Here is a 56,061-nt window from a genome sequence, read left to right as displayed (position 1 = left end):
GGGTTTCGGACGCGAGCCCAGTCCTCCCGCGTGTCCCGTACGTTCAAGGAAAGACGGAAACGTCCCTCCATGCGGCGCGCCGACACGAGCCGATACGCATGCACGCCACCCCTGACAGGCGCACACTGGCCCTGTGACCACGCTCAAACGGGTAGACGTGCACGTCGAAGGCATCGTCCAGGGGGTGGGCTTCCGCCCGTTCGTCCACTCGCTCGCCAACCGCCTGGGCCTGTCGGGCCGGGTGAGGGGCGACGTCACCGGCGTGCACATCGAAGTCGAGGGCGCCTGCCAAGGCGTCGAGGAGTTCCTCACCGCACTCGAACGCGACGCCCCCTCCCTGTCCGAGATCGAACGCGTCACCGTCGTCAGCGGCGAACCCGCAGGCCACCGCGGCTTCACCATCGCCGCGACCGACCCCGCCAGACCCCGCACCGCCGCCACCCTCGCCGACACCGCCACCTGCGACGACTGCCTGCGCGAGCTGACCGACCCCACCGATCGCCGCCACCGCTACCCCTTCACCGGCTGCGCGAACTGCGGCCCCCGCCTCAGCATCACCCGCGCCCTGCCCGCCGACCGGCCCCACACCACCATGGCGCCCTTCACCATGTGCGCCGACTGCGCCCGCGAACACGACGACCCCGCGAGCCGCCGCCACCACGACGCCGCCACCTGCTGCCCCGCCTGCGGCCCCACCCTGACGCTGCGCGACCCGCGCGGCACCGAACTGTGCGGCGACCCCATCACCTGCGCCGCCGCCCTCCTGCGCGCCGGCCGCGTCGTCGCCGTCAAGGGGCTCGGCGGCTACCACCTCGCCGTCGCCGCCACCGGCGAACGGGCCGCCGCCACCCTGCGCGGACGCAAGCACCGCGCGGAGGAGCCGTTCACCGTCATGGCCGCCGACCTCGCCCAGGCCCGGCAGTACTGCGACATCGACGACACCGCCGCCACCCTCCTCACCAGCCCCGCCAGACCCGTCGTCCTCCTGCCGCTCCGCACAGACGCCCCCATCGCCCCCTCAGTCGCCCCACCCGTCGTCTCGTCGGCTGTGTCCGGGGCCGCCTCTTCGGCCGCGTCCTCTGGCGCCTCTTCGGCTGACTCTGCAGTCGCGTGCTCGGGCGGCCCGGGGCGCCGCACGCTCGGGATCACCCTCCCCGCCACGCCGCTGCACCACCTCCTGCTCGCCGAACTGGGCGCGCCTCTAGCGCTCACCGGCGGCGACGTCGCGGGGGAGCCCCTCGCGTACGAGGACGCCGACGCGCTCACCCGCCTGTCCGGCATCGCCGACGCCTTCCTCACCCACGACCGCGCCATCCACAGCCGCGCCGACGACACCGTCCTGCGCCCCATGGCCGGCGAGATCACCGTGCTGCGCCGCGGACGCGGCCACGCCCCGGAGCCCATCACCCTGCGCCGCCCCGCCCCACGCCCCGTCCTCGCCTGCGGGGCCACCGTCGCCGGCACCTTCTGCCTGCTGCAAGGGCGCCGCGCCCACCTCTCCCAGCACCTCGGCGACCTCGACGACCACGACACCCTGCGCACCTTCGCCGCGACCATCGACCACTACCAGGCCCTGCTCGGCATCCACCCCGAGATCGTCGCCCACGACGCGCACCCCGGCCACCTCGCCACCCGCCACGCCCTGGAGCTCACCGGCGTCGACCACGTCGCCGTCCAGCACCACCACGCTCACGTCGCCGCCTGCCTGGCCGACAACGGCGACCTCGGCCCCGTCATCGGCGTCGTTCTCGACGGGCTCGGCCACGGCCCCGACGGCACCCTGTGGGGCGGGGAGTTCCTGCGCGCCGACCTCACCGGCTACCAGCGCCTCGCCCACCTCGCCCCGGTGCCCATGCCGGGCGGGCCCGCCGCCGCCCGCCGCCCCTGGCGCATGGCCGCCGCCTACCTGCGCGACCACCCCTGCGACCCCGAGCTGCGCGACCGGCTCGCCGGCGCACTCCAGCAGGCCGGCAGCGGCCAGGAATCGCCGCTCACCTCCTGCGCGGGCCACCTGTTCGACGCCGTCGCCGCCCTGCTCGGCCTGCGCGAGACCATCACGTACGAGGGACAGGCCGCCGCCGAACTCGAACAGCTCACCGACCCAGCCGAAACCGGCGCCTACCCGGCCGCCCTGAGACAGCCCGCCGGACCGCTGGCCGCCGGACTCATGGCCGCAGGGCAATCCCCGGCCGCAGGGCAATCCCTTGCCGGGCCGACCGCCGCTGAGCTGGCCCGCGCTGAGCTGGCCCGCGCTGACTTGGCCCGCGCTGAGCCGGCCCCCGGCGAGCCGGCCTTCGCCGGGCTCGCCCCCGTCGGCGGTCTCCTCGTCCTGGAGGCGGCCGATCTCGTGCGGGCCGCCGCCGACGACCTCACCGCCGGTACCGACCCCGCCGTCATCGCCGGACGCTTCCACAACGGCCTCGCCGCCGCCGTCACCCGCACCTGCGCCGCGCTCAGGCAGGCCACCGGCCTGACCGCCGTCGCGCTCACCGGCGCGCTCTTCCATAACGCGCTCCTGCTCGAACGCACCCTGCAGCGGCTGCGGGCGGCCGGGTTCCGGGTCCTGCGGCACGTACGCGTGCCACCCGGCGACGGCGGGCTCAGCCTCGGCCAGGCCGCCGTCGCCGCCGCCCGCGACCACCCCGCCTAGCATGGCGATCATGGAGTTCCTCAACCCCGCCCGCACCCCGTACACCGCGGACGACCGAGCGCTCATCGGGGCCGGGCACGCCAGGTGGGCCCGCGCCCGCTTCGCCCGCCACCCTCGCTACCGGCCCACGCCCCTGCGCACCGTCCCGGGGCTGGCCGGCACGCTGGCCGCCGACGTCAAGGACGAGAGCGGCCGCATGGGGCTCGGCAGCTTCAAGGCGCTCGGCGGCGCGTACGCCGTCCACCTGCTCCACGAACGGGAGCCCGGCGGCGCCCCGTTCGTCTGCGCCAGCGCCGGCAACCACGGCATCTCCGTCGCCTCAGGAGCCGCGGAGGCGGGCGTCCCCTGCGTCGTCCACCTCAGCGAAGGCGTGCCCGAGACGTTCGCGGACCGGCTGCGCGGCCTCGGCGCCGAGGTACGCCGCAGCGGCCCCGACTACGAGGCCAGCATGGCGGCCGCCCTGGACGACGCCAGAACGCACGGCCTGCGCCTCGTGTCCGACAGCTCATGGCCCGGCTATACCGGCATCCCCCTCGACGTCATGCGCGGCTACACGGTGCTGTTCGACGAGGCCGCCGAGACCGGGCCGTACACGCACGTGGTCGTCCAGGCGGGCGTAGGCGGGCTGGCCGCCGCCGCGGCCGGGTACGTGCGCGACCGGTGGGGCGATCGGCCCAAGATCGTAGTCGTCGAACCCGAGGGCGCGCCCTGCCTGACCGAGAGCGCCCGCGCGGGCCGCCCCGTCCGCATCCCGGGCGGCCACACCACACTCGGCCGGCTCGACTGCCGCGAACCCTCCCTCCTCGCCCACCGCCTCCTCGGCCACCTCGCCGACCTCTACGTCACCGTCACCGACGAGCAGGCCGGCGCCGCCGCCCGGCTGCTCGCCGGCCACGGCATCGCCCTGTCCGGCTGCGGCGCCGCGGGAGCCGCCGGCCTGCTCGCCCTCACCTCCTCCGCCCGCGACGCCCTCCGCCTCGACGACACCTCACGCGTGTTGCTGGTGGGAACAGAGGGACCAGTGGAACCAGAGTGATCACTGATACGTCAAAGATGGCGTGCACGCTCCGAACCGGCGCAGACACGCACGGGAGAACGGCCGGCTGGCCGAGCTCGACCTGCTGCGCTTCCTCGCCGCCCTGGCCGTCGTCGCCTTCCACTACCTGGTCGCCTACGCCAGCGTGTGGGGAGACCGGCCCGCCGAACTCTTCCCCGCATTAGCCCCCATCGCGGGCTTAGGCATCCTCGGCGTCGAGCTGTTCTTCATCATCAGCGGGTTCGTCATCCTCATGAGCGTCTGGGGACGCGGCCTCGGCGCCTTCGCACGATCGAGGCTCGTCCGGCTCTACCCCGCGTACTGGCTCAGCCTGGCCGCCATCGCCGCCCTCTACGGGCTCACCGCCGCCAAGCCGCTCGACCCAAAACTTTCCCCAGGCGAATACCTGGTGAACGCCACCATGTTCCAGCGGCTGTTCAAGCTCACAGATGCCAGCGGCGTCTACTGGTCGCTCTGGGCCGAGCTGCGCTTCTACCTCCTCATCGCCATCCTGGTGATCGTCGGCGTCACGTACCGGCGGGTGCTCGTCTTCGGCGGCGTCTGGCTGGCCGCCGTCGTCATCGCCGGGCAACTCGAGAACCCCGTGGTCGACGAGATCGTCATGCCGAAGTACGCCCCCTACTTCGTCGCCGGCATGGCCCTCTACCTCATCCACAAGCACGGCAACGCCTGGCTCCCGTGGCTCTACGTGCTCGCCGGCTACGGCCTGTCCTGGGAATCCGCGCTCGGCCGCGTGCACAGCAGGATCGACGCCGCCGGGTTCAAGAACATGCCGGTCACCGACGTCGGCGTCATCGTCACCATCACCCTCATCTTCGCCGCGACGGCCCTCGTCGCCCTCGGCCTCGTCCGGCTCAGACCATCCAGGCTGCTCACCGCGCTCGGCGGCACGACATACCCGCTTTACCTGTTCCATAGCGTCATCGCGGTGGCCCTCATCCCCTTGCTCGTCGGGGATCTTCCGCCCTGGGCGGTCGTCACGATCACGACACTGACCGCCGTCGTGGTGTCGTATCTCGTCTACTCCTTTGCCGAACGCCCCATCCAGCGGCTACTCAAGCCCCGCAGATCCCCGCAAACCACATCAGCTCCGGTCGTACAGGTTGAAAAGGCGTCGGTGCCATAACTCTGTGACCCTGGGGCACTGTGAAGGGCATAGGCTCGGGCATATAAACGGCGGATAGACAGACCCGGACGAACAGAGGGTGTTGCATGACGGTGCGTCGGGTGATGGGCATCGAGACCGAGTACGGCATCTCCGTACCCGGCCAGCCAGGCGCCAACGCGATGGTGACCTCCTCACAGGTCGTGAACGCCTACCTGGCCGCCTCGGCGGCCCGCGCGCGCAGGGCACGATGGGACTTCGAGGAGGAGAACCCGCTGCGCGACGCGCGCGGGTTCGACCTGGCCAGGGAGGTGGCGGATCCGACCCAGCTCACCGACGAGGACCTCGGGCTGGCCAACGTCATCCTCACCAACGGCGCCAGGCTCTACGTCGACCACGCCCATCCCGAGTACAGCTCGCCCGAGTGCACCAACCCCCGGGCAGCCGTCATCTGGGACAAGGCCGGCGAAAGGGTGATGTACGACGCCGCCACCCGCGCGTCCGCCATCCCCTCCAACGCCCCCATCCAGCTCTACAAGAACAACACCGACGCCAAAGGCGCCTCCTACGGCTGCCACGAGAACTACCTCATGCGGCGCGCCACCCCCTTCGCCGACATCGTCCGCCACCTCACCCCCTTCTTCGTCTCCCGCCAGGTCGTCACCGGCGCCGGCAAGGTCGGCATCGGCCAGGACAGCCGCGGCGAAGGCTTCCAGATCAGCCAGCGCGCCGACTTCTTCGAAGTCGAAGTAGGGCTCGAGACCACCCTCAAACGCCCCATCATCAACACCCGCGACGAACCCCACGCCGACCCCGAGAAATACCGGCGCCTCCACGTCATCATCGGCGACGCCAACATGTCCGAGATCAGCACCTATCTGAAACTCGGCTCCACCGCGCTCGTCCTCGCCATGATCGAAGAGGGCTTCCTCACCCGCGACCTCGCCGTCGAAAACCCCGTCCAAGCCCTGCGCGCCGTCTCCCACGACCCCAGCTGCCGCTACGAGATCCCCCTGCGCGACGGACGCAAGCTCACCGCCGTCCAGCTCCAGATGGAATACCTCGAGCAGGCCCGCAAATACGTCGAAGAGCGCGGCACCGCCCAAGACGAGATGAACAAGGACATCCTCGACCGCTGGGAATCCGTCCTCACCCGCCTCGCCGAAGACCCCATGCAACTCGCCCGCGAACTCGACTGGGTCGCCAAACTCGAACTCCTCGAGGGCTACCGCAGCCGCGACGGCCTCGCCTGGTCACACTCCAGACTCCAGCTCGTCGACCTCCAATACAGCGACATCCGCCCCGACCGCGGCCTCTACAACCGCCTCGTCGCCCGCGGACGCATGCAACGCCTCGTCACAGAGGAAGAAGTCCAGCGCGCCGTCGAACACCCGCCCACCGACACCCGCGCCTACTTCCGCGGCCGCTGCCTCAGCCAATACAGCGAATCCGTCGCCGCCGCCTCCTGGGACTCCGTCATCTTCGACATCCCCGGCCGCGAATCCCTCCAGCGCGTCCCCACCCTCGAGCCGCTCCGCGGCACCAAAGCCCACGTCGGCGAACTCTTCGACCGCTGCCGCACCGCCGCCGACCTCGTCGCCGCACTCACCGGCGGCGAATGACACCAGGCCCCCTGGCGGACACCCGCCAGGGGCGGCCCGCACTCACAGCAGGCCCACCCCCAGCGTCAGCGTGCCCGCCGCCAGCGACACCCCACCAGCCACCGCCAGCCAGATCAACCGGCTCGGCCTCGTGTCCCGCGGGCGCAGCACCGACAGGAAGAAACCCAGCGGCATCAGGATCGGCGCCGCCGCGATCAGCACCCGCGCCGCCATCCGCGCCGGCTCCGGCAGCCCTGTCTGGTCCACGTACAGCATCGCCACCAGCGCGAACAGCACCAGCACGCCCGCATGCGCGTGCCCGGCCCGCCACAGGCCGCGGCGCACCGGGTTGTCCAGGTAGCCGGGGACGTTCCGCATGAGGAACGTCAGCAGCGTCGTGCCGCCGTAGGCGACGAGCGGGACTGTGATGAGGAGCACACCGGCCATGGTCAACGACATTTCGGACATCTCACACCTCCTGTGGATACGGGGGTTCAGTATTGGATAGTTTCGCTATCCAGTCAAGCCGGCAAGATCGCGGGGCGATCGGCGCGAAATGTCGCCCGGTTCGGGGAAGATATGCCTAGGAGGCAGTCCCCCAACGGAGGTAGGACATGGCAACCAAGGACACCGGTGGTCAGAAGCAGACCGGGCGGCGCGAGAACGAGGTCGAGGAGACCGAGGCCTCGGCGGCGCCCGACGTCCAGGAGCGTCAGGAGAAGCTCACGGACGACGTCGACTCCATTCTGGACGAAATCGACGAAGTTCTCGAAGAGAACGCAGAGGAATTCGTGCGCAGCTACGTCCAGAAGGGCGGAGAGTAGGACAAAACGGACAGGCATAAGGGGTAAATCGGGTGGAAACGCCGGACGGATTCAAGTGGTGCTCCGACTGTCAGGAAGTCAAGGAACTTGCCGAGTTCGGGGCCAACAAGCGCATGCCCGATGGGCGGGCGCGCTACTGCAAGGTCTGTTTCCGGCGGCGTTCCACCGCGAGTTATCGCAAACGCAAGGCAGGGCAGGGAAAAGCCGTGCGCGAGCGGGTGCAGGTGCCCGAAGGGTGCAAATACTGCCCTCGGTGCACGGAGGTGAAAAGCACAAGTGAGTTCGGCAGTAACCGGGCGATGAAGGATGGCATGACTGCTTACTGCCGCCCGTGTCACACCGTCGTGGCGCGGGAGAACAAAATCAAGAAATACGGGAGCGAGCGGAACTATCTGCTCCAGTACCGCTATGGGATCACCGAGGACGACTTCGAGCGCATGCTCGCCCGTCAGGGCGGGCTCTGCGCCATCTGCCAGGCCGTTCCCGGGACGTTCGTCGATCACTGTCACGCGACCGGCCGGGTGCGTGGCGTGCTCTGTTTCAACTGCAACAACGGGCTGGGGCATTTCACCGACAACCTGGTGTTGCTGGAGCTGGCCGCGCTCTATTTGGAAGGGGAGGTGCTCTGGCCGGAGTTCGTGGTCCTTCCTGAGGGGCGTGGTGATTCTCCGGTGGCGCCGTCGCGGACGTATCACTTGTCGCGGCGTTATCGCGTGCGGCATGAGGACGTCGAGCGGATGATCTCGGCTCAGCACGGGTTGTGCGTGGTGTGCTGGGATCGGCCGCCGGAGCATGTGGATCATTGTCATCGGTCGGGTGCGGTGCGGCAGGTGTTGTGTCTGCCGTGCAATACCGGGATCGGGCAGTTCCGTGATGATCCGGGGGTGGTGCGGCGGGCGCTTTCTTATGTGGAGGCGACGGTCGAGGATTTCGGTGAGGTGGTGGTGTCGGATGAGGAGCTGGAGGAGTTGGTGCGGGCCGAGGAGGAGTTGCGGTCGGAGTTCTATGCGCGGGTGACGCGGGTGGGGTGAGGGGTGGTGTCAGGGGCCGGGAGTGGGGCCCGGCTCTGGTCCCTCTGAGGTGGTGGGTGCGTATTCCACGGCGACGCCTATGAGGCGTACGGGGCGGGTGAGGTCGTGGCGGGCGAGGGTCGTGTGGGCGGCTTCGGTGATGGTGGCGGGGTCGGTGGTGGGGGTTGTGAGGGTGGTCTGGCGGGTTCTGGTCTGGAACGGGGTCGTGCGGATCTTGACGGTGACGCGGGTGATCTCGCGGCCGGCTTCTCGTGCGTCGTGGGCGACCTGGGTGGCGAGGGTGGTGAGGTGGGCGGTGACGGTGCCGGGGTCGGTGAGGTCGTGGGTGAAGGTGGTCTCGCGGCTGTGGCCGCGGGCGATCCATGGGGTGGTGACGACTTCGGCTTCGCCTTTGCCGAGTGCGAGGTAGCGGTACCAGGGGCCGTTGGTGGGGCCGAAGTGGCGGGCGAGGTCGCGGGGGTCGGCGGCGGCGAGCTGGGCGACGGTGCGCAGGTTGTGGGCGGCGAGTTTTCTGGCGGTTTTGGCGCCGATGCCCCAGAGGGCGTCGGTGGGGCGGTCGTTCATGACGTCGGCCCAGTTGTCGCTGGTGAGGCGGTATATGCCGGCGGGTTTGGCGAAGGCGGAGGCGAGTTTGGCCTGGTGCTTGTTGTCGCCGATGCCGATGGAGCAGTCGAGGTGGGTGCGGCGGCGGACGTCGTGCTGGAGGGTGGCGGCGAGGGCCTCGGGGTCGTTCGTGGTGGCGCCGATGAAGGCTTCGTCCCAGCCCCAGACTTCGACGCGGACGGGGTGTTCGCGCAGGACGGCCATGACGTGTTGGGAGGCGGCCTCGTAGGCGGGTGGGTCGGTGGGCAGGAAGACGGCGTCGGGGCAGCGCCGGAGTGCGGTGCGCAGGGGCATGCCGGAGTGGATGCCGTGTTCGCGGGCTTCGTAGGTGGCGGTGGCTGCGACGGTGCGCGGCTGGGTGGGGTCGCCGGTGCCGCCGACGACGACGGGTCTGCCGCGGAGTTCGGGGTGGCGCAGGAGTTCGACCGCGGCGATGAACTGGTCGAGGTCGAGGTGCAGGATCCAGTCTCTCTGGGGCGTGGTGCCCATGTCGCCAGTATGGCGTCAGTGCGGCGGCGGGCCGGGGGAGCGGTTGCGGAGGGCGGTTACCGACCTTTCGGGCGTACGGAATCTTTCGGGCGGCAGGGCGATCCTGGTTCGCCGTGAGCTGATCGTGGGAAGTGCAGACAGCAACCCAACATGAGTAGGGTCGCCCTAGGAACACTGAACGTTTGGAGGGAGTCGCGTGGCATCGCACAGGGATCTGCCCGTCGGCTTGGTGAATCAGCTTTTCCAGAACACCGGGAGTTCCTCGTTCACGGAGTTCGTCAGCTCGTACGCGCCCGAGTTGCTGCCACGGCGCGACGAGATGCTGGCCACCCCGATCGGCGACCAGGTTCCGCACGCGACCACGATCGTGGCCGCCACCTTCGCCGGTGGCGTGGTCATGGCGGGCGACCGGCGGGCCACGTCCGGCAACATCATCTCGCAGCGTGACGTGCAGAAGGTGTTCCGCGCCGATGACTATTCGTGCATGGGCATCGCGGGCACGGCCAGCACGGGTCTTGAGTTCGCCCGCCTCTACCGCGTGGAGCTGGAGCACTACGAGAAGCTCGAGGGCCGCACGATGTCGGTCCAGGGCAAGGCCAACAGGCTCGCCACGATGATCAGGGGCAACCTGGCGATGGCGATGCAGGGGCTGGTGGTGGTGCCGCTGTTCGCCGCCTACGACCCCGACAAGGACGAGGGCCGCATCTTCAGCTACGACGTGGCGGGCGGGCCTTACGAGCGGGAGCGGTTCGACGCGATCGGCTCCGGCTCGATCTTCGCGCGCGGGTCGCTGAAGAAGCTCTATCGCGACGGCTCGACGGCCGACGACATGGTGATGACGCTGATCCAGGCGCTCTACGACGCCGCCGACGACGACTCGGCGACCGGTGGGCCCGACGTGACGAGGAAGATCTGGCCGGTCGTGGCCGTGATCGACGCCGACGGCTTCCGCCGTCTGTCGGACGACGAGGTGAGCGCTTACGTCCAGCAGATGCTCGACGCCCGCCTGATCTCGCCCGACGGTCCCATCGCCCCGCTGCGCTAAGCAAAGGATCACCACTGTGTCCATGCCATTCGGATATGCGTCCCCCGAGCAGATCATGCGGGACAAGGCCGACTACGCGCGCAAGGGCATCGCGCGGGGCCGTTCCGTGGTCGTGCTCCAATATGTCGACGGCATTTTGTTCGTGGCGCCCAACCCGTCGAGGGCGCTGCACAAGATCAGCGAGATCTACGACCGCATCGGGTTCGCGGCCGTGGGGCGCTACAACGAGTTCGAGGAGCTGCGGCTCGGCGGCATCCGTTACGCCGACATCAACGGTTACACCTATGACCGTTCCGACGTGACCGGGCGCGGCCTGGCCAACCTCTACGCCTCCAACCTGGGCCGCATCTTCACCGAGTCGATCAAGTCGCTCGAGGTCGAGGTCGTGGTGGCCGAGGTGGGCGAGACGAAGGACGGCGACGCGATCTATCGCCTGACCTTCGACGGCTCGGTGTTCGACGAGCACGGTTTCGCGGCGATGGGCGGGCAGGCCGAGGCGGTGGCGTCCCGGCTGAAGGAGCGTTACCGCGAGTCGATGACGCTGGCCGACGCGCTGGAGGTGGCGCTGACCGCGCTGACCGAGCCGGGCGGTGAGCGGCCGCCGGTGGGTCAGCTCGAGGTGGCGGTGCTCGACCGTAACCGTGAGCACCGCAAGTTCCTGCGGCTGACCGGGGCGCGGCTGGAGCGGCTGCTCGCGCAGACCTCGACCCCGCCGGCCGATGCGGCGGAGCCCTCGGGCGGGTCCTCAGGTGAGTCTTCGGGTGAGCCTTCGGGTGAGTCCGCCGGGCCGAGCGCGCCGTCGTCCGGCGACAAGCCGTCCACGCCGCCGCCCACGGGTCCCGAGGGTCCGGTGGACGACGGTTCGTCGCCGCTGTAGTTCCTGACGCCTTCTGGTGGGGTCGCCGATCCGGCGGCCCCACTGTCGTGTGCACCGACGGTGAGGCTCCCGCCGGCGGGCCCGGCTGCGGCACCATCGTCGAGCACCCTCACGTGTCCGGCTGCCCCGGCGCTTCAGGTGGCCCCCGGGCGGGCCGTGAGGGGCCCGCTGCGGGGTTTGGGCACGGGTGGGGCATCTGGGGTTGCCGGGCGGGGTGGGAGGGCTCCCAGGCGCGGACGTGAGGGCCCGGGGGAGTGTGACCTGTTTCACTGTGATACGTCCGAACTTGCCGGGCCGCTCGTGGATCTTAAGAGCCGTGACAACTCCACTACGTGGCCTGCTGGTGGCCGGAGCCGCCGCGGCCGTGCTGCTGGCCTCCGGTGCGCCGGCACAGGCGGCACCCGCGATTCCGAAGTTCAAGGCGCCGAACACCTTCGGCACCTCGTTCCAGCCCGACCCGAAGCACGACTTCACCAAGGGCATCCACTCCCGCCGCAACGGGATCCTGCGCGGCCAGATCGTCGCGGTGCGGGGCGGCGTGGCCGAGTACGTGCCGGTCAAGTGGAAGAAGAGCAAGCACACCGAGGGCTACTTCGTGGGCCCGCCCGAGGGCGACGCGATGGCGTACGCCTCGCGCGTCGCCAAGGACGTCGTCTACCTGTCGGCGCTGGGCTGCAAGGCCTCCCAGGCGGAGCTGACGGTCAGCCGTAACAGCAGCCTGGGCGTCAAGCGGTGCTCCAGGGCGACGCTGATCAAGCGGCACGGGAAGACGCCGCGGCCTTCGCTCATCACCGTCTACAAGGGGCAGATCGTCAAGGTTCAGGAGATCTTCACCCCCTGACGTACGTCGTGGACGACCCGCGCCCCGTGGGGGCGGGCGCGGGGGACGAAAAACGCGTCTCGCGGGACCCGGACCGGAAAACACGTGCGAAGATCTCTCCCGCTCGCCGATCCGTGGGCATAGTGTGAGGTGATGGATCGTCGCATCTTCGGGCTGGAGAACGAGTACGGCGTGACCTGCACGTTCAGGGGCCAGCGCAGGCTGTCCCCCGACGAGGTCGCGCGCTACCTGTTCCGGCGGGTCGTGTCCTGGGGCCGATCGAGCAACGTCTTCCTCCGCAACGGCGCACGTCTCTATCTCGACGTGGGCAGCCATCCTGAGTACGCAACACCCGAGTGTGACAACGTCATCGAGCTCGTCACCCATGACAAGGCCGGGGAGCGCATCCTCGAGGGCCTGCTGGTGGATGCCGAGAAGCGGCTGCGCGAAGAGGGCATCGCCGGTGACATCTATCTGTTCAAGAACAACACCGACTCGGCCGGCAACTCCTACGGCTGCCACGAGAACTACCTGGTGGGCCGGCACGGCGAGTTCGGCCGGCTGGCCGACGTGCTGATCCCGTTCCTGGTGACGCGGCAGATCGTGTGCGGCGCGGGCAAGGTGCTGCAGACGCCGCGCGGCGCCGTCTACTGCGTCTCCCAGCGGGCCGAGCACATATGGGAGGGCGTCTCCAGCGCGACGACGCGGTCCCGTCCGATCATCAACACGCGGGACGAGCCGCACGCCGACGCCGAGCGGTTCCGCCGCCTGCACGTCATCGTGGGCGACTCCAACATGAGCGAGACGACCATGCTGCTGAAGGTCGGCGCGACCGACCTGGTGCTGCGCATGATCGAGTCGGGCACGGTGATGCGCGACCTGTCGCTGGAGAACCCGATCAGGGCGATCCGCGAGGTCTCTCACGACATGACGGGCCGGCGGCGGGTGCGGCTGGCCAACGGGCGTGAGGCGTCGAGCCTGGAGATCCAGCAGGAATACCTGTCGAAGGCGAAGGACTTCGTCGACCGCCGCGGCGGCGACGCGATCGCCCACCGGGTGCTGGAGCTGTGGGAGCGCACGCTGACCGCGGTCGACACGGGCAATCTCGACCTGGTGTCGCGGGAGATCGACTGGGTGACGAAATACCAGCTGATCGAGCGTTACCGCCGCAAGTACGACCTGCCGCTGTCGTCGCCGCGGGTGGCCCAGCTCGACCTGGCCTATCACGACGTGCACCGTAAGCGCGGCCTGTTCTACCTGCTGCAGAAGCGCGGCTCGGTGGAGCGGGTGGCGTCCGATCTGAAGATCTTCGAGGCGAAGTCGGTGCCGCCGCAGACGACCAGGGCGCGGCTGCGGGGCGAGTTCATCCGCAAGGCGCAGGAGAAGCGGCGCGACTTCACCGTCGACTGGGTGCATCTCAAGCTCAACGACCAGGCGCAGCGCACGGTGCTGTGCAAGGACCCGTTCAGGAGTGTGGACGAGCGGGTCGACAAGCTGATCGCCGGCATGTGACCGGCTGGCGCCCCGCCCCGGAGACGCGCCCCGGAAACGCGGCGCGGTTCCGGGGCAGGGCCTGGGGTGCCGTTTACCTCGGCCCTACTCCGATGTCGGGTAGTGTGACGCGAATCTGACGTCTCTTCCGAGGGAAATCCATGCGCCGCGCTCTGGCCGTACTGGCCGCCGTGCCATTGATCTTGTTCGCCGCCGCGTGCGGCTCCGACGACGGTTCCGGCACGACCGCCTCCACCGGCGGGTCGTCCGGCGTCAAGGTCGCCGGGAACGTGGGGGCGAAGCCCACGGTGACGTTCCCGTCCGGCACGCCCGCGACCACGTCGTCGTACGAGGTGATCCAGCCCGGCGACGGCACGGGCGTCAAGGCGGGCGACCGCGTGATCGTGAACCTGACCGTCTTCAACTGGGACGGCAAGGACAACAAGGTCCAGGGCTCGTCCTACGACACGAAGGCGCCGGAGACGATCGCCGTCAACGAGCAGCTGCCGCAGGTGCTGCAGGAGGGCTTCACCAAGGTCAAGGGCGGCGGCCGGCTGCTGGCCGTGCTGGCCAACGACGCGGTGCAGGGGCAGCAGCAGGCGGCTCCCGCGGAGCCGACGAAGGTGTTCGTGTTCGACGTGGTCGGCACCCGGCCGGCGCCGCTGAAGGCGGCCACCGGCACGGAGACGAAGGAGTCGATCAAGGGCGTCGAGGTGGTCAACCCCGGTGGCGAGAAGGCGCCGACGCTGACCACGAAGACCAAGGAGAAGGCGCCGAAGGACCTCGTCGTCAAGACGCTGATCACCGGCACCGGCGAGAAGGTGACCGCGAACCAGACGCTGTCGGTGCACTACACGGGCAAGATCTGGGGCAGCGACAAGCAGTTCGACTCCAGCTGGGAGCGGGGCGAGCCGGCCGAGTTCCCGCTCGGCCAGGTGATCCAGGGGTGGCAGAAGGGCCTGGTGGACGTGCCGGTCGGCAGCCGGGTCGTGATGAGCGTCCCGCCGGAGATGGGCTACGGCAGCCAGGAGCAGCAGGGCATCCCGGCCAACAGCACGCTGGTGTTCGTGGTGGACGTCCTGGGCGCCTACTGATGCGTCTTTAGCGAACCGCCGGTCCGCCGACCGGCGGCCCGGTAGCATCGCGAGGCCCGGTGGCATGGCGCCACCGGGCCGTTTCGCGTGTGGGAGGGCCGATGCGCCGTGCCGCCACCCGGGAGCCGTCGCCGCGGGCCGGGGCTCACGACGGGGCCGTACGGGCCGTGCCGCGGGCTGTGGCGGCCGTGGCGGTCGTGTTGCCGCTGGCCGTCGGGTGCACGGGCGGGGCCGCTGAGGAGCTGAAGGTGGGCGGCGCGTTCGGGGCGCGGCCGACGATCGTCTTCCCCGCCGCGAAGCCCGGGGCGGGCCTGCGGGTGGACGAGCCGACGAAGGGCGGCGGCGAGCCGCTGACGGCCGGTGACGTGGCGATCGTGCAGTACACCGCGCACGTGTGGGACGGCGCCGCCAACCGCCTGGTCGACTCCAGCTTCACGCGGGGCACGCCGGCCGCGTTCCCGGTGGGCGAGCTGCTGCCGGGGCTGGAGCGGGCGCTGCGGGGCCGCAGGGTGGGCAGCAGGGTGACCGCGGCGATCCCGCCCGAGTACGCCTTCGGCGCGGCGCCGCCGCGCGGCGTGCGGGCGGGGGAGGAGCTGTTCTACGTCGTGGACATCCTCGGCGCCCACCACAAGGACGCCACGGTGCGGGCGGGGGCGGGCACGCTGGCGGGCGTGCGGATCGGCGGCGGCCCCGGGCCGTCCCTGACGGTGCCGCGCGGCGCGCCGCCGCAGGAGTTCACGGCCGGGGTGCTGAGCAGGGGAGACGGCCCTCCGGCGCGGGCGGGGCAGCTCGTGGTCACCCAGTACGCGGGCGCCGTCTGGCGGGGCGGCCGGGTCTTCGACGCGACCTGGGCGGGCGGCGGGCCGAAGGCGTTCAAGCTGGGCGACGGCGGCGTGATCAAGGGCTGGGACAAGGCGCTGACGGGCGTGCCGGCGGGCAGCAGGGTCGCGATGGTGGTGCCGCCCGCGTACGGCTACGGCCCGGCCGGCCGCCCCGAGTGGGGCATCGAGGGCTCCGACACGCTGGTCTTCGTCGTGGATCTGCTCGCCGCCTACTGAGGCAGGATGTTCGGCATGATCCGTTCACTGGTCGTCATCGTGTCCGCGTTAACCGTTCTGCTGGGCCTCGCGCCGGCGGCGGGCGCCACCGCGAACCCGCCGTTCTGCAAGGGCGTCAAGCCCTGCGTGTTCGGCGGCGACGCCGGCGTGAGCTGGGTGAACGCCTCCGCCTCGGCCAAGGCCCAGGCGCGCAAGGTGGCCGCCGAACTGCTGCGCAACGCCAAGGCCGTGCACAGGAGTCACGGCGCTCCCGGCTGGATCGACATCCGCGTGCTCAAGAAGGGCGCCTGCTGGAAGCGGTACGGCGGGGGCGCGTACAAGGTCGGCCGCTCCTGCGTGCTGAAGCGGGTGGAGCGGCGGCTTTCGTAGACTCCGCGTGTGAGTAGCGAGCCCGTGGGCGGCGATCTCGACGCGCTGGCCCTGTTGCACGACCCCGTCCGCCGCAACCTGTACGACGTGGTCGCCTCCAGCGGCGGCGACGTGGGGCGCGGTGAGGCGGCCGAGGCGGCGGGGGTGTCCAGGACGCTGGCCGGTCACCACCTCGACAAGCTGGTGGAGGCGGGGCTGCTGGAGAGCGGGTTCCGCCGGCCGGACAAGCGCGGCCCGGGCAGCGGCCGGCCGGCGAAGGTCTACCGCAGGGCGCGGGGCGAGCGGTCAGTGAGCCTGCCGCCGCGCGACTACGCGGCGCTGGCCTCGGTGCTGGCGGACGTGGTGGACCGGCTGGGCGCCGAGGAGCAGACCGAGGCGGTGGCCAGGCAGGCGGGCGCGCGGCTGGGGGCCGGACGCAGGGGCGAGCCGGTGGAGCGGGTGCTGCGCGAGCGGGGTTACGAGCCGTACGCGGAGGGCGGGCGGCTGCGGCTGCGCAACTGCCCGTTCCACGTGCTGGCGCGGGAGCAGCCGCTGCTGGTGTGCTCGATGAACCTGGCGCTGTGCCAGGGGCTGCTGGAGGGGCTGGGCGACGATCCCGGCAGGGCGGTGCTGGACCCGCGCCCGGACGAGTGCTGCGTGTCGCTCGACGTTCTCGAACCCGAAGGACCGGATGAAGACCTCCCGTGATCCCCGCACTTCTAAAACAAACGCATATTGACATAGAAGCGCCTGCGATGGTGAGCTGAGCCCATGCATCTCGCCCAGCTCAACATCGCTCATCTGCGCGCGCCCATCGACAGCGCCGAGCTCGCCGAGTTCGTCGCCCTGCTCGAACCGATCAACGCCCTCGCCGACGCGGCCCCCGGCTTCGTCTGGCGGCTCAAGGAGAGTGAGACCGACCCCACCGCCACCGTCGTGCACGACTACGGCGACATGCTGCTGATCAACTTCTCGGTGTGGGAGTCGACGGAGTCGCTGTGGGACTACGTCTACCGCAGCCCGCATCTGGGCGTGCTGCGCCGGCGCAGGGAGTGGTTCCTGCGCGCGGTGGAGCCGTACATGGTGATGTGGTGGGTGCCCGACGGGGAGATCCCGTCGCTCGCGGAGGGCATGGAACGGCTGGAGCGCCTCAGGACCGGCGGGCCCGGCCCCGAGGCGTTCACGTTCAAGGACGCCTACACGCCGGAGGGCCGCCCCAGCAGCGAGGCCGCCAGCCTGCCGGCCGCCGCCGAGGCCAGGAAGTAGGGCAGATCCTCATCGAGGCTCCTGCCCATCGTCGACAGCCGCACCGGCGACTCGCGCAGCGCCTCGTACAGGCCGTCCACCTCCACCGGGACCAGCCGGTGCCGTACGGCGAGCAGCTCCGCCTGGTCCCTGACCCGCTCCCCGAACTCGCCCGGCAGCATCGGCACCGGCACGTCGGCGGCCGACAGCGCCACCCTGCCGTAGGCGGTCAGCGAGTGGTGGGAGACGCCGTAGTGGCGCTCGCGCAGGTCGCCCTCGCTGACCCGCAGCGCCGCCACCGGCCGCCCGAGCAGCACGCCCGCCGCGTTGACCGCCTCGCCCGCCGACACCCCCGAAAAGCCCCACCGGGTGCCGGTGCCGAGGTTGCCGGGGCCCTGCGCGACGATCGCCACGTCGGCCTCCAGCACGTGGCGGGCCGCCAGCAGCCCGGTGTGCACGGTGACCGCCTCGACGTCGCCGCCGAACGCCTGCCCCACCGTCACGACCCCGGACAGCCAGCCGATCTCGCGCAGCCGGGCGGCCGCCATCGAGAACCACGCCGGCAGTGCCCCGCCGTCCTGCATCACGTACGCCACCCGGACCTCCTGCCGGGCCTCGTACAGACCGCACAGGATGGGGGCCAGCGCCGAGTGCAGGTCGGCCACCACCACGGGCATGCCGTCGAGGGAGTCCGCCTCGCGCAACAGGTCGTGATGCGGCGAATCCTGCTCGTCCGCGCCCAGCACCGTGGCCTGCAGCGGCGTGTACCTGGCCTTCACCAGGTGCCCGGGGCCGGAGGGATCTTCCGGCAAACGGTTCGGGACGGCCACCACCATGGCGTAACCTCCCGTACCGAGACCCATCGCGAGTGCGGTCGTGTTGAGCAGCACCTCGTCACCGGGTTCCGGGCGGCCCACCAACGGGGGGTAGGCCAGCGCCCGGCACTCACCTTCGGGCACGGTGACGTCCAGCTCCACCGCTCCCGGCCACTCGCGTCGGATCCGTAGGACCTCGCCCTTGCGCCATCTGATCACGGGGGCAGGGTAGCGTCGATGAAGGAGGAGTGAGGCAGATGTCGCGCCGGAAGACAGAGCGGTTGCTCAATCTCGTGATCTGCCTGCTCGCCACCCGGCGCCCGCTGTCGGCCGAACAGATCCGCCAGGCCGTCCCCGGTTACGACCGCGACGGCGACGAGGCGTTCCAGCGCATGTTCGAGCGTGACAAGAACGAGCTGCGCGAGATCGGCATCCCCATCGACGTGGTGCGCGACCCGTGGGAGGACGAGCCGGGCTACCGCATCGAGCGGGAGTCGTACGAGCTGCCGGAGATCACACTGGAGCCCGACGAGGCGGCCGTGCTGGGCCTGGCGGCGCAGGTGTGGCAGCGTGCCAGCCTGGCCGAGGCCGCCTCGGGCGCGCTGCTGAAGCTGCGGGCCGGCGGCGTCGCCACCGACCAGCCGGTCGGCGGCTCGATGGGCGGCAGCGCGCTGGAGCTGCGCGTCGACACCCGCGACCCGGCCTTCCCCGCGCTGTGGAACGCCGTGCGCGACCGGCGCGTGGTCCGCTTCGACTACCGGGCGTCGGGCAGCGAGACCGTGCGCGGCCGCACCGTCGAGCCGTGGGGCGTGGTCAGCAGGCGCGGCCGCTGGTACCTCGCGGGGTTCGACCGCGACAGGGACGCGCCGCGCGCCTTCCGGCTCAGCAGGATCACCGGGCAGGTCACCGCCGTCGGCCGGCCCGGCGTGGTCGAGGTGCCCGCCGACGTCGATCTGCGGGCCATGGTGGCCTTCCCCGACGAGCCGAGCCACGAGCGGGTGGCCGTCGTGCGGGTCAGGCAGGGGACGTGCGAGGGGCTGCGGCGGCTGGCCAGGTCCGTACGCGCGGGCGGCGACGGCTGGGACGAGGCCGAGCTGGTCTTCTCCGACGCAGAGCGGCTGGCCGGGTGGATGGCCAGCCTGGGCTCCGACGTCGAGGTCGTCGGGCCGCCCGACGCGCGCGAGGCCGTCATCTGCCGCCTGAAGGGAGCGCTGGCGTGAGCGGGCGTCTGAACGAGGGGGAACGGGAATGAGCGGGTCCGCCGATCGGCTGCCGCGGCTGCTTGCGCTGGTGCCCTACCTGATGTCGCACCCGGGGGCGCAGGTCGGCGAGGTGGCGGCGGTGTTCGGGCTGAGCGAGAAGCAGCTCATCGACGACCTGCAGCTCGTGTGGATGTGCGGGCTGCCCGGCCACACTCCGGGCGACCTCATCGACGTGTCGTGGGACGGCGGCGAGATCCTCATCGACAACGCCGAGACCATCGCGCGGCCGCTGCGGCTCGGCATCGACGAGGCCAGCGCGCTGCTGGTGGCGCTGCGCACGCTGGCCGCCAGGCCCGAGCTGGCCCTGCCCGAGGGCGGGGTGCCCGACGCGCTGCCGCGCGTGACGGCCAAGCTGGAGCGGGCCGCGGGCGAGGGCGCCGCGACCGTCAGCAGCCAGGTCGCCGTCGACGTGGACGCCGCGCCCGACGCGCTGCCCCGCGTGCGTGAGGGGCTCACCAAGGGGCGCAGGCTGTCGCTGCGCTACTACGTGCCGGGCCGCGACGAGGTGACGCCGCGCGAGGTCGACCCGATGCGGGTGCTGGTCGTGGACGGCCGCGCCTACCTGGAGGGCTGGTGCTACCGGGCCGAGGCGATGCGGCTGTTCCGCCTCGACCGGGTGCTCGGCGTCGAGGTGCTGGACGTGCCCGCCGACCCGCCCGCGGAGGCGGAGCCGCGCGACGTGACCGACGGCGTGTTCCGGCCCTCGCCCACCGACGAGCTGGTCGAGCTGGAGCTGAGCGCCGCCGGGCGGTGGGTGGCCGAGTACTACCCGTGCGAGCAGGTCACCGAGCTGGGCGAGGGCCGGCTGCGGGTCGCGTTGCGGGCCCGCGACGAGGACTGGATCCTGAAACTGGCGCTGCGCCTCGGCGACACCGGCAGGGTCGTCTCGCCGCCCGCGATGGCGGAGAGCGTGCGCGAGGAGGCCGAGCGGGCGCTCGCCCTGTACGCTCACCGGTCATGACCTGGATCTTCCTGTCCGTCGCGATCGGCGTGGCCGGGCTGGCGGTGCTGGCGGTGGCCGGTGCTCGCGTCGTGGCGGCGGCACGTACTCTGAGAAGGGAAGTGGCCGAGGCGCAGGCCCAGCTTGAGCCGCGGCGGGCCAGATTGACCGGCCAGGGGGGTGAGACCACGCCCCGGGCAGCGTACGATCGTGGCTGAAAGAGGCAACTCGCTAGAAAGGGCGTTTCATGCCGAACCTCGGAGTGCCCGAACTCCTGATCATTCTTTTGGCGCTGGTGCTGCTGTTCGGTGCGAAGAAGCTGCCCGACATGGCCCGCGGCATCGGCCGGTCGCTGCGCATCTTCAAGTCCGAGACCGCGAAGCTGCGCGATGACGACGACGACGTGCAGCACACCGCGCAGCCCGTCCAGCCGCAGGCGCAGGCCCAGCCGCAGCCCGCGCAGCCGCAGCCGCTGCCGGCGACCCCCGCGGCCCCGCCCGCCCCGGCGCCCGGTCTGTCCGCCGAGGAGCAGGCCCGCCAGCTGGAGGAGCAGGCCGCGAGGCTGCGCGCCAGTGCCGCCCAGGCCGACAAGCACGCCTGACCCCACCCCTCCTCCTCACCCAGGACTGCTAGATGGCGCTGCTCAAACGATCGAGCGATTCGGAGCAAGTCCGCGACCCCGAGGGTCGCATGCCCCTCATGGAGCACCTGCGCGAGCTGCGCAACCGGCTGCTGATCGCGCTGGCCGCCGTGATCGTGGGCATCATCGTGGGCTGGTTCTTCTTCGATCCGGTGTGGGCCTACATCAAAGAGCCGTTCTGTGACACCCCGCAGGCGCAGCAGCTGCGCGAAGGGCAGTGCACACTCACCTACGGCGGCATCTTCCAGTCGTTCTTCCTGACGCTGAAGGTCTCGGCGCTCGTCGGCCTCGTCGTCTCCTCACCCGTCTGGCTGTACCAGATCTGGGCGTTCGTCACGCCCGCCCTCTACCGCAACGAGAAGCGCTACTCGATCACGTTCCTCGGGATCGCGGTCCCGCTGTTCCTGCTCGGCGCCGCTCTCGCCTACTTCATCATGGACACCAGCCTGGCGATCCTGCTGGGCTTCGCACCGAGCGACACCGTCGCGACCATCCAGATCGACGAGTACCTCGGCTACGTGCTCATCATGCTGGTGATCTTCGGCATCTCGTTCGAGCTGCCGCTGCTGCTGGTGTTCCTCAACATCATCGGTGTCCTGTCGCACGCCACGGTCAAAAAGCACCGGCGCACCGTCATCTTCATCATGTTCGTCTTCGGCGCGGTGATCACGCCGGGCGGCGACCCGCTGACGATGATGGCGCTCGCCATGCCGATGATCCTGCTCTACTTCGTCGCCGAGGGCGTCATCTACCTGCGCGAGAGGCGCGGGGCGGGCAGGAGCGAGTTCGACCACCTGTCCGATGACGAGGCCTCCCCGCTGGCCGAGGACGACGCGCCGGTCGGGACGCCCGCGCCTGCCGCATCGGCGGCAGAACCTCCTGCCGGGCCGCCTGCCACTGGGCCTGCCACTGGGCCTGCCGCTGGGCCTGCCGCTGGGCCCGCCGATGAGGAGCCGCCGGGCACCGACAAGCGCTGAGGCATTCCCCCGCAGCCCAGGAGGCGATAAGTTCCGGGCGTGTCCCCGCAACTCGCCCTCCTGGTCAACCCCGCCGCCCGCGGCGGGCGTACGCTGCGCCTGCTCGAGCCCGTGGCGCGCCGGCTGCGTGCCGGAGGGGCCGAGCTGTCCGTGATCGTCGGTGACGACTCCGCCGACGCGCTCGAACGCGCCTGCACCGCCGTCTCCGAGCGGCCCGACGCGCTCGTCGCCTTCGGCGGCGACGGGCTGGTCCACCTGGCCGTGCAGGCAGTGGCCGGCACCGACGTGCCGCTCGGCATCATCCCCGCGGGCACCGGCGACGACATCGCCGCCGCGCTCGGCGTGCCGGCCAAGGATCCGCTGGCCGCGGCCAGGGCCGTGCTGCGCATGAAGACCCGGCTGGTGGACGCCGCCCGCATCAGGGCCGGGACGTCCGAGGAGCTGTTCGCCGGGGTGGCCTGCTGCGGCTTCGACTCGCGGGTCAACGAACGCGCCAACGGCCTCACCTGGCCGCCCGGCATGGCCCGATACCTGGTGGCGACCGCGCGGGAGCTGCGCGCGTTCAAGCCGATCCCGTTCCGCATCACCTACGACGAGACCGACGTGGTCGAGCGGGAGGCGATGCTGGTCGCGGTGGCCAACACGACGTCGTACGGCGCCGGCATGCGGGTCTGCCCCGACGCCAGGCCCGACGACGGCCTCCTGGACGTCGTGCTGCTGAACGCGCTGTCCACGGGGGAGTTCGTCCGCGTCTTCCCGAGCGTCTACCGGGGCAGCCACGTACGGCATCCCGCCGTGTCGGTGCGGCGGGTGCGCAGCGTGCGGGTGGAGGCGCCCGAGGTGGTCGCCTACGCCGACGGCGAACGCATCGGCGAGACCCCGCTGCACTGCGAGGTCCGGCCGAGGGCGTTACGCGTCATCGTATGAAATCTACATTGTAAAGGCGCCGGGCCGGTGCCGCCCGCCAGAAGCCCCGCGAACGGCGGCCGGGACGGACCGGAATGGCGGTTTCGGTAGGCTGGCGACTATGACAACGCCAGCGGAACGCTATGCGGCCTTCCGTCAGAAACACGGGGACGACGGGGCCGCGCTGAGATCGTTCCGAGGTCTCTACGACTTCGCGCTGGACGACTTCCAGCTCGACGCCTGCCGGGCCCTGGAGGCCGGAGACGGTGTCCTGGTGGCGGCGCCCACGGGGTCGGGCAAGACGGTGGTCGGCGAGTTCGCCGTCCACCTGGCCTTGGAGCAGGGCCGCAAGTGCTTCTACACCACCCCCATCAAGGCGCTGTCCAACCAGAAGTACAACGACCTGGTCAAGCGCTACGGCACGGCCAAGGTCGGGCTGCTGACGGGCGACAACAGCGTCAACGGCGAGGCGCCGATCGTCGTCATGACGACCGAGGTGCTGCGCAACATGCTCTATGCGGGCTCGGCGACGCTGGCCGGGCTCGGGTTCGCGGTGATGGACGAGGTGCACTACCTCGCCGACCGGTTCCGGGGCGCGGTCTGGGAAGAGGTGATCATCCACCTGCCGGAGTCGGTGCGGCTGGTGGCGCTGTCGGCGACGGTGAGCAACGCCGAGGAGTTCGGCGAGTGGATGGGCGAGGTGCGCGGCGACACGACGGTGATCGTCGACGAGCACCGTCCCGTGCCGCTGTGGCAGCACATGATGGTGGGCAACCGCATCTACGACCTGTTCATGACCGACGATCTGACGCCGCGGATCAACCCGACGTTGATGCGGGTGACGCGTGATGCGGAGCGGCTGACGGCGGGGCGTGGCAGGCGGGGTTACGGCCGGGCGCCGCGTTCGCGGCCGCGCCCGCCGGACCGGGTGCAGGTGATCGAGAAGCTCGACGGCGAGGGGCTGCTGCCGGCGATCACGTTCATCTTCTCGCGGGCGGGGTGTGACGCGGCGGTGCAGCAGTGCCTGTCGGCCGGCATCCGGCTGACGACCGACCGGGAGCGGCACGAGATCAGGCAGCTGGTCGACGAGCGCACCGCGCACCTGCCCGATGAGGACCTGGCGGTGCTGGGTTACCTGGAGTGGCGTGACGGGCTCGAGCGGGGCCTGGCGGCGCATCACGCGGGCATGCTGCCGGCGTTCAAGGAGGTCGTGGAGGAGCTGTTCACCCGCGGCCTGGTGAAGGCGGTGTTCGCGACGGAGACGCTGGCGCTGGGCATCAACATGCCGGCCCGCAGCGTGGTGATCGAGAAGCTGGACAAGTGGAACGGTGAGACGCACGCGGATCTGACGCCGGGGGAGTACACCCAGCTGACGGGGCGGGCGGGGCGGCGCGGCATCGACGTCGAGGGTCATGCGGTGGTGCTGTGGCAGCCGGGCATGGATCCGCTGTCGGTGGCGGGGCTGGCGGGCACCCGTACGTATCCGCTGCGGTCGAGTTTCCAGCCGTCGTACAACATGGCGGTCAACCTGGTCGGGCAGTTCGGCAGAGAGCGGGCCAGGGCGCTGCTGGAGGAGTCGTTCGCGCAGTTCCAGGCCGATCGTGCGGTGGTGGGGCTGGCCAAGCAGCTGCGTAAGCACGAGGAGGCGCTGGAGGGCTACCAGGAGGCGATGACGTGCCACCTGGGCGACTTCCCCGAGTACGCGGCGCTGCGGCGGCGGCTGTCCGATCGTGAGGCGGAGCTGTCGCGGCAGCGGGGTGCGGCGCGGCGGGCGGCGGCGGTGCGGTCGCTGGAGGCGTTGCAGCCGGGTGACGTGATCAGGGTGCCGGGCGGGCGGCGGGCCGGGCTGGCGATCGTGCTGGATCCCGGCCGTAATCCGCGTGGTCACGGGCCGAGCCCGCTGGTGCTGACCATCGGCAAGCAGGTGAAGAAGCTGGATCCGGCGGACTTCCCGGTGCCGGTGGAGCCGCTGGAGAAGGTGCGCATCCCGAAGAACTTCAACGGGCGCTCGCCGAAGGAGCGGGCGAACCTGATCTCGACGCTGATGGCGAAGATCGGTGACCGTGATCTCGGCAAGCCGGTGCGGGCGCGTGACCACACGGTGGAGGACGACGAGGTCAACGAGCTGCGGCGGCGCATCAGGCAGCATCCGTGCCACGGGTGTGACGACCGGGAGGACCACGCGCGGTGGGCCGAGCGTTACTACAAGCTGCTGCGTGAGACGGAGGGTCTGCGGCGGCGGGTGGAGGGGCGTTCGCATGTGATCTCGCGGACGTTCGACCGGATCTGCTCGGTGCTCGAGCAGCTGGGTTACCTGCGCGACGAGACGGTCACCGATGAGGGGCGGCGGCTCGGGCGGCTCTACACCGAGCTGGATCTGCTGACGGCCGAGTGCCTGCGCAACGGTTTGTGGGAGGAGCTCGATCCGGCGGAGCTGGCGGCGTGCGTGTCGGCGCTGGTGTTCGAGTCGCGGGCGTCGGACGACACGCGGCGGCCGAAGATCCCGGCGGGGCGGGCGCAGGACGCGTTGTCGGCGATGATCCGGCTGTGGGGTGAGCTGGAGGGCATCGAGTCCGACCATGGGCTGTCGACGATCAGGGAGCCCGATCTGGGGTTCGCGTGGGCGGCGTTCAGGTGGACGAAGGGGCATTCGCTGGACGCGGTCCTGATGGAGGGCGTCAACGGCAACGAGCTGGCGGCGGGTGACTTCGTGCGGTGGGTCAAGCAGTTGATGGACCTGCTGGGTCAGCTGGGGAACGCGGCGCCGGAGGGCAGCAAGATCCGGCAGACGTCGGTGAAGGCGATGGACGCGATGCGGCGGGGTGTGGTGGCGTACTCGTCGCTGACCTGATGCCGTTGCCGCCGAAGGCGCTCTCGAAACGAGGTTTCGGGGGCGCCTTTGGTGTTGTCATGACCGCCGTTTTGCGTTTTTACCGGTGGGCGGGTGGCTTTACTTCTTCGCCGGAACGGCCTTTCTGTTCGGGCTTTACCAGTCAAGCCTTCCTGAAATCAGCGATTATCTGCTGATTTATCGCAATTCGGGTGCTAGCGTCCGATTTGTCAGTGTTCAGCCAACGGGGGAGGAATCATGGCGAACACGCAACTGTCCCAGGTCGGCTTCCAGCAAGGATGGGGATGCCGTAGGCGGCGTCGCTGGCGCAGGTGGGGCTGGTGCGCCCGTCGCAGGTGGTGGGGGTGCTAGAGCCCCCAGATGAGGGCCGGCGGCCTGGCCGCCGGCTCTCCTTTAACGCCTCCGGCCGTGAACTCGCGCCGGCGATCACCATTCGCCGGACGTTCCGCGAGTTCTGGCCGGACACTCGCGGTCTGCGGCGGCTCTTCGCGGCAGGCGTGGCCTTCGCCATCCTGGCCGCGCTCTGCGAGGTCGCCGCGATCCGCCTGTTCGGGCACATCACCGACGAGGTGCTGACGACCCGCCAACTCGACGCCTTCTGGTCGCCGGCCACCGTCTGGCTGGGGCTCGCCGTGCTCGCCGGGCTGCTGTCCTTCGGCGGGGCCTACACCACCGCGCTGGGCGCCGAGCGGTTCCTGCTGGCCCTGCGCGACCGCGTGTACGCGCACGTGCAGACGCTCGCCCCCGACTTCTCCGAGAAGCGGCGGCTGGGCGACCTGATGGCGCGCATGACGGACGACGTGGAGGCCATCGAGGAACTGGTCGGGTCCGGGCTGGTCAAGGCCATCACCACGGTGGCCGGGATCATCTTCTTCGCCGGGGCCGCGTTCTTCATCCGATGGGACCTGGCCCTGCTGACGATGGCGCTGATCCCGCTGTTCCTGATCACCTCGAAGGTGTTCGCCTCGAGGTTCAGGACGGCGGCGGCGCGCGAGCGGGCCAGCAACGGGGCGATGAACAGCGTCCTGGAGGAGGGGCTGGCCAACCAGCCGCTCGTGCAGTCGTACAACCGGCAGGGCGAGGAGTCCCGCCGGCTGCACGCCGAGGGGCGCGGCTGGTTGCGGGCCAACATGTCGCAGGCCTGGCTGGCCGGGCTCTACAACCCGGCGGTGCAGGTCATCGAGACGATCTGCCTGATCGCCATCCTCGGGTTCGGCGCGTGGGAGATCGCGGCGGGCCGGCTGACGATCGGCGGGCTGCTGTCGTTCGCGGCGTACCTGGCCCTGCTCTACCCGGCCGTGCAGAGCCTGGGTGAGCTGGCCCTGACGGTGTCGGAGGCGGCGGCCGGGTCGGACCGGGTGATCGAGATCCTGCGTACCGAGCCTGCCGTGCGCGACGCCGGCGACGCGGTCCCGGCGGGCCGGTGCGGCGGCCGGATCGACTTCGACCGGGTGAGCTTCACCTACCCGGGACGGGGCCGGCCGGTGCTGCGTGACCTGTCGTTCACCGCCGAGCCCGGCGAGGTCGTCGTGATCACCGGGCCCAGCGGGGCGGGCAAGTCCACGCTGGCCAAGCTGCTGCTGCGGTTCTACGACCCGGACTCGGGCCGCATCCTGCTGGACGGCACCGACGTCCGGAGGCTGACGCGGCAGTCGCTGCGCGAGAACATCACGGTCCTGCACCAGGAGACGCTGCTGTTCTCCGGCTCGGTACGCGACAACATCGCCTATGGCCGGCCGGGCGCCTCGCTCGACGAGGTGATCAGGGCGGCCGAGGTGGCCGGGGTGCACGACTTCGCCAAGCTGCTGCCCCAGGGGTACGACTCGCCGGTCGGGCAGCGCGGCCGGCTATTGTCCGGCGGGCAGCGGCAGCGCATCGCGATCGCCAGGGCCATCCTGCGCGACACGCCGGTGCTCGTGCTCGACGAGCCCGTCACCGGGCTGGACGTCGCCACCGCCGCCCACGTCATGCGGCCGCTGCGGCGGCTCATGGCCGGGCGTACCACGCTGCTCATCACGCACGACCTGCGGCAGGCGCCGGAGGGGGCGCGGGTGATCGAGGTCGAGCCGGTTCCGCGGGAGGAGCGGATCCGGCTCAAGCGGGTAGGCGCGCGGTCCGGCGGGGGAGCGTCTCCATGACCCCCGGCTCGCCGGTCCGGCACCCGCCCCGACACTCCGGGGCGGGTGCCGGGCTTTTCGGGGGTCCGTGACCCAGGCCACGCTCGTCCTGACATTCTGGGGCGGGTGCCGGGCTTTGGGGGGTCCGTGACTCGGGTCTCACCCGTCCTGGCGATCTGGGCGAGTGCCGGGCTTTTCGGGGTTCTGCTGGGCTTTTGAGGCTGTATGTCGGGGAATCTCCTAGATAGAATCGGAGGGCTTTCTCCGTTTGTCGCCGCGGGCCCGCTTTCCGCCTGCCGGTGGGCCGAAGGCAGGTGGAGATCTTGGGCGACGATCACGGCGCTGCCAGGCCGTTGCGGGCCGATGCCCGGCGCAACAGGGAGCGGGTCCTGCAGATCGCGCAGGAGGCGCTGGCCAGTGACGGCCTGACCATCTCCTTCGACGAGATCGCCCGGCGCGCCGGGTTCGGGGTCGGCACCGTCTACCGGCACTTCCCCACCAAGGAGGCGTTGTTCGAGGCGGTGCTGCTGGGGCGGATCGAGCGGTTCGTGGCCGACGCCCGCGCGCTCGCCACCGCCGAGGACGCCGGGCGGGCGTTCTTCGGCTGGTTCGCTGGAGTGGTCGAGCAGGCGTCGGTCAACCAGGCGTTGTGCGACATGCTGGACAGCGGCGCGGCGATGCCGCTGCGGCCGGGCTCCACGCTGGCCGGCGACTTCGCCGCCGCGCTGGGCCGGCTGCTGGTGCGGGCGCAGCGGGTGGGCGCGGTGCGCGCCGACCTCAGCGCGGGGGACGCGCTCGACCTGCTGCGGGGCTGCCTGGTCGCCGAGCGCGGCGCGCGGGCCAGGGGCGGGGCGGTCCGGCTGGCGGACGTGGTGTGCGACGGGATGCGCGCACGTTCACCTTGACCGTCACCAGGCCAGGTGACGGTCGGGGCCGGTGATCCGGAGCAGGCGGCGCATCGGGGGCGGGACATCGACGAGGTGTACGGGCGTGTGCCGGCTGAGCGCCTGGTTGTCACACGGCCGGGATCATTCTGACGTGGCGCGGGCCCGCCCTTGCCGTTGGCACCAGAGGCGGGCGTCACGTACAGCGACTTAGTGCTTGGGATGTGGAGTGTGCAGGCCTGTCGCGGGCGGTCCAGGGGGCGGTTCTCGTCCGGGTAGACAGGAGAAATTCTCGGAAAAACAATTCCGGTTACCAAGTGGAAGAAACGTCATCCCGGGCGACGTATGGCGTGCGCGGCGACCTGATCGTTATTTGTGGGAATTTGCGGGTTTGTCGGGGTTGATCACACTACGCTGCTACCGCTTGCCGAGTACGAGGGAAAGCGGACGACATCGTGTTCATCGCAGTCACAGTGCTGGCCGCCGCCGTGGTTGGTGCGGTGGTCTGGTGGTTCCGCCGGGATCCGGTGGAGGGTGCGGCCGGCGACAGGTTCGAGGCGCCTCTCGGCGGGTTGCTGCCGCCTGACACGGAGGCTGTCTTCGTGGAGGGCCTGCGGGCGTACCACGACTCGGGCAGCCCGATCCGGGTGGACGGGGAGCTGGAGGTGGTGGTGGCGTACGAGCCGCCGCGGTCGGTCTCCCTGCGCCTGTTCGCCGACGCCTTCGCTGCCCGCGGGGACGCCGCGCTGCACGACCCGCAGGGCACGGTCGCGGAGCTGATGGACGAGCTCACGGCCACCGAACGCCCCGGCGTCCTGCACCTGCGCGGCGGCCTGCCAGCGGACGACCTCGACGACGTGGCGGACCTGGACGGCATGAACGCCGACCGCCTCGCCGCAGCGGTGGCCGAGGTCGTGACGGAGATGGTGGCCCATACGACCGCGGCCGACGCGGCAGCGGCCGGTTCCGGCGTGAGCACGACGGCGGCTGACGCGGCGGTTGCCGGTGCCGGCGGGTCGGCGGCCGACGGGGCGGTGGCCGGTGCCGAAGCGAGCGCGACAGGGACCGACGCGGGTGCGGGCGCCACGGCGGTGGCTGACGCGAACGTGGGCGGAACGGTGGTGGCCGCCGCGAATGTGGACGGAACGGCAGTGAGCGGTGCCGAGGGGCTTAGCGGTATGGCGGTGAGCGGGGTCGAGGGACGGGGTCTCTGGGCGGCGGAGACGAGGATCGGGGCGCTGCACATCCGCGTGCCGGCTCCGGCTCCGGCGCTGCCGGCGGGGAAGACGGGCTCGGCCGACGGCGGGCCGGACGAGAGCGGGTCCGGCGGAAGGACCCACGTCAACGGGACGCCCGTCAAGCCCCTGCACACCGCCCAGGAAGCGGCGCCCGAGGCGGACGCGGGCCGGCCGAACACGCTCATGCTGGACCTGGCCCGTGTCCTGGACCGCTCCCGCGAGGTACGCGAGCTACGGCCGGACGCGCCGGCCGAGGACGTGCTGCGCGAGGCGGTCAGAAACCTCCTCGCCTCCGACGGCCCTGGCATGACGTGGGCCCACCCGCCCACCCCGGCCCAGCGCCACCTCGTGCAGGGAGGCTCCCCGGAGCCGCACTGACGCCCGCCTTCCGACAGCGTCACTCACCGGACCCGGTGGACGACGCCGCGGGCAGGGACCCGCCGGGTCCGGCGGCCGAACCGCCGGTAGGCGATCGCGGACCCGGTAGGTGGGGCCGCGGCGGTCATCGCCAGGTCCGGAGGATGGGCTGAAATCGGCGGTTGCCATGTTGGGTGGGCGGTTGGTCGGTGGCTGCCGGCTTCGGCGGTGGACCGTGCCGGGGGGTTGGCGGGGGTGGTCGAGGGGTGGTGGCTGGTCAGCCGGTGTTTTCGGCGCGGCCATGGCGCCAGTAGCCCATGAAGGCGACTGCTCGGCGGTCCATGCCGCGTTCGGCCACCAGGTGGCGGCGGAGGGTTTTGATGACGCCTGCTTCGCCGGCCAGCCAGGCGTACAGGGGGTCGTGGCCGGCGGTGTCCTGGGGGACTTCCCATAGTTCGTCGGTGTCGACGTCCACGTCCTCGAAGGAGTCGGGGGTGGCGGACAGCGGGGGGAGCAGGCGGGCGGCGGCGGCGCGGACGGCGGGGACGAGTTCGGCGCCGCGTTCGCCGCCGTTCCTGGCGAGCCAGGTGACCTTGATGTTGGCGGGCGCCGTGATCGGCAGGACGTCGGCGTCGAGGGGCACCTCCATGAGCACCTCGCCGGCCAGGTGCGCGGGGATGCGTTCGAGGATGGCGCAGATGGCGGGCACGGCGGTCTCGTCGCCGGCGATGAGCACGCAGCCGGTGCCGGCAGGCGGCCGGAACTCCAGGCCGCCGTGCGGCCCCTCGTGGACGCCGTTGGGGCCGAGGAGGGCGGCGACGTCGCCGGGCCGCACCTGTTCGGCCCAGCGGGCGGCGGGGCCGCCGTCGGGGTGCATGACGACGTCCACGTCGACCTCGCCGGCCCGCGGGCGGACCGTACGGGCGGTGTAGGTGCGCATCACGTTGCGCCTGCCGGGGTCCAGCTCGCGCCAGCGCTGGTACCAGTCGGGGCCCTTGGGCAGGTACGTCATGCCGTGCTCAGGAACGGGGAGGAAGAGCTTCACCCGCTGGTCGAAGCCGTTGTCGGCGAACTCGTGCAGGTCGTCGCCGGTGAAGGTGACGCGCAGGAAGGACGGGCTGAGGCGTTCGAGCCGGTCCACTCGTACGTCGAACATGCGAAAGGGCTCGGTCATCCCCGGAATCCTCCAACGAAGTTATTAGGTGAGCCTAACCTAAACGATCGTGGGGATTTCGGCCAGCCGGGGTTAGTGCATCGGCCCCACTCGGGACGATAACGTCGTGAACGGTGAAAACCGGGCCCCAGCGCCCGCCCCGAGATTGGAGTCCCGAACTTGTCTCCTGTGATCCTCTCCGCGGCCGGTGCCGCGCTGGTGCTCGACGCCTCCGGCCACGGGCTGCCCCGGGTACGGCACTTCGGCGCGGACCCGGGGGCAGGGCAGGACCTGGCGGTGGTGCTGGCCCCCTCGCCGGGCGCGCCCGCGCCGTCACTGCTGCCCGCCCAGGCCGAGTCCTGGTACGGCAGGCCGGGGTTGTCCGGCGTGCGGGACGGCGAGCACTGGCCGGTCCGCTGGAGCGTGGAAGGGCTCGACGTCGCCGCGGAGCCGGGCGCGGGCGGCACGGTGACCGTGACGGCCGCCGACGAGCGGGCCGGGCTGCGGCTGATGTGCGAGCTGGTCATGGAGGGCAGCGGGCTGGTACGCATGCGGCACGCGGTGACGAACACGGCCGCCTCCCCGTACCGGCTGGAGGGGCTGGTGTGCACGCTGCCGGTGCCGGCCCGCGCCGGGGAGCTGCTCGACTTCACCGGCCGGTGGGCGCTGGAGAAGGTGCCGCAGCGCAGGGAGTTCACCCGCGGGGTGTGGTCGCGGGAGAACCGGCGCGGCCGCACCGGGCACGACGGCACGGGGCTGCTGATCGCCGGGACCGGCGGGTTCGGCTTCCGCGGCGGCGAGGTGTGGGCCGTGCACGCCGGCTGGAGCGGCGACCACGTGCACTACGCCGAGCGGCTGCCCGAGGGCGTGTCGCTGCTGGGCGCCGGTGAGCTGCTGGAGCCGGGCGAGGTCGTGCTGGCGCAGGACGCGACGTACCGGACGCCGTGGGTGTTCTTCACGTGGTCGGGGAGCGGTCTGGACGACGCGGCGGCGCGGCTGCACGAGCACCTGCGCGCCCGCCCGCTGCCCGTGCGCCCGGTCACGCTGAACAACTGGGAGGCCACCTACTTCGACCACGGCATCGACCGGCTGCTGGAGCTCGCCGAGCGGGCCGCCGCGGCCGGCATCGAGCGGTTCGTGCTGGACGACGGCTGGTTCCGGCACCGCCGCCACGACCGGGCCGGGCTCGGCGACTGGTACGTGGACGAAGGCGTCTGGCCGGACGGCCTGCACCCGCTCGCCGACCGGGTGCGGAAGCTGGGCATGCAGTTCGGGCTGTGGTTCGAGCCCGAGATGGTCAACCCCGACTCCGACCTGGCCCGCGAGCATCCCGACTGGATCCTCGCCCGGCCGGAGCGGATGCCGCCGCCGCAGCGCAACCAGCAGGTGCTCGACCTGGCCGGGCCGGAGGCGTACGCGTACCTGCTGGAGCGGATCGACGCGCTGGTGCGCGAATACCGGCTCGACTACATCAAGTGGGACCACAACCGCGACATCGCCGAGCCCGTGCACGACGGCGCGCCCGGCGTGCACGCGCAGACCCTCGCCACCTACCGGCTGCTGGACGAGCTGCGCGAGCGTCACCCCGGCCTGGAGATCGAGTCGTGCTCGTCCGGCGGGGCGCGCATCGACTACGGCATCCTGGCGCGCACCGACCGGGTGTGGACGTCCGACTGCAACGACGCGCTCGACCGGCAGCAGATCCAGCGCTGGACCGGGCTGCTGGTGCCGCCGGAGCGGATGGGCAGCCACGTCGGCGCGCCGCGCGACCACAGCACCGGCAGGATGCTGCCGCTGGCGTTCCGGGCGGCGACCGCGCTGTTCGGGCACATGGGGGTGGAGTGGGACATCACCTCGGCCAGCGCCGAGGAGCTGGAGGAGCTGACCGCCTGGATCGCGCTGCACAAGCGGCTGCGGCCCGTGCTGCACGCCGGTCGGGTCGTGCGGGCCGACCATCCCGACCCGACGTCGCTGCTGCACGGCGTGGTGCTGCCCGAGCGGGGCGTGTTCGCGTACGTGCAGGCCGGCTCGCGGCTGGACGTCGGGCCCAGCCCGCTGCGGCTGCCCGGGCTCGACCCCGCCGCCACGTACGAGGTGCGCCTGGCCGGGCCTGTGCCCGCCCGCGCCCTGCTGCCCGACTGGGCGGCCGGTCCGGTCCGGCTGTCCGGGGCCGTGCTGGGCGGGCTGGGGCTGCCCGCGCCCGCCATGCCGGCGACGTCCGCGCTCGTCATCGAGGTGGAACGGGTCTGAGATCCGGCGCCGGGGTGGTGAACGCGGTTTAATGCGGTCGCAACGCGGACGCCCGTGATCAGGTAACACGGGTGCCGCAGACTGAGGGTCATGAGCGATGCACCCAAAGTAACGTCTCGCCCCGGCTCAGGACCGCCGCACCTTCCCGAGCGGGCCTGGTGGCGGGAGCTGGTCGAGATCGCCGCGCTGTTCGTCGCGGTCGGTCTGGCGCACCTGCTCGCCACCCTGCTCGGGCATCAGGAGCCTGGGCCGGTCGTGCTCGTCGGGCTGGGCGTGGCGCTGATCGCGGGGGCGGCCGTCCACCGCTGGCTGGGACACCGCCGGCTACAGGACCGCCGCCCGGCCGGGCGTGCGGCGCGGCGCGACAAGGCGGCGCGGCGCGACAAGGCGGCGCTGCCGGGGGAGAGCGGGCGGGGCATGACCCTGTGGCGGATCAGGATGCGGGTGGTGGAGCGGCCGGGGCGGCTGGCCACCGTCGCGGGCGCGTTCGGGCGGCTCGGATGCAACATCCTGGCGCTGCACATCGCTCCGACCGGGGGCGGCGCGATCACGCCCGCCGGGTGCGACGCGCTCGACGAGTTCGTCATCGAGGCGCCGCGCGACCTCGCGCCTCAGGTGCTCGCCGCCGCGCTCACCGAGGCGGGCGGGCATGACGTGGTGATCGTGCCCGCCCGGGTCACCGACCTCACCGACCCGGGCGTCCAGGCGCTAGTGCTGGCGCAGCGGGTCGGCGACGATCCCGCCAGGCTGCCCGAGGCGCTGGGCGAGCTGCTGCGGGCGCCGGACGTGGAGTGGCGGCGGCCTGGGGACACCGTGGACGACGATGCCGAGCCCAACACCACCATGGTGGTCTCGGTGAGCCCGGACAGGGCGCTGCTGGTGCGGCGGCCCGAGCTGCCGTTCACGCCGACCGAGGCGGCCCGCGCCGCCGCGCTCGCCGCATCCGCCGCCCACGCCCGCTACCACTCGGGGTGAGGAGCGGTCAGCGGTAGCCCTTGGCGAGCACCTCGTTCGTCTGGCGGGTGATCTGGGCGGCCTGGTCGGCGGTGAGGGGGACGCGGGGCGGGCGGCAGGCGCCGCCCTTGCGGCCGGCCAGGTCCATCGACAGTTTGATCGACTGGACGAACTCCGTCTTGGAGTCCCACCGCAGCAGCGGGTGCAGGTCGCGGTAGATCGGCAGGGCCTTGGCGACGTCGCCGGCGACCGCGAGGCGGTAGAGCTCGACGGTGGCGCGGGGGGTCATGTTCGGGTAGCCCGCGATCCAGCCGACCGCGCCGGCGACGGCCAGCTCCAGCAGCACGTCGTCGGAGCCGATCAGCAGGTCCAGGCCGGGCGCGCGTTCGGCCAGCTCGTACGCCCTGCGCACGTCCCCGCTGAACTCCTTGACCGCCACGATGAGCCCTTCGTGGTGCAGCTCGGCCAGCAGGTCGGGGGTGAGGTCGACCTTGGTGTCGAGGGGGTTGTTGTAGGCGACGACCGGCAGCCCGGCCTTGGCGACCTCGCGGTAGTGGGCGACGACGGCCCGCCGGTCGGCGCGGTAGGCGTTGGGCGGCAGCAGCAGCACCGAGGCGGCGCCGGCCTCGGCGGCCTGCTCGGCCCAGCGCCGCGACTCGGCGGCCCCGTACGCGGCCACGCCCGGCATGACGTGGAACCCGTCGGGCGCGGCCTCGACGGCGGTGCGGACGACGCGGGCGCGTTCGGCGTCGGTGAGCGTCTGGTACTCGCCGAGCGACCCGTTGGGGCAGACGCCGTCGCAGCCGCCGCCGGCGAGGAAGCGGACGTGCTCGGCGTAGGCGTCGTAGTCGACCGACAGGTCGTCGTGGAAGGGCAGCGCGGTGGCGACGTGCACGCCGTGCCACACCGGTGTGGTGGGGGCGGTCATGATGTTCTCTCCTTGGTCCAGTTCTCCAGGCCGCTCGCCGTGATGGGCAGCGCGGCCGACAGGTTCTCGGCGCCGCCGGCGGTCACCAGCAGGTCGTCCTCGATCCGTACGCCGATGCCGCGCAGCTCGGGCGGCACGGTCAGGTCGTGGGCGTGGAAGTACAGGCCGGGCTCGACGGTGAGCACCATGCCCGGCTCCATCGCGGCGCCCTGGTAGGCCTCGTACCGGGACTGGGCGCAGTCGTGCACGTCGAGCCCGAGGTGGTGGCCGATGCCGCAGACGAGGTAGCGGCGGTGGTGCTGGCCGTCGGCGGACAGGGCCTCGTCGACGGAGACGGGCAGCAGGCCCCAGTCGTGCAGGCCGCGCGCGATGACCTCCATGGCGGCGTGGTGGAAGGCGGTGAACGGGCGGCCGGGCGCGACCTCGGCGAGGCCGGCGCGGTGGGCGCGTTCGACGAGGTCGTGCACCTGCCGCTGGGCGGGGGTGAAGGCGCCGGAGGCGGGGATGGTGCGGGTGACGTCGGCGGTGTAGTGGGAGCGGGTCTCGACGCCCATGTCGAGCAGCAGCAGCTCGCCGGGCAGGACGGGGCCGTCGCAGCGCACCCAGTGCAGGGTGGGGGCGTGCGGGCCGCTGCCGACGATGGAGGCGTAGCCGGGGCCGTTGCCGTGGGTGCGGGCGTACCGGTCGAAGGTGCCCTGCAGCCAGCGCTCGCCGCCGGCCCGGATGGCGGCGGGCAGTTCGGCGGCGACGGCGGAGAAGCCTTCGACGGTGCGGTCCACGGCCTCGCGGAGCTGCGCGACCTCCCACTCGTCCTTGATCATGCGGAGTTCGGCGAGCGTCCGCCGCAGCTCGGCGTCGTCGCCGGTGAGCGCGCCCGCCGGGGTGCCGGGGTAGCCGGGCAGCGGCAGCACCTCGGCGCCGAGCGCGGCCGCCCATTCGGCGAGCGAGGGGGACGGGCCGACCCACAGCTCGCCGTAGGCGGCGTCGGAGAAGAAGCCGGGCTCGCCGGGGCGGGCGGGCGGCGGCAGGTAGAGGGTGGCGGCGCCGTCGCGGACGACGGCGATCGCGTTCTCGGCGGCGCAGCCGGTCAGCCAGTAGAAGTCGCTGTCGACGCGGAAGTCGTAGGCGGTGTCGTTGGAGCGGGTGGGGGCGTGGCCGGCGGCGACGACGACGGTGCGGCCGGGCAGCGCGGCGGCCAGCCGGTCGCGGTGGGCGGCGGCCGCTTCGGCGGCTCCTGGGACGAGGCCGGGGGTGCGGGCGGGGGAGTCCCAGCCCTGGGCGATGTAGTCGGTGAAGGCGGGGATCTCCGCCAGCCGGGGCAGCCTGCCGTCACTCACCGGTGATTCCTCCTCCTTGCCGGCGTACGAGCTCGGTCAGGCGGGCGAAGACGCGGTCGTCGCCGATGCCGTCGTGCTCGTACTCGTTGGTGACCCAGGTCTGGGTGTTGCCGACGCGGGCGGCGGTCTGCAGTTGCAGGCCCGCGTCGACGTACATGTCGTCGAAGTAGACGGCGGCGGCGACGGGCACGTCGTTGGCGGCCAGCCGGTCGGTGTCGTAGAGGGGCGGCCAGTCGTCGCGGGCGGCGAGCAGCTCGACGGCGCCGCGGAAGGGCCGCAGGACGCGGATCTCCTCGAACATCCAGGGGTACATCATCTCGCCGGTGAACAGCAGCGGCCTGGCGTCCTCGGCGAAGGCGGGGTGGCGCTCGCGTTCGGCCTGGGCGGCCCAGGCGGTGGCGCCGGGGCCCGAGCCGTAGATGCTCTCCTGGAGGGCGGCGAACAGCGGGTTGTCGGCGTAGGAGGAGCGGGCGAGCACCTGGTGCAGGAAGGTGTCGGGCAGCCCGTCGGACTCGTCGAGCAGCCAGTGCATGCGCTCGTAGCCGGGTTTCATGCCGAAGTCGATGCCGAGCGACTGCAGGCGCCGCACGGTGAGCGTGTCGCCGTCGGGCAGCAGCACGCCGCCTTCCGCGAGCCGGTCGGCCAGGCGCGCGGTGGTCTCGGCGTGGTGGGGGTAGCGGCGGTAGAACTCGGCGTTCTTGGCGGCCACGCGGGGATAGGTGCGGCGGTAGACCTCGGCGGCGTCGGGGTCGATCGAGGGCAGGCCGCCGGCGACGTAGCAGGCGGTCAGGCCGTGTGGGGCGCGCGAGAGGTAGGTGAGGGTGAGGAAGCCGCCGTAGCTCTGGCCGAGGGTGGACCAGCGGCGCCCGCCGAAGACGGTGGTGCGCAGGTGCTCGGCGTCGGCCACGATGGAGTCGGCGCGGAAGTGCGCGAGATACGCGGCGCCCTGCTCGGCGGTGAGCGCGCTCATGGTGCGGCCGTCGACGCGGGAGCTGCGGCCGGTGCCGCGCTGGTCGAGCAGGACGACCCGGTAGTTCTGCAGCGCCTGGCCGAGCCAGCCCGACGTGCCGACCGGGCGGGGGCCCTTGCCGCCGGGGCCGCCCTGCAGGAACAGCAGGCAGGGCAGGTCGTCGCGGTCGCGGGCGGGGTCCACCAGCTCGCGGGCGAACACCTCGATGGTGGGCCCGCCGGGGTCGGACCAGTCGAGCGGGACGCGTTCGACGTGGTCGCGCACCCGCATGCCGGGGATGACGTAGGTGGCGGTGATCATGTGTGTTCCCTCCTGCGGCGGTCCCATTCGGGGTTGATGCGGGGGATGGCGGCCAGCAGCGTGCGGGTGTACTCGTCCTGGGGGTCGCCGAACACCTGCCGGGTGTCGCCCAGCTCGACGATGCGTCCCTTGCTCATGACCGCGACGCGCTGGGCGATCTGGCGGACGACGGCCAGGTCGTGGGCGATGAAGACGTAGCTGAAGCCGCTCTCGCGCTGCAGCCGCAGCAGCAGCTCGATGATCTGGGCCTGCACCGACACGTCGAGCGCGGAGACGGCCTCGTCGCAGATCACCAGCTTGGGGCCGACGGCCAGGGCGCGGGCGATGCCGATGCGCTGGGCCTGCCCGCCGGAGAACTGCGCGGGGTAGCGCAGCGAGTGGTCGGGGTTGAGGCCGACGCGTTCCATCAGCTCCTTGGCGTGCGCCCGCCGGCCGCCCTTGGGGGTGCGGCCCTGGTAGAGCAGCGGCGCGTTGAGTATGCGTTCGACGGTGTGGCGGGGATTGAGCGAGGAGAACGGGTCCTGGAAGACGACCTGGACGTTGCCGCGGAAGCGGGCCAGGGTTTCGCCCTTGGCGTGGGTGACGTCCTCGCCGTCGAACTCCAGGGTGCCTTCCGTCGGGTCCATGAGTTTGGCGATCATGCGGGCGGTGGTGGACTTGCCGCTGCCGGACTCGCCGACGACGGCCAGCGTCTCGCCCAGGCGTACCTCGAAGCTGACCCGGTCCACGGCGGTGAACTCGGCTTTCGCGCCGAGCGGGCCGCGGGTGACGAACCTCTTGGTGAGGTCCGTGGCGCGCAGCAGCGTCATGTGGCCACCTCGTCGTCGATGCGCGGGATGCTCTCCAGCAGCATGCGGGTGTAGTCGTGGCGGGGTTCGGCGAAGACCTGCTCGGCGGCGCCGTACTCGACCTGCTCGCCGCGGCGCATCACCAGGACGCGGGTCGCGATCGAGCTGATCACGGCCAGGTCGTGGGTGATGAACATCATGCCGGTGCCGCTTTGCTCGCGCAGCTCGGCCAGCAGGCGCAGGATCTGGGCCTGCACGGTGACGTCGAGCGCGGTGGTGGGCTCGTCGGCGATGAGCAGTTTCGGCCGGCACACCAGCGCCATCGCGATCATGATGCGCTGGCGCTGCCCGCCGGAGAACTGGTGCGGGTAGTGGTCGACGCGCTTGTCCGGGTCGGGCAGGCCGACCTGGGCGAGCGCGTCGACGGCGACCTGGCGGGCGGCCTTCCTTGAGCGGTCGCGGTGGGCGCGGTACATCTCCTCGATCTGCAGCCCGACCGTGTAGTACGGGTTCAGCGACGACAGCGGATCCTGGAAGATCATCGACATCTGGTCGCCGCGGATCCTGCGCAGCTCCCGTTCGGGGCGGCCGAGCAGCTCGGCGCCGTCGAGCCTGATGCTGCCGCTGGTCCGGGCGCCCTTGGGCAGCAGGCCCATGACGGCCAGGCTGGTCATCGACTTGCCGGAGCCCGACTCGCCGACGATGCCGACGGTCTCGTCCCTGCCGACGGTGAAGGAGACGTTCCTGACCACGTCCACGGGGCCGCGCGTGGTGGGGAACGTGACGGTGAGGTCTTCCACCTCCAGCAGCTCGCTCATGGCGACGTGATCCTCACTCTCGGGTCGAGCCGGGTGTAGACGAGGTCCACCACGACGTTGCCGACCACCACGAAGAACGCGGCCAGCAGCGTGACCGCCATGATGACGGGCTGGTCGTTCTTGGCGATGGAGTCGGCGGCCATCTTGCCGACGCCGTTCAGCCCGAACACGGTCTCGGTGATGAGGGCGCCGCCGAGCAGGCCGGCGAAGTCCATGCCGAAGATCGTGGCGATCGGGGTGAGCGCGGGGCGCAGCGCGTGCCTGCGCAGGGTGAGCGCCGGTGACAGGCCCTTGGATCTCGCGGTGCGCATGAAGTTCTCGGCGAGGGTGTCGATGACGTTGGCGCGGGTGAGGCGGGCGTACAGGCAGGCGTAGCCGGTGGCCAGCACGATCCACGGCATGAGGTACGACTGGAACCACACCGCCGGGTCGTCGGAGAACGCCACGGCCTGCGGGAACGGCAGCACCTGCAGCTGGACGACGAGCACGTACTGCAGGGCGAGCGCCAGCACGTAGTTGGGGATGCTGGAGCCGCCGAGCGCCAGGCCCATCGCGGTGCGGTCCAGCCAGGTGCCTTCCTTGACGGCGCTGAGCAGGCCGGCGGCGATGCCGACGAGCAGCCACAGCACGGCGGCGCCGACGGCGACGGTGGCGCTGACGGGCAGCCGTTCGACCACCATGTCCATGACGGACTGGTTGGTCTGGAAGCTGTAGCCGAGGCAGGGTGCGGCGCAGTGCACGAGGTTGGCGCCCTCGCCGTAGTCGCGGCCGGCGAAGATGCCGCCGATGAAGCCGAGGAACTGGGTGAGGAACGGCCGGTCGAGGCCGAGCACGCCGCGGATCTGGTCGATGCGTTCCGGGGTGCAGGTCTTGCCGCAGATCATCACGGCCGGGTCGGGCTGCAGGGTGAAGAACAGCACGAACGTGAACAGGCACACCAGGAACAGGATGACCACGACGCCGGCCAGCCGGCCGGCCACGTAGCGGGCCATCATGAGGCCTCCCCCGCGTCGAAGGCGGCCCTGATGCGGTCGCCCAGCACGGTCAGTGACAGGACGGTGAGGAACAGGAACGCGCCGGGGATGACGAAGTACATGGGGTCGACGGCGTACCAGCCGACCGAGCCGGCGATCATCTGGCCCCACGAGGGGGTGGGCGGGGTGACGCCGACGCCGAGGAACGACAGGCCGGCCTCGGTGCCGACGTAGCCGGGCACCGCCAGGGTGGTCATGACGATGAGGGAGCTGCGCAGGTTGGGCAGGATCTCCTTGAACACCAGTGCCCCGGTGGAGGCGCCGGAGGCTCGCGCGGCCTCCACGAACTCCCGGTTGACCAGCGTCATCGTCTGCCCGCGCACCACCCTTGCCAGGTAGGGCCAGCCGAACACGCTGATCACCACGACGAGCAGCACCGGCCGGTTGCCCTGGGGCAGCGCCGACAGGATGGCGATCATGAAGATGAGCGCGGGGAAGGCCATCAGGAAGTCCATGATCCGGCAGATCACCTGGTCGGCCCAGCCCTGGTAGAACCCGGCCAGCATGCCGAGCACGACGCCGAGCAGCGTGGTGAGGGCGGTGGCGGAGATCGCGATGATGAGGGAGACGCGGGCGCCGTAGGCGATGCGGGCGAGGATGTCGCGGCCGTTCTGGGGTTCGACGCCGAGCAGGTGCTCGGAGCTGATGCCGCCGAGCGAGCCGTACGGGACGCCGCCCAGGTCGGTGTTGACCGCGGCCGTGTCGAAGTCGTTGGGGCCGTGCCCGGTGATCGCGCTGATCAGCGGCGCGCAGATCGCCATGAGGACGATCAGCGCGAGGTAGGCGCCGCTGAGCACGGCGCCCCGATCACGCAGCAGCACGCGCAGGACGCGCCGGCCCGAGGTGGCGGGCGCGCCGCCCGCCACCTGCTCTGGATGCGCTGCGACCGTCATCTACTTCGTCGGCTTCGCCAGCCCGACGGAGACCAGGTCGATGCCGCCGGAGTAGGAGTTGGACTGGTAGGCGCCGGCGATGTTGGCGCCGTTGACCAGGATGAGCTTCTCGTAGGCCAGCGGCACGACGGGTGCCAGCTCCATGATCTGCTTGTCCAGCTCGCCGTAGGCGGCGTTGGCCTGCTCGACGTCGGTCATCTGGGCGATCTCGTCGATCTTGGCGTTGACGGCCTTGTCGTTGATCTGGGCGAGGTTGGAGTTGCCCTTGGAGGTGATGTTGCGGCCGTCGAACAGCGGCGGCAGGAACGTCGCGCCGGACGCCCAGTCGGGGCACCAGCCGGTCACGGCCATGTCGTTCTGCTTGGCGGGGGTGCCGATGACCTCGTAGTAGGTGGACGCGTCGATGTTGTTGATCTTGACGTCGATGCCGATCTGCTTGAGTGCCTCCTGCACGGCGACCGAGACGGCGGCCATCTTCGGCTGTGCCCTGGTGTCGAGGATCAGCGAGAAGCCGCCCGACAGGCCGGCGTCGGCCAGCAGTTGCTTGGCCTTGGCGACGTCGTGGGGGTAGGGGTCGTAGTCGACGCGGCCGGCGACGGTGGGCGGCTGGATCGAGGTGCCCTTCTCGGCCAGCGTGGAGCCGCCCATCGCGGCGACGATGGTGTCCTTGTCGATGGCGTGGTTGATGGCCTGCCGGACGCGGACGTCCTTGAGGTACTTCTTGGTGGTGTTGAGCCCCATGTAGGTGGTGCAGCCGTTGAGGCCGGACAGCGTGCGGGCCTTGATCTGCGGGGTCTGCACGCGCGCGACCGTGGCGGCCTGGATGCTCTGGCCGATGGCGTCGGCGTCGGTGCCCTGCCCGGCGAGCATGCGCTCGTCGATGGTGGCCGGGTCGAGGCCGAACGTCCACTCGAACGCGTCGGGCCTGGCCGCGCGCACGGTGTCGGTCTCGGGCTTCCACTGCGGGTTGCGTTCCAGCTTGAGCGAGGCGTTGCGCTGGTAGGAGGCCAGCTTGTACGGGCCGCTCGCGATCGGCTTGCTGTCGAAGGCGGCGCCCGCGCCGGTGCCCTTGGGGAAGGGGGTGAAGTTGGGCAGCGCCAGCGCGCTCGGGAAGTCGGCGTACGGCTTCTTCAGGTGGATGACGACGGTCTTGGGGTCGGGCGTCTCGATGGTGTCGAGGTCGCCGGACAGGTAGGGGCCCTTGTAGTCCTTGGGGGCGTCGAGCAGCAGCCGGCCGTAGGGGGAGCCGATGCCGGCCTCGGGGTCGAAGGCGCGCGAGAAGCCGAACTTGACGGCCTCGCTGGTGATGGGGGTGCCGTCCTCGAAGAAGATGTTGTCCTTGAGGGTGAAGGTCCAGGTCTTGGCGTCGTTGGACGGGGTGCCGGTGTCGGTGGCGAGGTCGGGGACGATCTTCGTGCCTTCGGCGCCCGGCCCGGCGCCGAACGTGGTGAGGCCCCGGTAGATGAGCCGGTAGAAGTTGTTGACGCCGCCGTCGAAGCCGCGTGCCGGGTCCAGGTGGGAGAAGTCCGCGTTGGCCAGGACGTGCACGGTGCCGCCTGTGGCGGGGGTGGCCTGGCCGGTGGCGCCGGTGCCGCCGCCGGGGCTCTGCGCGGCCCCGCCGCCGCCGCATGCCGACAGTGCCAGCACGGCGGTCATCGTGACGCTGGTGAGCGCCGCCGATCTCCTCATGTCGCCTTCTTTCCGTTGGTCGTGTCGGGGGTCCTGACCCAGACCCGCATGGCCGCGGGGCCGCGGTTGCCCCACAGGAAGTAGGGGACGAAGGTCGCGGGGACCTTCGTGCCGGGCAGCGCCGTCCCGGGGGACGGCAGTTCGGGATAGAGCTCGGCCGGGGGCGGGGGAGCGGGGTGCGCTTGCACGTCCAGCACGACCGCGCCGGGCGCGAGGCCGTCCTGCCTGGTCGATGCCGCCGTGGCGTCGTTCACGCCGACGAGCAGGTCGTCCACGGCGGCCTGGGGGCTGTCGTGCTGCTCGACGCAGTAGACGAGGGGGCCGCGGGCCAGGCTGAGCGCGCCTCTGGTGGCGTCGAGGTAGGGGTGGGAGCCGTGCGCCCTGACCGGCATGGGCAGGGTGAGGCGGACCTCGTCGCCGGCCGTCCAGGTGCGCTCGACGGTCAGCCAGCCGGTTTCCGGCTCGGCGGGGACGCTCTCGCCGTTGACGGTGAGCGTCGCGCCGCGCGCCCAGCCGGGCACGCGCAGGGCCAGCCCGTACGCGCCCTGCGGGGCCCGCTCGACGGTGAGCCGCACGTCGCCGTCCCACGGGTAGCCGGTCTCCATCGCCAGCGCCAGCTCCGCCGTCTCGATCCGGGCGGTGGCGTACTGGGCGACGAGGACGGCGCCGTCCCGCTCGGCGGCGACGTAGTCGGCGAGCTGGGCCATCCAGCGCACGATGTTCGGCGGGCAGCACGGGCAGCCGAACCAGGCGCGGCGCAGCGGCTCGCCGCCCGCCTCGGCGCCGCTGCGCTGCTCGTGGTCGGGGCGGCGCTGCAGCGGGTTGTCGTAGAAGAACGCGCGGCCGTCGGCGGACAGGCCGACCGCGTAAGCGTTGTAGAGCACCCGCTCGAACACGTCGAGGTAGGAGGCGGCGCCGGTGGCCAGGAACATCCGCCACGCCCACTGCATGAGGGCGATGGCGGCGCAGGTCTCGCTGTAGGCGCGCTCGGACGGCAGCTCGTAGCGGTCGCCGATGGCCTCGTCGGAGTGGCGGCTGCCGAGCCCGCCGGTGATGTAGAGCTTGGTGGCGACCATGTCGTCCCACAGCCGCTCCAGCGCCTCGGCGAGGGTGGCGTCGCCGGTCTCCAGCAGCACGTCGGCGGCGCCGGCCGCCAGGTACGCCATCCGCACCGCGTGACCGGTCACCGAGGGCAGCTCGCGGAAGGGCACGTGGTCCTGGAAGTAGTCGCCGGGGAAGATGCTGTGCTTGAGCTGCCCGGAGCCGCGCCGGTCGACGAACGCGGCGGCGAGGTCGAGGTAGGACCGCTCGCCGGTCTCCCTGAACAGCTCGACCAGCGCCATCTCCACCTCGGGATGCCCGCACACGCCGCTGTCGGCGAACCGCGCGGTCACCAGGTCGGCGAAGCGGCGGGCGATGCGCAGCAGCCGGTCGTCGCCCATGCGGCGGTGCGCGGCCACGGCGGCCTGGATGAGGTGGCCGAGGTTGTACAGCTCGTGGCCCCAGGCCAGGTCCTCCCACGGCTTCTTGGTGGCGGCCGGGTCCTGGAAGAAGGAGTTGAGGTAGCCGTCGCCGGCCTGGACCCGTTCGAGGAGGGTGACGACCTCCTCGTAGAAGTCGCGCACTCCTTCTTCCGCGCTGCCGTCGCCGAGCTCGTAGGCGAGCCCCTCCAGGGTCTTGTAGAGGTCGGTGTCGAGGAAGGGGTAGCGGCCGCGGTACGGCGGCGGGTCCTGCTCCAGCAGCCGGCTCAGGTTGGCGACGTTGCCGGCCGCGCGCAGCTGCTCGATGGTGTGCGGGATCGTGGCCGTGCTGTTGCGGCGCTGCCAGTGGTGGAGCAGACCTCCCGTGATGCGCACCCCGGACAGCGGACGCACGGCCGCCGAGGCCGCCTCCTTGCTCAGGCGTACCGCGCCGGCCGGTGGCGTGACCTGCTTAGACGTCATGAACCATCCCAGTAATGTGTGGCATTGCACTGCACCTTAGAAGTCGGGAAGGTCACTTGCCAAGGGTTACGAGCGGACTGAAACGAACGTGATCCGAGCGAAATATCTTGTAAACATCGGTCGGATCGAGCAGCGTCCGGACGGCGCTAGGGTTTTCCGGTGCACATCGACGACTGGCTGCAGGCGATCCCCGCGGGCTGGCTCTACGCCACCGTCGCCCTCGTCATCGGGCTGGAGAGCCTCGGCATCCCGCTGCCCGGCGAGATCGTTCTGGTCAGCAGCGCCATCCTGGCCGCCAAGGGCATCGTGCACCCCGCGTGGGTGGCGGCCTGCGCCGGCGCGGGCGCCATCGTCGGCGACTCGGCCGGCTACACCATCGGCCGCAAGGGCGGCTCCGCGCTGTTCGCCCGGCTCGGCCGCCGCTTCCCCAAGCACTTCGGGCCCCGCCACATCACCAGGGCCGAGCACTACTTCACCCGCTTCGGCATGTGGGCGGTGTTCTTCGGGCGGTTCGTGGCCCTGCTCCGCATCCTGGCCGGGCCGCTCGCGGGGGCGCTGCGCATGCCGTACTGGCGCTTCGCGGTCGCCAACGTGCTCGGCGGCGTCGTGTGGGCGGCCGGCACCACCGCGGTCATCTACTACCTCGGGCTGGTGGCCGAGAAGTGGCTCAAGGGCTTCTCCTGGGCCGGGCTCGCCGCGGCCGTGCTGTTCGGCGTGGCCACCACGCTCTATCTGCGCCGCCGCGCCGCCTCAGCGCTCGATGAGGGTGACCTCTAGGGAGTAGTGGGAGGCCCGGTAGACATGCGAGCCGTGCTCGACCGCCCGGCCCTGGTCGTCGTAGGTGGTGCGGACCATCGTCAGCAGCGGCGCGCCCCTGCGCTCCTTCAGCAGCCGCGCCTCGGCCTGCCCCGCCGCCCGCGCGCCGATGCGCTGGTTGGCCACCCGCATCCGCACGCCCGCGCCGCGCAGCAGCTCGTACAGGCCGCGGCTCTCCAGGTCGGCCGCGCTGAGCTGGGCCAGGCCCAGCGGCAGCCAGTTGTGCAGCACCGCCAGCGGCTCGCCCGCCGCGAAGCGCAGCCGCTCGAGGTAGAGGATCTGTGAGCCGGGCTCGACGCCCAGGATGGCGGCGATGTCCTCCTCCACCGGGCGCGGCTCCAGCACGAGCACCTGCGTGGCCGGCTCCTGGCCCGCCCTGCGCAGGTCGTCGTAGAGGCTGGTCAGCTCGACCGAGCGCTTGACCTGGCCGTGCACCACCTGCGTGCCGACGCCGCGCTTGCGCACCAGCAGGCCCTTGTCCACCAGATATTGGATGGCCTGGCGGATCGTCGGGCGCGACAGGCCGAGCTTGTCGGCCAGCAGGATCTCGTTGTCCAGCCGCGAGCCCGGCGCGAGGTCGCCTCGCCGGATCGCCTCGGCGATCTGCTCGGCCACCTGGAAGTAGAGCGGCACGGGGCTTGACCGATCGAGGTCGATGGCCAGATTGGCGGTCATGCTGATCAGCTTAACGCAGGTCAGAATGTCCTGACAAATGTGTCAAGCTGGCGTCGTAACCGGTTCAGGCCCTCAGCAGCGGCGCCAGCTCCGTCAGCGAGGTGATGCGCGGGAACCCCTCGGGGCCGGGCTCCGCGCCTGTACGATCCAGCCAGCCCGATCGCGCGCACCTTCGCCTCCTGCACGCGCTGCACGCCGTTGGTCAGCACCCCCAGCGCGAACCCGGCCAGCCCCGCCACCGCCTGCGCCACGTCGGGAAAGGCCGGCCCAGGAGCGCCGGTAGCGGGCGGCGTACTCCTCGTAGGCGGCGTCGAGGTCGGCCGGGGCAGGCATGGCCAAGCCGCCCAGGCGGCGATGCCCGCGCTCGCCGCGCCGCGATGGTCCAGCAGCGTCTCGTCGAGGTCGAACAGCACGCCTTTGACGTCCAGCGGGCTCACGAGGCGGCGCCGGCGACGATCCTGGCCGCCGTCTCGCGCGGCGGATAACCCAGCGTCAGGCCCCGCACCGACAGCGCCGCCTGCGCGAACAGCGTCTCGGCCGGCTCGCTCAGCACGTACGACAGCGCCGGCGACACCGTGCGATGCGCCTCCAGCGCCTCCGCCTCACGGTCGGCCAGCGGCTTCGGCAGCGCCTCCCGGTAGTCCGCGATCAGCGCGTCGAGGTCGAACAGCTGCCCGTAACGCTCCGACGTGCCCGCCACCACCCGCACCAGGTCGTCCTCCGCCCGCGCCTGGTAGACCAGGTTCGTGCCGCCGCTCTTGGCGAACCAGCGCATCGCCTCGTCCACCGGCAGCGTGAACGCGCCGTACGGCTTGCGCCCGTACAGCAGGGCCTCGGCGATCCACCGGTCACACCACAGCTCGTCGCGGTACGGCGCCGGCGCCGCGGGATCGACGGCCAGGCCCTGTGCCAGCACCGGGTTCCATGCCGATACCATCGGGCTGCTGAAGCGCGGCATCCGCGGGCCGCGCCAGTGGCTCAGCGGATAGCCGTACCACACGGTCACGACTTCCATCTGGCGCTTGGGCAGCTGGCGCTCGTAGGTGCCGTTCATGATCTGGCCGCCGTCGGGGTGACGCCACGGGCCCGGCGGTATGTCCGTGTCTGTGGGGACCGGGGGAGTCCGGTAGTCGGGATGGAGCATCCACGCGTCCGCCACAGTCACTGCCTTTCGGATCGGCGTATGCATAACGTGTCAGGCCACTAGAGTGGCCATCGTGCATCAACCGTCACACTGTTGCAACAGACCTGGTGTAAACGCTGATTTTTGTCATCGGTGGCTGTGACAGACGTATGCAGTTGAGCGTTGTCGCGGCCCGGCTTTCCTCGTTGCGCGCCGGTGCCGGGCTGTCGATGAAGTCCGCCGCCGACGCGGCCGGGCTCAACACCTCCACCATCTTCCGCATCGAGCACGGGCTCGTCGCGCCCCGCGAGGGCACCGTGCGCACGCTGCTGCAGCTGTACGGCGAGGGCGAGCACGTCGCCCGCGTGCTGTCGCTGCTGCGCGAGGAGCGGGTGCCCGGCTGGTACGACGCCCCCGGCGTGCCCCTGGCGCTGTCGGCGTTCCTGGAGCTGGAGGACCGGGCGCAGATCATCTACACCTACTGCCCCCACCAGATCCCGCCGCTGCTGCAGACCCCCGCCTACGCGCTGTCGGCCGCCCTGGCCGGGCTGCTGCCGGGCGCCGCCTACGAGCGGGCCGCCGCCATGGCCTCGCTGATCACCGTCCGGCAGCAGGTGCTCGACCGGCAGGAGGGGCCGCGCCTTTGGGCGGTGCTCGACCGTACGGCGCTGCTCGACCCGCCGCTCAGCCGGGCCGAGGACCGGCTCGCCCAGCTCGACGCCCTCACCGCGGCCACCAAGCAGCAGCACATCGCGCTGCAGGTCGCCCGGCCCGTCGCCGAGAGCGGCTACCTCTACCAGGGGCCGCCGTTCACCCTGCTCCGCTTCGCCGACCCCGCGAGCCCCGACACGCTGGTGCTCCACCTGCTGCACGCGCCGGTCGTCATCGAGGACCGGCGGCGCGTCGAGGAACACCAGCAGGCCTTCGCCCGCCTGTCCCTGTCGGCGTTGCCCGTCGACTCCACCGCCGACGTCCTCGACGAGATCAGAAACTCCACGACCTGACCATCGCCACCCGTCACGGGCGTGCGGGGGACAGGCCGTGGCGGCCGGTCACCGGTGGCGGCGGTAGGTGCCGGCGTGCTGGACGTGGTCGATCATGATGCGTTCGGCCGTCTCGCCGTCGCCGGCCTCCAGGGCGGCCAGGATGCCTTCGTGGGCGTCCAGCTGGGCCCTGACCTGGGTCTCGTCCAGCCATAGCGACGCCTCGGCGGGGACGGGGAAGCTGTTGCGGACCGATCTCGCGTGCCCGCCCAGGAAGGCGGGGCCGCCGATGTCGACGATGCGCAGGTGGAAGGTCCTGCTCTGCTCGCCGAGCCGGTCGTTGCGGCCCTCGGCGGCGTCGCGCGCCATCGCGGCGTGCAGCTCCCTGAGCCCGGCCAGCTCCTCGGGGGTGATCCTGGACGCCGCCAGCCGCGCCCCCAGCCCCTCGACGACGGCGCGCAGCCCGTAGTACTCGGCCAGCGCCTCGTCACCCAGGTCGATCACGGTCGCGCCGTGGTGCGCCTCGTAGCTGATCAGCCGGTCCTTCTCCAGCCGGCGCAGCGCCTCGCGCACCGGCGTGACCGACACCCCCAGCCGCTTGGCCACCTCCCCGGCCCTGACCGCGGTCCCTCCCGGGATCCGTGCCGACCGGATCTCCTCCAGAAGCACGGCGTAGACGTAGTCGGCCTTGCTCATGGGCGGCCGCGGCTCGGTGGCTGACATGTCCTTAAGTGTCCCGCAAAATGGTCACATGGTTGACCTATGACATATTTCTTATAAGTTACATACCCATGACGAGCCTCGACGACCTGCGGGTCATCGACGCGGCGACCCTGTTCGCCGGTCCCTCCGCCGCCATGATGCTGGGCGACTTCGGCGCCGACGTGATCAAGATCGAGCACCCGAGGCGGGGCGACCCCTCGCGCGGGCACGGAGCCTCGGTCGACGGGGTGGGCCTGTGGTGGAAGACCCTCTCGCGCAACAAGCGCACCGCCGCCGTCGATCTGTCGCGCCCCGAGGGGCAGGAGATCCTGCGCCGCCTCGCAGAACGTTCCGACGTGCTGATCGAGAACTTCCGTCCCGGCACCCTGGAACGCTGGAACCTCTCTCCCGACGACCTGCTGGAACTCAACCCCCGGCTCATCGTCGCCAGGATGACCGGGTTCGGGCAGTTCGGGCCGATGTCGGGACGGCCGGGCTTCGGCACCCTCGCCGAAGCCATGAGCGGCTTCGCCGCCATGACCGGCCAGCCCGACGGGCCGCCCACCCTGCCGCCGCTCGCCCTCGCCGACGGCATCGCCGGCCTCGCCATGTCGTACGCGATCATGGTCGCCCTGCACGCCCGCGAGCGCACCGGGCGCGGCCAGGTCATCGACATGGCCATCATCGAGCCGATCCTGGGCCTGCTCGGGCCGCAGATGAGCGCGTACAAGGCGCTCGGGGCCGTGCCGCAGCGCACCGGCAACCGCTCCAGCAGCAACGCCCCCCGCAACACCTACCGCACCCGCGACGGACGCTGGCTCGCCATCTCCACCAGCGCCCAGCCCATCGCCGAGCGGGTCGTCACCCTCGTCGGCCGGCCCGACCTGGTCGAGCAGCCGTGGTTCGCCAGCGGGCACGGCCGGGTGCAGCACGTGGACGAGCTGGACGAGGCCGTCGCCTCCTGGATCGCCGAACGCGACGCCGACGAGGTCATCGCCGCCTTCGAGCAGGCGCAGGCCGCCGTCGCGCCCATCTACGACGTCACCGACCTCGCCGAGGACCCCCAGTACGCCGCGCTCGGCACGTTCGTCGAGGTGCCCGACGAGGAGCTGGGCTCGCTCACCATGCAGAACGTGCTGTTCCGCCTGTCGGACACCCCAGGCGGGATCCGCTGGCCGGGCCGCCCGCTCGGCCGCGACACCGACGAGGTGCTCGGCGAGATCGACTACCCCGAAGAGCGCATCGCGCGGCTGCGCGAGGAAGGGGTGATCGCGTGAGCGCCTCCGAGCGCCCGCCGGTGACCTGGCTGTACGTGCCGGGCGACCGGCCCGAGCGGTTCGCCAAGGCCGTCGCGTCCGGCGCGGACGTCGTCATCATCGACCTCGAGGACGCGGTGGCCCCCGTTCGCAAGGACGAGGCCAGGGCCAACGCCGTCGCCTACCTGAGCGCCCGCCCCGACGGCGGCGTGCTGCACGTGCGGGTGAACGACCCCGCCGGCGAGCGCGGGCGCGACGACCTGGCCGCCGTCGCCGGCCTGGCCGACGCCGTGCGGCTGCCCAAGGTCGAGTCGGCCGCCGTCCTCGACACGCTGACAGGCGCGCCCGCGTACGCGCTGCTGGAGTCGGCGGCCGGCATCGTCAACGCCCGCGAGATCGCCGCGCACCCGCACGTGACCGGAGTGGCGCTCGGCGAGCAGGACCTCGCCGCCGAGCTGGGCATCACCGACCAGCAGGCCATGAACCACCTGCGCCTGCAGGTCGTCCTCGCCGCCGCCGCGGCCGGGCTGCCCCCGGTGCCCATGTCCGTCTACCCCGACGTCAAGGACGAGGACGGGCTGCTCGCCTCCTGCCGGGCCGGCCGCGCGATCGGCCTGTTCGGCAGGACCGCCATCCACCCCCGCCAGATCCCCGCCATCAGGCGCGCCTTCCGTCCTGGCGAGGAGGAGACGGCCAGGGCCGTCGAGATCGTCGCCGCCGCCGAGCAGGCCGAACGGGACGGCGCCGGCGCGATCGCCCTCCCCGACGGCCGCTTCGTGGACGCCCCCATCGTCACCAGGGCCCGCCGCACCCTCGCACTCGCCCGCCACCTCGCCGACCCGCCCCCGCAGGACTCGCACTCGCAGGACTCGCACTCGCAGGACTCGCACTCGCAGGGCCCGCCCCCGGCGAGTGCGCCGCCCGGCGCCTGACCCCGCCGGGCACCTGACCGTCGGCGAAGGCTCGCCGAACACCCCCAGCCCCACCCCATTGGAGGACTTTCGCCGTGGGTATCGCCATCTGGGCGCTCGTCGCCTACATCGTCATCATCGTCGTCTGGAACGGCGTGCTGAAACGCAACATCGGTGAGGCGATGCTCATCGGGTTCGCCGGCGTGTGCCTCTTCGGCGGGGCCCGCTTCTTCGAGCTGGCCTGGGCGGGCATCGCCGACGCCATGGCCGAGGAGGTCGTCTTCGCCGCCCTGGCCTTCGTCTTCATGGGGTACCTGCTGACCAGGCTGGGCCTCATCCAGGAGCAGGTCACGGTGCTCAACTCGGTGTTCGGCCGGCTGCGCGGCGGCGCGGGATACGTCTCGACGTCGGCCGCCGCGCTGCTGGGCGGCCCTTCCGGGTCCGGCTCGGGCATCTCGGCCTCGGTCGGCTCGGTCACCATCCCCTGGATGATCCGCTCGAACTGGCGGCCCGACCTGGCCGCCTCGCTCGTCGCCGGCAACGCCGGGCTCGGCATCTCGATCCCGCCGAGCTCGTCGATGTTCCTGCTGCTCGGCTCGGCCGCCGTGGCGCCGGTGCTGACCGCCGACCAGCTGTTCGTGCCCGCCCTGGTGGGCGGCCTGTGGACGGTCGCGCACCGGTTCGTGGTGGTCTTCCTGTGGGTGCGCAGGCACCGCATCGCCGCCACCGACGCCGCCGACATCGTGCCGCTGCGGGCCGCGCTGCGCGCGGGATGGACCTCGCTGCTGGTCTACGCCGGCATCGCCATCCCCGTGCTGATGACGCTGGAGTTCGGCAAGGCGCTCATGGAGTCGCGGGTCGGCGAGGCGGCCGGCGACATCAGCATCGTCGTGTGGATCCCGGTGCTGACCGTGCTGGCCACGTTCGCCGTCGCCTGGCGGCGGCTGCCGCGCACCGCGAGCGCCTGGAACGACCTGCTCGGCGAGATGGCGCCCCGCTACGCCGTCATCGGCGCCACCCTGTTCTTCGCCTTCGCCGCCGCCGCTAGCCTCGGCGAGCTGGGCCTGGTCGAGCAGCTCACCACGATCATGCAGAGCGTGCAGGCGCCCGCCGTCGTCATCGCCACCATCGTCGGCCTGCTGCTCGTCGTCATCGCCGCGCCGCTGACCGGCACCGCCACGATCGCCGCCGTCGGCGGGGTCGCCTTCAGCGCGCTCACCGCGGCAGGAGTCTCGCCCGCCGCCGCGGCCACCGCCATCCTCATCTTCGCCTCGACCGAGGGCGCGTCCCCGCCGGGCGCGGCCCCCATCTACATCGCCAGCGGCATCGCCCAGGTGGACCCGGCCAGGACGTTCGGCCGGCTCATCCTGTGGTTCGTCATCCCGACCCTGGTCATCGGCGTGCTGGTCGCGACCGGCGTGCTGCCGATCTGAGAGGAGCCCCCCGTCATGAGACGTCTCACCATGGTGCTGTTCAAGATCGGCCTCGTGCTGTTCCTCGCGCTCGGCGTCGTCCTCGTGCTCGCCCAGGCCGCCGGCCTGATCGCGGGCAGCCCCGGGCTGGTGTCAGGGGCCGTCGCGGCGCTCGGCCTGCCCATGACCGTCGCGGCCGGGGTGACCGGCCTGCTCGGGTTCGTCATGTCGTACGTCTACCGCTGGAAGACCGGCGAGGACTGACCGCCACCCGCATGGACGGCGCTGACCTGGGTAGACGTGCCGCCGAGCAAGCGGGGGGAAAGCATGAGGACGCAGCAGACGAGGTCTCGCGGCAAGGACAGGGCCGTCACGCTCGCGCGGACGGCCGTCGCGTCCAAACCGGGGGTGAAGACCCGGGTCAGGAAGGCCGTGACCAGGCCCAAGACCGTCCTGATCGGCTCGGCGCTGCTGGCCGCGTTCCTGGCCGGACGGGCCTCACGCCGCCGCAGGCCGGGTCATCTCATCCCGATGTCCGGCGGCGCCGCCCCGGTATGAGGCACGACGCCAGCCACGCCAGCGTGCCGGCCGTCTGGCCGGTGACGTAGTACAGCCGCGGCGGCACGTACGGCAGCACGGCCGAGTGCCGCTCGTTGAGCAGCGCGATGAGCTGGCGCGGCGGCAGGTTCACGTAGCGCGGCACGCTCTCGTACCAGCGGGCGCTGCGCCTGGCCGCCCGCTGCGAGACGCGGATCGCCGCGCGGCGCTCGCGCTCGTAGCGGGCCAGCGCGGCGTCCAGGTCGGTCGCCGAGTGCAGCGCCTCCACCAGGTAGGCGGCGTCGCCCAGCGCCAGCGCCGTGCCCGCGCCGATCGAGAAGTGCGTGGTGTGCGCGGCGTCGCCGAGCAGCACCACGTTGTCGCGGTACCACCTGCGGTTGGTCAGCGTGCGGAAGTTGAGCCAGCGCGCGCTGCCGCCCGCCTCGCTCCGGGCGATCAGCGGGTGGCCGTCAAGCACCTCGGCGAACAGCTTCTCCAGCAGGGCCAGCCCGTCGGCCTCGCCGGCCGTGTCGAAGCCCAGCCCGCGCCAGGTGTCGGGCGCGCACTCCACGATGAACGTGCTGTGCCCGGAGTCGTAGCCGTAGCCGTAGCCCCAGATCCACCCGTGCGGCGTCTCGGTGAAGACGAAGGTGAACGCGTCGAGCGCCTTGGTGGTGCCGAGCCACATGTACATGTTGCGGCCGACCGACACCTCGGTGCCGAAATGCTCGGCGTGCCGCTCGCGCAGCACGCTGTTGATCCCGTCGGCGGCCACCACCAGGTCGGCGTCGGCGAACTCCGTCTCCGGTGTGATCTCGTGCTCGTAGGCGATGTCCACGCCCAGGTCGCGGGCCCGCTCGGCGAGGATGTCGAGCATGCGCTGCCGTCCGACGCCGAAGCCCTCGTCGCCGTGCTCGACGGTGACGGTCGCGCGGTCCTGCACGTGCACGACCCAGCTGTCCCACCGCACCGACGACTCGCCGATCGCGCGGGCCGACTCGGGGTCGACCTCGTGCAGGTAGTCGAACAGCTCCTCCCAGTACGTCACCCCCCACCCGTAGGTGGCGCCGGCCGGGTAACGCTCGTAGACGGTGATCTCGTGGGACGGGTCCACGCGCTTCATCAGGATGGAGAAATACAGGCTGGCGGGTCCGCCGCCGACGCAGGCGACCTTCACAACGAGCTCCTCACCGTACTAAACGTCACCATTCAGGTGCAGAGAGTAGCAAGTGGTGGGCGGCTTATCAGGACGCCGCGCCGCTGAGCAGGCCGAACGCGTACCTTTCGGAACTCTTGGGTCGAGGCGCGGGCGAGCCGGCACACGTCGGCGGGGCGCAGCGCGTCCGTACGCCGCCACAGGGCCTCTTCGGCGCGGTCCTCCTGCCGCACGTGCCGGGGAAGCTCTGTTGAGACATCGTTGTCAGCCGCCGGTGAGCGGGCCTTCAGCCGTCGATGCGGTGCGGGCTCGCGCTGCTGCGATAGAGCAGGGACAGCGGCTCGGCGGGATCGGCCTGGGCGAGCCGGGTGGCGGTGCGGCCGACGAAGCGGGCCAGCGATCGCGCCAGATGCGGCTGGTCGAAGTAGCCGAGCCGGTGCACGACCTCGCCGGCCGGCACGCCGTCCCTGATCAGCACCGCCGCGTGCCTGGCCCGGTCGATCTGCCGGACCGCGTTCCTGGTCAGGCCGGTGGCCGCGAGGAAGCGCCGCTGCAGCGTACGCTCCGACACCCACGACACAGGGCCGCCCCCCGAGGCCACCAGCGGGTCGCGGACCAGCACCTCCTCCTGCGCCAGCCGCCGCACGAACGCCTCGGCGTCGTCGTAACCGGGCAGGTGCCAGGACGACCCCTGCAGGTGGAACGAGCGCCGGGTGGCGCCGGGGAGCAGCAGATTGCCGTCGACCAGCCGCTCGAACGGCAGGTGTGGCATCGAGACGCCGAGCGCGAAGCTGATGCCGAAGAACGTGGCGTCCTCGGGCACCGGCGCCACGCTCGCCCGCGTCTCCGGCCCCTGGACGGCCACGTGCGTCTCGCCGCGCTCCTCCCAGAAGACCAGGTCAAAGCGCGCCGAGGCGACCGACATCATCTCCGTGACGTCGCTGCTGCGGCTGCGCCAGACCCGCTCCACGTACGGCGAGTCGGACTCCCTGCTCTCGATCTCCAGCCCCATGCCGTGTCACATCCGCAGTGCCGGGGGGAAGCCGGTCCAGCGCAGGTCCTGCGGCAGGTGGCTCATGTCGTTGAAGAACATCAGCGAAGGCGGCAC

54 protein-coding genes (1 of these 54 only partly in view) are annotated in these 56,061 nt (G+C 71.6%); 34 read left to right on the top strand and 20 right to left on the bottom strand.

Going from position 1 to position 56,061, the window contains the following annotated elements; all coding sequences use genetic code 11:
• Positions 1–133 precede the first annotated feature (133 nt).
• From ACFFR3_RS30440 to dop, 4 genes are all read left to right on the top strand, one after another.
• The gene (locus tag ACFFR3_RS30440) at positions 134–2,650 is read left to right on the top strand and encodes a carbamoyltransferase HypF (RefSeq protein WP_379484255.1); all 2,517 of its coding nucleotides are present in this window, start codon (positions 134–136) and stop codon (positions 2,648–2,650) included.
• 10 nt (positions 2,651–2,660) lie between these two features.
• The gene (locus tag ACFFR3_RS30435; protein WP_379484254.1) at positions 2,661–3,686 is read left to right on the top strand and encodes a pyridoxal-phosphate dependent enzyme; all 1,026 of its coding nucleotides are present in this window, start codon (positions 2,661–2,663) and stop codon (positions 3,684–3,686) included.
• A gap of 22 nt (positions 3,687–3,708) precedes the next feature.
• Positions 3,709–4,833 (top strand): acyltransferase family protein, encoded by a 1,125-nt coding sequence (locus ACFFR3_RS30430; RefSeq protein ID WP_364378305.1) that lies wholly within the window; start codon positions 3,709–3,711, stop codon positions 4,831–4,833.
• 86 nt (positions 4,834–4,919) lie between these two features.
• Entirely contained in the window at positions 4,920–6,434 is a 1,515-nt protein-coding gene (gene dop / locus ACFFR3_RS30425) for a depupylase/deamidase Dop (protein WP_364378307.1), read from the top strand.
• Between the two features lie 42 nt (positions 6,435–6,476).
• On the opposite strand, the gene ACFFR3_RS30420 is transcribed toward dop, so the two are convergent.
• Complete coding sequence (locus tag ACFFR3_RS30420; protein WP_345385866.1) at positions 6,477–6,860, bottom strand: hypothetical protein; 384 nt, start codon at positions 6,858–6,860, stop codon at positions 6,477–6,479.
• A gap of 167 nt (positions 6,861–7,027) precedes the next feature.
• Between ACFFR3_RS30420 and ACFFR3_RS30415 the strand changes: the two genes are divergently transcribed.
• Both ACFFR3_RS30415 and ACFFR3_RS30410 read left to right on the top strand, forming a co-directional pair.
• Positions 7,028–7,237 carry a ubiquitin-like protein Pup gene (locus ACFFR3_RS30415; protein WP_345385864.1) on the top strand — a complete coding sequence of 70 codons (210 nt, stop codon included), beginning with the start codon at positions 7,028–7,030 and terminating at the stop codon, positions 7,235–7,237.
• Between the two features lie 32 nt (positions 7,238–7,269).
• A complete protein-coding gene (locus tag ACFFR3_RS30410; protein ID WP_379484253.1) occupies positions 7,270–8,268 on the top strand; it encodes an endonuclease VII domain-containing protein in 999 nt (332 codons plus the stop codon).
• Between the two features lie 9 nt (positions 8,269–8,277).
• On the opposite strand, the gene ACFFR3_RS30405 is transcribed toward ACFFR3_RS30410, so the two are convergent.
• Positions 8,278–9,360, bottom strand: coding sequence for a DNA polymerase IV (locus tag ACFFR3_RS30405; protein WP_379484252.1), 1,083 nt, complete (start codon positions 9,358–9,360; stop codon positions 8,278–8,280).
• Positions 9,361–9,556: 196 nt separating this feature from the next.
• On the opposite strand from ACFFR3_RS30405, the gene prcB reads away from it, so the two are divergent.
• The 9 genes from prcB to ACFFR3_RS30360 all read left to right on the top strand — a co-directional run bounded on the left by prcB (position 9,557) and on the right by ACFFR3_RS30360 (position 17,359).
• On the top strand, positions 9,557–10,405 hold the full coding sequence (gene prcB / locus ACFFR3_RS30400; RefSeq protein WP_364378316.1) for a proteasome subunit beta: 849 nt from the start codon (positions 9,557–9,559) through the stop codon (positions 10,403–10,405).
• Between the two features lie 22 nt (positions 10,406–10,427).
• Positions 10,428–11,282, top strand: coding sequence for a proteasome subunit alpha (gene prcA / locus ACFFR3_RS30395; RefSeq protein ID WP_345385858.1), 855 nt, complete (start codon positions 10,428–10,430; stop codon positions 11,280–11,282).
• A 316-nt stretch (positions 11,283–11,598) separates the two neighbouring features.
• Entirely contained in the window at positions 11,599–12,123 is a 525-nt protein-coding gene (locus ACFFR3_RS30390) for a hypothetical protein (RefSeq protein WP_345385856.1), read from the top strand.
• Positions 12,124–12,255: 132 nt separating this feature from the next.
• A complete protein-coding gene (gene pafA, locus ACFFR3_RS30385) occupies positions 12,256–13,614 on the top strand; it encodes a Pup--protein ligase (protein WP_355428161.1) in 1,359 nt (452 codons plus the stop codon).
• A gap of 140 nt (positions 13,615–13,754) precedes the next feature.
• On the top strand, positions 13,755–14,687 hold the full coding sequence (locus ACFFR3_RS30380; protein WP_379484251.1) for an FKBP-type peptidyl-prolyl cis-trans isomerase: 933 nt from the start codon (positions 13,755–13,757) through the stop codon (positions 14,685–14,687).
• Between the two features lie 101 nt (positions 14,688–14,788).
• On the top strand, positions 14,789–15,745 hold the full coding sequence (locus tag ACFFR3_RS30375) for an FKBP-type peptidyl-prolyl cis-trans isomerase (RefSeq protein WP_345385850.1): 957 nt from the start codon (positions 14,789–14,791) through the stop codon (positions 15,743–15,745).
• A 15-nt stretch (positions 15,746–15,760) separates the two neighbouring features.
• Entirely contained in the window at positions 15,761–16,114 is a 354-nt protein-coding gene (locus ACFFR3_RS30370) for a hypothetical protein (RefSeq protein ID WP_379484250.1), read from the top strand.
• A gap of 9 nt (positions 16,115–16,123) precedes the next feature.
• A complete protein-coding gene (locus tag ACFFR3_RS30365; RefSeq protein WP_379484249.1) occupies positions 16,124–16,801 on the top strand; it encodes a helix-turn-helix transcriptional regulator in 678 nt (225 codons plus the stop codon).
• A 63-nt stretch (positions 16,802–16,864) separates the two neighbouring features.
• Positions 16,865–17,359, top strand: coding sequence for a DUF3291 domain-containing protein (locus tag ACFFR3_RS30360; RefSeq protein ID WP_379484248.1), 495 nt, complete (start codon positions 16,865–16,867; stop codon positions 17,357–17,359).
• On the opposite strand, the gene ACFFR3_RS30355 is transcribed toward ACFFR3_RS30360, so the two are convergent.
• Entirely contained in the window at positions 17,290–18,372 is a 1,083-nt protein-coding gene (locus ACFFR3_RS30355) for a DUF3866 family protein (protein WP_379484247.1), read from the bottom strand. The two genes, ACFFR3_RS30360 and ACFFR3_RS30355, sit on opposite strands and share 70 nt — an antisense overlap.
• A gap of 38 nt (positions 18,373–18,410) precedes the next feature.
• Here ACFFR3_RS30355 and ACFFR3_RS30350 point away from each other — a divergent pair, with 38 nt between their 5' ends.
• The 10 genes from ACFFR3_RS30350 (at position 18,411) to ACFFR3_RS30305 (ending at position 30,346) form a co-directional block, all read left to right on the top strand.
• Entirely contained in the window at positions 18,411–19,373 is a 963-nt protein-coding gene (locus tag ACFFR3_RS30350; protein WP_345385842.1) for a helix-turn-helix transcriptional regulator, read from the top strand.
• Positions 19,374–19,401: 28 nt separating this feature from the next.
• On the top strand, positions 19,402–20,376 hold the full coding sequence (locus ACFFR3_RS30345; protein WP_364378332.1) for a helix-turn-helix transcriptional regulator: 975 nt from the start codon (positions 19,402–19,404) through the stop codon (positions 20,374–20,376).
• Complete coding sequence (locus ACFFR3_RS30340; protein WP_355428185.1) at positions 20,373–20,573, top strand: hypothetical protein; 201 nt, start codon at positions 20,373–20,375, stop codon at positions 20,571–20,573. The genes ACFFR3_RS30345 and ACFFR3_RS30340 overlap by 4 nt, the downstream gene beginning before the upstream one ends.
• A gap of 29 nt (positions 20,574–20,602) precedes the next feature.
• Positions 20,603–20,956: a Sec-independent protein translocase subunit TatA gene (tatA, locus tag ACFFR3_RS30335; RefSeq protein WP_345385838.1), complete on the top strand. Its 354-nt coding sequence runs from the start codon at positions 20,603–20,605 to the stop codon at positions 20,954–20,956.
• A 98-nt stretch (positions 20,957–21,054) separates the two neighbouring features.
• Positions 21,055–21,972, top strand: coding sequence for a twin-arginine translocase subunit TatC (tatC, locus tag ACFFR3_RS30330; RefSeq protein WP_379484246.1), 918 nt, complete (start codon positions 21,055–21,057; stop codon positions 21,970–21,972).
• Between the two features lie 39 nt (positions 21,973–22,011).
• Complete coding sequence (locus ACFFR3_RS30325) at positions 22,012–22,899, top strand: diacylglycerol/lipid kinase family protein (protein WP_345385832.1); 888 nt, start codon at positions 22,012–22,014, stop codon at positions 22,897–22,899.
• 100 nt (positions 22,900–22,999) lie between these two features.
• The gene (locus tag ACFFR3_RS30320) at positions 23,000–25,729 is read left to right on the top strand and encodes a DEAD/DEAH box helicase (RefSeq protein ID WP_364378339.1); all 2,730 of its coding nucleotides are present in this window, start codon (positions 23,000–23,002) and stop codon (positions 25,727–25,729) included.
• A 497-nt stretch (positions 25,730–26,226) separates the two neighbouring features.
• Complete coding sequence (locus ACFFR3_RS30315) at positions 26,227–27,867, top strand: ABC transporter ATP-binding protein (RefSeq protein WP_379484245.1); 1,641 nt, start codon at positions 26,227–26,229, stop codon at positions 27,865–27,867.
• A gap of 302 nt (positions 27,868–28,169) precedes the next feature.
• Entirely contained in the window at positions 28,170–28,751 is a 582-nt protein-coding gene (locus tag ACFFR3_RS30310) for a TetR/AcrR family transcriptional regulator (RefSeq protein ID WP_345385828.1), read from the top strand.
• Between the two features lie 434 nt (positions 28,752–29,185).
• Positions 29,186–30,346, top strand: coding sequence for a hypothetical protein (locus tag ACFFR3_RS30305; protein ID WP_345385826.1), 1,161 nt, complete (start codon positions 29,186–29,188; stop codon positions 30,344–30,346).
• Positions 30,347–30,602: 256 nt separating this feature from the next.
• Here ACFFR3_RS30305 and ACFFR3_RS30300 read toward each other — a convergent pair whose 3' ends face one another.
• On the bottom strand, positions 30,603–31,499 hold the full coding sequence (locus tag ACFFR3_RS30300; RefSeq protein ID WP_379484244.1) for a siderophore-interacting protein: 897 nt from the start codon (positions 31,497–31,499) through the stop codon (positions 30,603–30,605).
• 159 nt (positions 31,500–31,658) lie between these two features.
• Here ACFFR3_RS30300 and ACFFR3_RS30295 point away from each other — a divergent pair, with 159 nt between their 5' ends.
• Positions 31,659–33,728, top strand: coding sequence for an alpha-galactosidase (locus ACFFR3_RS30295; RefSeq protein WP_379484243.1), 2,070 nt, complete (start codon positions 31,659–31,661; stop codon positions 33,726–33,728).
• A gap of 90 nt (positions 33,729–33,818) precedes the next feature.
• The gene (locus ACFFR3_RS30290) at positions 33,819–34,703 is read left to right on the top strand and encodes an ACT domain-containing protein (protein WP_379484242.1); all 885 of its coding nucleotides are present in this window, start codon (positions 33,819–33,821) and stop codon (positions 34,701–34,703) included.
• 7 nt (positions 34,704–34,710) lie between these two features.
• Here the strand turns inward: ACFFR3_RS30290 and ACFFR3_RS30285 are convergent, their stop codons facing one another.
• From ACFFR3_RS30285 to ACFFR3_RS30245, 9 genes are read right to left on the bottom strand one after another with little or no spacing between them, the layout of a single operon-like run.
• Positions 34,711–35,610 carry a dihydrodipicolinate synthase family protein gene (locus tag ACFFR3_RS30285; RefSeq protein ID WP_379484241.1) on the bottom strand — a complete coding sequence of 300 codons (900 nt, stop codon included), beginning with the start codon at positions 35,608–35,610 and terminating at the stop codon, positions 34,711–34,713.
• The gene (locus ACFFR3_RS30280) at positions 35,607–36,947 is read right to left on the bottom strand and encodes an aminopeptidase P family protein (protein WP_379484240.1); all 1,341 of its coding nucleotides are present in this window, start codon (positions 36,945–36,947) and stop codon (positions 35,607–35,609) included. Before ACFFR3_RS30280 ends, ACFFR3_RS30285 begins: the two co-directional genes overlap by 4 nt.
• A complete protein-coding gene (locus ACFFR3_RS30275; protein WP_379484239.1) occupies positions 36,940–38,217 on the bottom strand; it encodes an alpha/beta fold hydrolase in 1,278 nt (425 codons plus the stop codon). The genes ACFFR3_RS30280 and ACFFR3_RS30275 overlap by 8 nt, the downstream gene beginning before the upstream one ends.
• Positions 38,214–39,026 (bottom strand): ATP-binding cassette domain-containing protein, encoded by an 813-nt coding sequence (locus ACFFR3_RS30270; protein ID WP_379484238.1) that lies wholly within the window; start codon positions 39,024–39,026, stop codon positions 38,214–38,216. Before ACFFR3_RS30270 ends, ACFFR3_RS30275 begins: the two co-directional genes overlap by 4 nt.
• Positions 39,023–39,823: an ABC transporter ATP-binding protein gene (locus ACFFR3_RS30265; RefSeq protein WP_345385812.1), complete on the bottom strand. Its 801-nt coding sequence runs from the start codon at positions 39,821–39,823 to the stop codon at positions 39,023–39,025. The genes ACFFR3_RS30270 and ACFFR3_RS30265 overlap by 4 nt, the downstream gene beginning before the upstream one ends.
• Positions 39,820–40,818, bottom strand: a complete 999-nt coding sequence (locus ACFFR3_RS30260; protein ID WP_345385810.1) for an ABC transporter permease — start codon at positions 40,816–40,818, stop codon at positions 39,820–39,822. Before ACFFR3_RS30260 ends, ACFFR3_RS30265 begins: the two co-directional genes overlap by 4 nt.
• Positions 40,815–41,750 (bottom strand): ABC transporter permease, encoded by a 936-nt coding sequence (locus ACFFR3_RS30255; protein ID WP_345385808.1) that lies wholly within the window; start codon positions 41,748–41,750, stop codon positions 40,815–40,817. Before ACFFR3_RS30255 ends, ACFFR3_RS30260 begins: the two co-directional genes overlap by 4 nt.
• A complete protein-coding gene (locus tag ACFFR3_RS30250; protein WP_364378362.1) occupies positions 41,751–43,439 on the bottom strand; it encodes an ABC transporter substrate-binding protein in 1,689 nt (562 codons plus the stop codon).
• A complete protein-coding gene (locus ACFFR3_RS30245) occupies positions 43,436–45,382 on the bottom strand; it encodes a glycoside hydrolase family 127 protein (protein WP_379484237.1) in 1,947 nt (648 codons plus the stop codon). Before ACFFR3_RS30245 ends, ACFFR3_RS30250 begins: the two co-directional genes overlap by 4 nt.
• A 159-nt stretch (positions 45,383–45,541) precedes the next feature.
• Between ACFFR3_RS30245 and ACFFR3_RS30240 the strand changes: the two genes are divergently transcribed.
• Complete coding sequence (locus ACFFR3_RS30240; protein ID WP_345385802.1) at positions 45,542–46,159, top strand: DedA family protein; 618 nt, start codon at positions 45,542–45,544, stop codon at positions 46,157–46,159.
• On the opposite strand, the gene ACFFR3_RS30235 is transcribed toward ACFFR3_RS30240, so the two are convergent.
• Genes ACFFR3_RS30235 through ACFFR3_RS30225 form a run of 3 tightly spaced genes read right to left on the bottom strand, consistent with a single transcriptional unit; the run spans position 46,133 to position 47,927 of the window.
• On the bottom strand, positions 46,133–46,873 hold the full coding sequence (locus tag ACFFR3_RS30235; protein WP_345385799.1) for a GntR family transcriptional regulator: 741 nt from the start codon (positions 46,871–46,873) through the stop codon (positions 46,133–46,135). The genes ACFFR3_RS30240 and ACFFR3_RS30235 overlap by 27 nt on opposite strands.
• 20 nt (positions 46,874–46,893) lie before the next feature.
• A complete protein-coding gene (locus ACFFR3_RS30230; protein ID WP_345385797.1) occupies positions 46,894–47,310 on the bottom strand; it encodes a hypothetical protein in 417 nt (138 codons plus the stop codon).
• The gene (locus ACFFR3_RS30225; protein WP_345385795.1) at positions 47,307–47,927 is read right to left on the bottom strand and encodes a hypothetical protein; all 621 of its coding nucleotides are present in this window, start codon (positions 47,925–47,927) and stop codon (positions 47,307–47,309) included. The genes ACFFR3_RS30230 and ACFFR3_RS30225 overlap by 4 nt, the downstream gene beginning before the upstream one ends.
• Before the next feature lie 245 nt (positions 47,928–48,172).
• Here ACFFR3_RS30225 and ACFFR3_RS30220 point away from each other — a divergent pair, with 245 nt between their 5' ends.
• Entirely contained in the window at positions 48,173–49,000 is an 828-nt protein-coding gene (locus ACFFR3_RS30220; protein WP_364378371.1) for a Scr1 family TA system antitoxin-like transcriptional regulator, read from the top strand.
• Between the two features lie 48 nt (positions 49,001–49,048).
• On the opposite strand, the gene ACFFR3_RS30215 is transcribed toward ACFFR3_RS30220, so the two are convergent.
• Positions 49,049–49,702, bottom strand: coding sequence for a GntR family transcriptional regulator (locus ACFFR3_RS30215; protein WP_364378373.1), 654 nt, complete (start codon positions 49,700–49,702; stop codon positions 49,049–49,051).
• 68 nt (positions 49,703–49,770) lie between these two features.
• Between ACFFR3_RS30215 and ACFFR3_RS30210 the strand changes: the two genes are divergently transcribed.
• The 5 genes from ACFFR3_RS30210 to ACFFR3_RS30190 all read left to right on the top strand — a co-directional run bounded on the left by ACFFR3_RS30210 (position 49,771) and on the right by ACFFR3_RS30190 (position 53,818).
• Positions 49,771–50,958 carry a CaiB/BaiF CoA transferase family protein gene (locus ACFFR3_RS30210; protein WP_364378375.1) on the top strand — a complete coding sequence of 396 codons (1,188 nt, stop codon included), beginning with the start codon at positions 49,771–49,773 and terminating at the stop codon, positions 50,956–50,958.
• A complete protein-coding gene (locus ACFFR3_RS30205) occupies positions 50,955–51,869 on the top strand; it encodes an HpcH/HpaI aldolase/citrate lyase family protein (RefSeq protein WP_379484236.1) in 915 nt (304 codons plus the stop codon). Before ACFFR3_RS30210 ends, ACFFR3_RS30205 begins: the two co-directional genes overlap by 4 nt.
• A 74-nt stretch (positions 51,870–51,943) precedes the next feature.
• Entirely contained in the window at positions 51,944–53,281 is a 1,338-nt protein-coding gene (locus ACFFR3_RS30200) for a TRAP transporter large permease subunit (RefSeq protein ID WP_345385783.1), read from the top strand.
• A 15-nt stretch (positions 53,282–53,296) separates the two neighbouring features.
• The gene (locus ACFFR3_RS30195) at positions 53,297–53,524 is read left to right on the top strand and encodes a hypothetical protein (RefSeq protein ID WP_345385781.1); all 228 of its coding nucleotides are present in this window, start codon (positions 53,297–53,299) and stop codon (positions 53,522–53,524) included.
• Positions 53,525–53,587: 63 nt separating this feature from the next.
• Positions 53,588–53,818, top strand: a complete 231-nt coding sequence (locus ACFFR3_RS30190; protein ID WP_345385779.1) for a hypothetical protein — start codon at positions 53,588–53,590, stop codon at positions 53,816–53,818.
• On the opposite strand, the gene ACFFR3_RS30185 is transcribed toward ACFFR3_RS30190, so the two are convergent.
• From ACFFR3_RS30185 to ACFFR3_RS30175, 3 genes are all read right to left on the bottom strand, one after another.
• Complete coding sequence (locus tag ACFFR3_RS30185) at positions 53,784–54,974, bottom strand: FAD-dependent monooxygenase (protein ID WP_364378382.1); 1,191 nt, start codon at positions 54,972–54,974, stop codon at positions 53,784–53,786. The genes ACFFR3_RS30190 and ACFFR3_RS30185 overlap by 35 nt on opposite strands.
• A 265-nt stretch (positions 54,975–55,239) precedes the next feature.
• Complete coding sequence (locus ACFFR3_RS30180) at positions 55,240–55,965, bottom strand: helix-turn-helix domain-containing protein (protein WP_364378384.1); 726 nt, start codon at positions 55,963–55,965, stop codon at positions 55,240–55,242.
• 6 nt (positions 55,966–55,971) lie between these two features.
• Positions 55,972–56,061, bottom strand: the end of a protein-coding gene (locus ACFFR3_RS30175; protein WP_364378386.1) for a histidine phosphatase family protein. 504 nt of this gene lie beyond the right edge of the window; only the last 90 of its 594 coding nucleotides appear in the window; its start codon lies off the right edge, out of view; the stop codon is at positions 55,972–55,974.

Source organism: Nonomuraea salmonea (genome assembly GCF_042428605.1).
Classification (GTDB): Bacteria; Actinomycetota; Actinomycetes; order Streptosporangiales; family Streptosporangiaceae; genus Nonomuraea; species Nonomuraea salmonea.
The sequence above is the reverse complement of the archived record's forward strand: the minus strand, read 5'-3'. Positions and strand labels throughout refer to the sequence as shown.

Excerpts from the sequence above, each read along its gene's own strand:
- ACFFR3_RS30340 (WP_355428185.1), top strand. The coding sequence starts at position 20,373 with ATGACCTGGATCTTCCTGTCCGTCGCGATCGGCGTGGCCGGGCTGGCG.
- tatA (WP_345385838.1), top strand. The coding sequence starts at position 20,603 with ATGCCGAACCTCGGAGTGCCCGAACTCCTGATCATTCTTTTGGCGCTG.
- ACFFR3_RS30270 (WP_379484238.1), bottom strand. The coding sequence starts at position 39,026 with ATGACGCTGCTGCGCGCCACGGACCTCACCAAGAGGTTCGTCACCCGC.
- prcA (WP_345385858.1), top strand. The coding sequence starts at position 10,428 with ATGCCATTCGGATATGCGTCCCCCGAGCAGATCATGCGGGACAAGGCC.
- ACFFR3_RS30415 (WP_345385864.1), top strand. The coding sequence starts at position 7,028 with ATGGCAACCAAGGACACCGGTGGTCAGAAGCAGACCGGGCGGCGCGAG.
- ACFFR3_RS30350 (WP_345385842.1), top strand. The coding sequence starts at position 18,411 with ATGTCGCGCCGGAAGACAGAGCGGTTGCTCAATCTCGTGATCTGCCTG.
- tatC (WP_379484246.1), top strand. The coding sequence starts at position 21,055 with ATGGAGCACCTGCGCGAGCTGCGCAACCGGCTGCTGATCGCGCTGGCC.
- ACFFR3_RS30285 (WP_379484241.1), bottom strand. The coding sequence starts at position 35,610 with ATGACCGCCCCCACCACACCGGTGTGGCACGGCGTGCACGTCGCCACC.
- ACFFR3_RS30375 (WP_345385850.1), top strand. The coding sequence starts at position 14,789 with ATGCGCCGTGCCGCCACCCGGGAGCCGTCGCCGCGGGCCGGGGCTCAC.
- ACFFR3_RS30275 (WP_379484239.1), bottom strand. The coding sequence starts at position 38,217 with ATGATCACCGCCACCTACGTCATCCCCGGCATGCGGGTGCGCGACCAC.
- ACFFR3_RS30245 (WP_379484237.1), bottom strand. The coding sequence starts at position 45,382 with ATGACGTCTAAGCAGGTCACGCCACCGGCCGGCGCGGTACGCCTGAGC.
- ACFFR3_RS30290 (WP_379484242.1), top strand. The coding sequence starts at position 33,819 with ATGAGCGATGCACCCAAAGTAACGTCTCGCCCCGGCTCAGGACCGCCG.
- ACFFR3_RS30190 (WP_345385779.1), top strand. The coding sequence starts at position 53,588 with ATGAGGACGCAGCAGACGAGGTCTCGCGGCAAGGACAGGGCCGTCACG.
- pafA (WP_355428161.1), top strand. The coding sequence starts at position 12,256 with ATGGATCGTCGCATCTTCGGGCTGGAGAACGAGTACGGCGTGACCTGC.
- ACFFR3_RS30225 (WP_345385795.1), bottom strand. The coding sequence starts at position 47,927 with ATGAACGGCACCTACGAGCGCCAGCTGCCCAAGCGCCAGATGGAAGTC.
- ACFFR3_RS30435 (WP_379484254.1), top strand. The coding sequence starts at position 2,661 with ATGGAGTTCCTCAACCCCGCCCGCACCCCGTACACCGCGGACGACCGA.
- ACFFR3_RS30250 (WP_364378362.1), bottom strand. The coding sequence starts at position 43,439 with ATGAGGAGATCGGCGGCGCTCACCAGCGTCACGATGACCGCCGTGCTG.
- ACFFR3_RS30195 (WP_345385781.1), top strand. The coding sequence starts at position 53,297 with ATGAGACGTCTCACCATGGTGCTGTTCAAGATCGGCCTCGTGCTGTTC.
- ACFFR3_RS30265 (WP_345385812.1), bottom strand. The coding sequence starts at position 39,823 with ATGAGCGAGCTGCTGGAGGTGGAAGACCTCACCGTCACGTTCCCCACC.
- ACFFR3_RS30370 (WP_379484250.1), top strand. The coding sequence starts at position 15,761 with ATGATCCGTTCACTGGTCGTCATCGTGTCCGCGTTAACCGTTCTGCTG.
- ACFFR3_RS30235 (WP_345385799.1), bottom strand. The coding sequence starts at position 46,873 with ATGACCGCCAATCTGGCCATCGACCTCGATCGGTCAAGCCCCGTGCCG.
- ACFFR3_RS30260 (WP_345385810.1), bottom strand. The coding sequence starts at position 40,818 with ATGATGGCCCGCTACGTGGCCGGCCGGCTGGCCGGCGTCGTGGTCATC.
- ACFFR3_RS30210 (WP_364378375.1), top strand. The coding sequence starts at position 49,771 with ATGACGAGCCTCGACGACCTGCGGGTCATCGACGCGGCGACCCTGTTC.
- ACFFR3_RS30215 (WP_364378373.1), bottom strand. The coding sequence starts at position 49,702 with ATGTCAGCCACCGAGCCGCGGCCGCCCATGAGCAAGGCCGACTACGTC.
- ACFFR3_RS30300 (WP_379484244.1), bottom strand. The coding sequence starts at position 31,499 with ATGACCGAGCCCTTTCGCATGTTCGACGTACGAGTGGACCGGCTCGAA.
- ACFFR3_RS30255 (WP_345385808.1), bottom strand. The coding sequence starts at position 41,750 with ATGACGGTCGCAGCGCATCCAGAGCAGGTGGCGGGCGGCGCGCCCGCC.
- ACFFR3_RS30380 (WP_379484251.1), top strand. The coding sequence starts at position 13,755 with ATGCGCCGCGCTCTGGCCGTACTGGCCGCCGTGCCATTGATCTTGTTC.
- ACFFR3_RS30360 (WP_379484248.1), top strand. The coding sequence starts at position 16,865 with ATGCATCTCGCCCAGCTCAACATCGCTCATCTGCGCGCGCCCATCGAC.
- ACFFR3_RS30180 (WP_364378384.1), bottom strand. The coding sequence starts at position 55,965 with ATGGGGCTGGAGATCGAGAGCAGGGAGTCCGACTCGCCGTACGTGGAG.
- ACFFR3_RS30345 (WP_364378332.1), top strand. The coding sequence starts at position 19,402 with ATGAGCGGGTCCGCCGATCGGCTGCCGCGGCTGCTTGCGCTGGTGCCC.
- dop (WP_364378307.1), top strand. The coding sequence starts at position 4,920 with ATGACGGTGCGTCGGGTGATGGGCATCGAGACCGAGTACGGCATCTCC.
- ACFFR3_RS30405 (WP_379484252.1), bottom strand. The coding sequence starts at position 9,360 with ATGGGCACCACGCCCCAGAGAGACTGGATCCTGCACCTCGACCTCGAC.
- ACFFR3_RS30320 (WP_364378339.1), top strand. The coding sequence starts at position 23,000 with ATGACAACGCCAGCGGAACGCTATGCGGCCTTCCGTCAGAAACACGGG.
- ACFFR3_RS30420 (WP_345385866.1), bottom strand. The coding sequence starts at position 6,860 with ATGGCCGGTGTGCTCCTCATCACAGTCCCGCTCGTCGCCTACGGCGGC.